This is a genomic window from Xanthomonas sp. A1809 (genome assembly GCF_017746015.1).
GTDB classification, from domain to species: Bacteria; Pseudomonadota; Gammaproteobacteria; order Xanthomonadales; family Xanthomonadaceae; genus Xanthomonas; species Xanthomonas euvesicatoria.
The window spans coordinates 78,901-135,223 of the sequence record NZ_JAGHWZ010000004.1; the positions used below are offsets into that span (position 1 = coordinate 78,901).

Annotated in this window: 55 protein-coding genes, 2 tRNA genes and 1 pseudogene (2 of these 58 running past the window's edge); 29 read left to right on the plus strand and 29 right to left on the minus strand. The window is 65.5% G+C overall.

The features are described from left to right. From purH to yccS, 4 genes are all read left to right on the plus strand, one after another. Window positions 1–417, plus strand: the end of a protein-coding gene (gene purH / locus J7396_RS04220) for a bifunctional phosphoribosylaminoimidazolecarboxamide formyltransferase/IMP cyclohydrolase (protein ID WP_209261044.1). The gene continues 1,167 nt to the left of window position 1, outside the view; 417 of the gene's 1,584 nt are visible here — the last part of the coding sequence; its start codon lies beyond the left edge, outside the window; the stop codon is at window positions 415–417. Between the two features lie 24 nt (window positions 418–441). Beyond that, the gene (locus J7396_RS04225; protein WP_209261045.1) at window positions 442–1,287 is read left to right on the plus strand and encodes a hypothetical protein; all 846 of its coding nucleotides are present in this window, start codon (window positions 442–444) and stop codon (window positions 1,285–1,287) included. A 32-nt stretch (window positions 1,288–1,319) separates the two neighbouring features. Beyond that, the gene (gene purD, locus J7396_RS04230; protein WP_031420856.1) at window positions 1,320–2,615 is read left to right on the plus strand and encodes a phosphoribosylamine--glycine ligase; all 1,296 of its coding nucleotides are present in this window, start codon (window positions 1,320–1,322) and stop codon (window positions 2,613–2,615) included. 208 nt (window positions 2,616–2,823) lie between these two features. Beyond that, on the plus strand, window positions 2,824–5,037 hold the full coding sequence (gene yccS / locus J7396_RS04235; RefSeq protein ID WP_057681094.1) for a YccS family putative transporter: 2,214 nt from the start codon (window positions 2,824–2,826) through the stop codon (window positions 5,035–5,037). A 131-nt stretch (window positions 5,038–5,168) separates the two neighbouring features. Here the strand turns inward: yccS and J7396_RS04240 are convergent, their stop codons facing one another. Then, complete coding sequence (locus tag J7396_RS04240; protein ID WP_209261046.1) at window positions 5,169–6,359, minus strand: MFS transporter; 1,191 nt, start codon at window positions 6,357–6,359, stop codon at window positions 5,169–5,171. Between the two features lie 97 nt (window positions 6,360–6,456). Between J7396_RS04240 and J7396_RS04245 the strand changes: the two genes are divergently transcribed. From J7396_RS04245 to J7396_RS04260, 4 genes are all read left to right on the plus strand, one after another. Beyond that, window positions 6,457–7,359 carry a LysR family transcriptional regulator gene (locus tag J7396_RS04245; protein WP_209261047.1) on the plus strand — a complete coding sequence of 301 codons (903 nt, stop codon included), beginning with the start codon at window positions 6,457–6,459 and terminating at the stop codon, window positions 7,357–7,359. A gap of 68 nt (window positions 7,360–7,427) precedes the next feature. Then, window positions 7,428–9,350, plus strand: a complete 1,923-nt coding sequence (locus J7396_RS04250; protein ID WP_071118655.1) for an MFS transporter — start codon at window positions 7,428–7,430, stop codon at window positions 9,348–9,350. 462 nt (window positions 9,351–9,812) lie between these two features. Further along, window positions 9,813–10,157 (plus strand): CD225/dispanin family protein, encoded by a 345-nt coding sequence (locus J7396_RS04255; protein ID WP_005920117.1) that lies wholly within the window; start codon window positions 9,813–9,815, stop codon window positions 10,155–10,157. After that, the gene (locus J7396_RS04260) at window positions 10,157–10,567 is read left to right on the plus strand and encodes a DUF2752 domain-containing protein (RefSeq protein ID WP_008574010.1); all 411 of its coding nucleotides are present in this window, start codon (window positions 10,157–10,159) and stop codon (window positions 10,565–10,567) included. Before J7396_RS04255 ends, J7396_RS04260 begins: the two co-directional genes overlap by 1 nt. Before the next feature lie 79 nt (window positions 10,568–10,646). Here J7396_RS04260 and J7396_RS04265 read toward each other — a convergent pair whose 3' ends face one another. The 6 genes from J7396_RS04265 to J7396_RS04290 all read right to left on the minus strand — a co-directional run bounded on the left by J7396_RS04265 (window position 10,647) and on the right by J7396_RS04290 (window position 16,690). Continuing rightward, window positions 10,647–11,537 carry a cobalamin biosynthesis protein gene (locus J7396_RS04265; protein WP_011346190.1) on the minus strand — a complete coding sequence of 297 codons (891 nt, stop codon included), beginning with the start codon at window positions 11,535–11,537 and terminating at the stop codon, window positions 10,647–10,649. A 73-nt stretch (window positions 11,538–11,610) separates the two neighbouring features. Beyond that, on the minus strand, window positions 11,611–12,501 hold the full coding sequence (nudC, locus tag J7396_RS04270) for an NAD(+) diphosphatase (RefSeq protein WP_209261048.1): 891 nt from the start codon (window positions 12,499–12,501) through the stop codon (window positions 11,611–11,613). A 307-nt stretch (window positions 12,502–12,808) separates the two neighbouring features. Further along, entirely contained in the window at window positions 12,809–14,071 is a 1,263-nt protein-coding gene (locus J7396_RS04275) for a lipase family protein (RefSeq protein WP_014089200.1), read from the minus strand. A 958-nt stretch (window positions 14,072–15,029) separates the two neighbouring features. Beyond that, window positions 15,030–15,416, minus strand: a complete 387-nt coding sequence (gene erpA, locus J7396_RS04280) for an iron-sulfur cluster insertion protein ErpA (RefSeq protein ID WP_002808218.1) — start codon at window positions 15,414–15,416, stop codon at window positions 15,030–15,032. 83 nt (window positions 15,417–15,499) lie between these two features. Next, on the minus strand, window positions 15,500–15,949 hold the full coding sequence (locus tag J7396_RS04285) for a polymer-forming cytoskeletal protein (RefSeq protein WP_008574004.1): 450 nt from the start codon (window positions 15,947–15,949) through the stop codon (window positions 15,500–15,502). 3 nt (window positions 15,950–15,952) lie between these two features. Continuing rightward, complete coding sequence (locus J7396_RS04290; protein ID WP_033478798.1) at window positions 15,953–16,690, minus strand: DUF6776 family protein; 738 nt, start codon at window positions 16,688–16,690, stop codon at window positions 15,953–15,955. Window positions 16,691–16,830: 140 nt separating this feature from the next. Between J7396_RS04290 and J7396_RS04295 the strand changes: the two genes are divergently transcribed. The 3 genes from J7396_RS04295 to J7396_RS04305 are packed head-to-tail and all read left to right on the plus strand — an operon-like array spanning window position 16,831 to window position 21,782. Further along, entirely contained in the window at window positions 16,831–17,457 is a 627-nt protein-coding gene (locus J7396_RS04295) for a DUF4126 domain-containing protein (RefSeq protein ID WP_011346185.1), read from the plus strand. A 38-nt stretch (window positions 17,458–17,495) separates the two neighbouring features. Continuing rightward, window positions 17,496–19,472 carry an EAL domain-containing response regulator gene (locus J7396_RS04300; RefSeq protein ID WP_209261049.1) on the plus strand — a complete coding sequence of 659 codons (1,977 nt, stop codon included), beginning with the start codon at window positions 17,496–17,498 and terminating at the stop codon, window positions 19,470–19,472. A 39-nt stretch (window positions 19,473–19,511) separates the two neighbouring features. Continuing rightward, window positions 19,512–21,782, plus strand: a complete 2,271-nt coding sequence (locus tag J7396_RS04305; RefSeq protein WP_209261050.1) for an ATP-binding protein — start codon at window positions 19,512–19,514, stop codon at window positions 21,780–21,782. A 366-nt stretch (window positions 21,783–22,148) separates the two neighbouring features. On the opposite strand, the gene bfr is transcribed toward J7396_RS04305, so the two are convergent. From bfr to J7396_RS04320, 3 genes are all read right to left on the minus strand, one after another. Further along, window positions 22,149–22,619, minus strand: coding sequence for a bacterioferritin (gene bfr, locus J7396_RS04310; RefSeq protein WP_003483093.1), 471 nt, complete (start codon window positions 22,617–22,619; stop codon window positions 22,149–22,151). Window positions 22,620–22,932: 313 nt separating this feature from the next. After that, a complete protein-coding gene (locus tag J7396_RS04315; protein ID WP_008575600.1) occupies window positions 22,933–23,142 on the minus strand; it encodes a (2Fe-2S)-binding protein in 210 nt (69 codons plus the stop codon). 80 nt (window positions 23,143–23,222) lie between these two features. Beyond that, the gene (locus J7396_RS04320; protein WP_011346181.1) at window positions 23,223–23,840 is read right to left on the minus strand and encodes an RNA pyrophosphohydrolase; all 618 of its coding nucleotides are present in this window, start codon (window positions 23,838–23,840) and stop codon (window positions 23,223–23,225) included. 118 nt (window positions 23,841–23,958) lie between these two features. Here J7396_RS04320 and J7396_RS04325 point away from each other — a divergent pair. Together J7396_RS04325 and J7396_RS04330 are read left to right on the plus strand one after the other, a co-directional pair. Further along, a tRNA-Met gene (locus J7396_RS04325) sits at window positions 23,959–24,035 on the plus strand. 52 nt (window positions 24,036–24,087) lie between these two features. Next, window positions 24,088–24,162 (plus strand) — tRNA-Gln (locus tag J7396_RS04330). Between the two features lie 224 nt (window positions 24,163–24,386). Here the strand turns inward: J7396_RS04330 and rpsI are convergent. Together rpsI and rplM are read right to left on the minus strand one after the other, a co-directional pair. After that, a complete protein-coding gene (gene rpsI / locus J7396_RS04335; protein ID WP_003483085.1) occupies window positions 24,387–24,779 on the minus strand; it encodes a 30S ribosomal protein S9 in 393 nt (130 codons plus the stop codon). A gap of 2 nt (window positions 24,780–24,781) precedes the next feature. Next, window positions 24,782–25,210 (minus strand): 50S ribosomal protein L13, encoded by a 429-nt coding sequence (gene rplM / locus J7396_RS04340; RefSeq protein ID WP_003483082.1) that lies wholly within the window; start codon window positions 25,208–25,210, stop codon window positions 24,782–24,784. A 182-nt stretch (window positions 25,211–25,392) separates the two neighbouring features. Here rplM and coq7 point away from each other — a divergent pair, with 182 nt between their 5' ends. Continuing rightward, the gene (coq7, locus tag J7396_RS04345; protein ID WP_031420846.1) at window positions 25,393–26,046 is read left to right on the plus strand and encodes a 2-polyprenyl-3-methyl-6-methoxy-1,4-benzoquinone monooxygenase; all 654 of its coding nucleotides are present in this window, start codon (window positions 25,393–25,395) and stop codon (window positions 26,044–26,046) included. 303 nt (window positions 26,047–26,349) lie between these two features. Here coq7 and J7396_RS04350 read toward each other — a convergent pair whose 3' ends face one another. Continuing rightward, complete coding sequence (locus J7396_RS04350) at window positions 26,350–26,664, minus strand: multidrug efflux SMR transporter (protein ID WP_003483069.1); 315 nt, start codon at window positions 26,662–26,664, stop codon at window positions 26,350–26,352. A 162-nt stretch (window positions 26,665–26,826) separates the two neighbouring features. Further along, a complete protein-coding gene (speD, locus tag J7396_RS04355; RefSeq protein WP_007967854.1) occupies window positions 26,827–27,621 on the minus strand; it encodes an adenosylmethionine decarboxylase in 795 nt (264 codons plus the stop codon). 137 nt (window positions 27,622–27,758) lie between these two features. On the opposite strand from speD, the gene crp reads away from it, so the two are divergent. Continuing rightward, window positions 27,759–28,451: a cAMP-activated global transcriptional regulator CRP gene (gene crp, locus J7396_RS04360; RefSeq protein ID WP_005914205.1), complete on the plus strand. Its 693-nt coding sequence runs from the start codon at window positions 27,759–27,761 to the stop codon at window positions 28,449–28,451. A gap of 319 nt (window positions 28,452–28,770) precedes the next feature. Here the strand turns inward: crp and J7396_RS04365 are convergent, their stop codons facing one another. The 12 genes from J7396_RS04365 to J7396_RS04420 all read right to left on the minus strand — a co-directional run bounded on the left by J7396_RS04365 (window position 28,771) and on the right by J7396_RS04420 (window position 39,352). Then, a complete protein-coding gene (locus tag J7396_RS04365) occupies window positions 28,771–29,487 on the minus strand; it encodes a haloacid dehalogenase-like hydrolase (protein ID WP_022558099.1) in 717 nt (238 codons plus the stop codon). Continuing rightward, window positions 29,480–30,277: an indole-3-glycerol phosphate synthase TrpC gene (gene trpC / locus J7396_RS04370; protein WP_011346178.1), complete on the minus strand. Its 798-nt coding sequence runs from the start codon at window positions 30,275–30,277 to the stop codon at window positions 29,480–29,482. Before trpC ends, J7396_RS04365 begins: the two co-directional genes overlap by 8 nt. 140 nt (window positions 30,278–30,417) lie before the next feature. Next, window positions 30,418–31,455, minus strand: coding sequence for an anthranilate phosphoribosyltransferase (gene trpD / locus J7396_RS04375; protein ID WP_014089193.1), 1,038 nt, complete (start codon window positions 31,453–31,455; stop codon window positions 30,418–30,420). Window positions 31,456–31,570: 115 nt separating this feature from the next. Continuing rightward, window positions 31,571–32,203: a flavin reductase family protein gene (locus J7396_RS04380; protein ID WP_008575588.1), complete on the minus strand. Its 633-nt coding sequence runs from the start codon at window positions 32,201–32,203 to the stop codon at window positions 31,571–31,573. A gap of 142 nt (window positions 32,204–32,345) precedes the next feature. Continuing rightward, on the minus strand, window positions 32,346–32,924 hold the full coding sequence (locus J7396_RS04385) for an aminodeoxychorismate/anthranilate synthase component II (protein ID WP_008575586.1): 579 nt from the start codon (window positions 32,922–32,924) through the stop codon (window positions 32,346–32,348). 10 nt (window positions 32,925–32,934) lie between these two features. After that, the gene (locus tag J7396_RS04390) at window positions 32,935–33,717 is read right to left on the minus strand and encodes an SIMPL domain-containing protein (protein WP_209261051.1); all 783 of its coding nucleotides are present in this window, start codon (window positions 33,715–33,717) and stop codon (window positions 32,935–32,937) included. A gap of 18 nt (window positions 33,718–33,735) precedes the next feature. Then, a complete protein-coding gene (locus J7396_RS04395; RefSeq protein WP_209261052.1) occupies window positions 33,736–34,812 on the minus strand; it encodes a beta-eliminating lyase-related protein in 1,077 nt (358 codons plus the stop codon). Beyond that, complete coding sequence (gene trpE, locus J7396_RS04400; protein ID WP_209261053.1) at window positions 34,812–36,287, minus strand: anthranilate synthase component I; 1,476 nt, start codon at window positions 36,285–36,287, stop codon at window positions 34,812–34,814. Before trpE ends, J7396_RS04395 begins: the two co-directional genes overlap by 1 nt. A 256-nt stretch (window positions 36,288–36,543) precedes the next feature. After that, window positions 36,544–37,473, minus strand: coding sequence for a lipid kinase YegS (yegS, locus tag J7396_RS04405; protein WP_014089189.1), 930 nt, complete (start codon window positions 37,471–37,473; stop codon window positions 36,544–36,546). Between the two features lie 235 nt (window positions 37,474–37,708). Further along, window positions 37,709–38,200 (minus strand): GNAT family N-acetyltransferase, encoded by a 492-nt coding sequence (locus tag J7396_RS04410; RefSeq protein WP_057681082.1) that lies wholly within the window; start codon window positions 38,198–38,200, stop codon window positions 37,709–37,711. Next, the gene (rpe, locus tag J7396_RS04415; protein ID WP_170922805.1) at window positions 38,197–38,898 is read right to left on the minus strand and encodes a ribulose-phosphate 3-epimerase; all 702 of its coding nucleotides are present in this window, start codon (window positions 38,896–38,898) and stop codon (window positions 38,197–38,199) included. The genes J7396_RS04410 and rpe overlap by 4 nt, the downstream gene beginning before the upstream one ends. 124 nt (window positions 38,899–39,022) lie before the next feature. Next, complete coding sequence (locus J7396_RS04420) at window positions 39,023–39,352, minus strand: DnaJ domain-containing protein (RefSeq protein WP_014089186.1); 330 nt, start codon at window positions 39,350–39,352, stop codon at window positions 39,023–39,025. Between the two features lie 209 nt (window positions 39,353–39,561). Between J7396_RS04420 and J7396_RS04425 the strand changes: the two genes are divergently transcribed. The 7 genes from J7396_RS04425 to J7396_RS04455 all read left to right on the plus strand — a co-directional run bounded on the left by J7396_RS04425 (window position 39,562) and on the right by J7396_RS04455 (window position 47,375). After that, a complete protein-coding gene (locus tag J7396_RS04425; RefSeq protein ID WP_008575574.1) occupies window positions 39,562–40,488 on the plus strand; it encodes a phosphoribosylaminoimidazolesuccinocarboxamide synthase in 927 nt (308 codons plus the stop codon). Between the two features lie 217 nt (window positions 40,489–40,705). Further along, a complete protein-coding gene (locus J7396_RS04430) occupies window positions 40,706–41,377 on the plus strand; it encodes a hypothetical protein (RefSeq protein WP_209261175.1) in 672 nt (223 codons plus the stop codon). Between the two features lie 286 nt (window positions 41,378–41,663). Further along, a complete protein-coding gene (locus J7396_RS04435) occupies window positions 41,664–42,185 on the plus strand; it encodes a hypothetical protein (protein WP_209261176.1) in 522 nt (173 codons plus the stop codon). Between the two features lie 220 nt (window positions 42,186–42,405). Further along, window positions 42,406–42,942 (plus strand): hypothetical protein, encoded by a 537-nt coding sequence (locus tag J7396_RS04440; RefSeq protein WP_071117978.1) that lies wholly within the window; start codon window positions 42,406–42,408, stop codon window positions 42,940–42,942. 72 nt (window positions 42,943–43,014) lie between these two features. Beyond that, complete coding sequence (locus J7396_RS04445) at window positions 43,015–44,769, plus strand: peptidoglycan-binding protein (RefSeq protein ID WP_209261054.1); 1,755 nt, start codon at window positions 43,015–43,017, stop codon at window positions 44,767–44,769. A 425-nt stretch (window positions 44,770–45,194) separates the two neighbouring features. Beyond that, window positions 45,195–46,793: a M4 family metallopeptidase gene (locus J7396_RS04450; RefSeq protein ID WP_008575564.1), complete on the plus strand. Its 1,599-nt coding sequence runs from the start codon at window positions 45,195–45,197 to the stop codon at window positions 46,791–46,793. Window positions 46,794–46,889: 96 nt separating this feature from the next. Further along, on the plus strand, window positions 46,890–47,375 hold the full coding sequence (locus tag J7396_RS04455) for an Mpo1-like protein (protein ID WP_014089180.1): 486 nt from the start codon (window positions 46,890–46,892) through the stop codon (window positions 47,373–47,375). Between the two features lie 114 nt (window positions 47,376–47,489). Here the strand turns inward: J7396_RS04455 and J7396_RS22510 are convergent. Continuing rightward, window positions 47,490–47,828 (minus strand): annotated as a pseudogene (locus J7396_RS22510) (NAD-dependent epimerase/dehydratase family protein); the annotation flags it as partial. A 164-nt stretch (window positions 47,829–47,992) separates the two neighbouring features. Here J7396_RS22510 and J7396_RS04460 point away from each other — a divergent pair. From J7396_RS04460 to J7396_RS04485, 6 genes are read left to right on the plus strand one after another with little or no spacing between them, the layout of a single operon-like run. After that, complete coding sequence (locus tag J7396_RS04460) at window positions 47,993–50,821, plus strand: monovalent cation/H+ antiporter subunit A (RefSeq protein ID WP_209261055.1); 2,829 nt, start codon at window positions 47,993–47,995, stop codon at window positions 50,819–50,821. Then, the gene (locus J7396_RS04465; RefSeq protein ID WP_122273372.1) at window positions 50,821–51,195 is read left to right on the plus strand and encodes a Na+/H+ antiporter subunit C; all 375 of its coding nucleotides are present in this window, start codon (window positions 50,821–50,823) and stop codon (window positions 51,193–51,195) included. The genes J7396_RS04460 and J7396_RS04465 overlap by 1 nt, the downstream gene beginning before the upstream one ends. Continuing rightward, window positions 51,192–52,736, plus strand: coding sequence for a monovalent cation/H+ antiporter subunit D (locus tag J7396_RS04470; protein ID WP_209261056.1), 1,545 nt, complete (start codon window positions 51,192–51,194; stop codon window positions 52,734–52,736). Before J7396_RS04465 ends, J7396_RS04470 begins: the two co-directional genes overlap by 4 nt. Then, window positions 52,733–53,239, plus strand: a complete 507-nt coding sequence (locus tag J7396_RS04475) for a Na+/H+ antiporter subunit E (protein ID WP_008575552.1) — start codon at window positions 52,733–52,735, stop codon at window positions 53,237–53,239. Before J7396_RS04470 ends, J7396_RS04475 begins: the two co-directional genes overlap by 4 nt. Next, a complete protein-coding gene (locus J7396_RS04480; RefSeq protein WP_003486364.1) occupies window positions 53,236–53,520 on the plus strand; it encodes a K+/H+ antiporter subunit F in 285 nt (94 codons plus the stop codon). The genes J7396_RS04475 and J7396_RS04480 overlap by 4 nt, the downstream gene beginning before the upstream one ends. Next, window positions 53,517–53,936 (plus strand): Na+/H+ antiporter subunit G, encoded by a 420-nt coding sequence (locus J7396_RS04485; protein WP_008575549.1) that lies wholly within the window; start codon window positions 53,517–53,519, stop codon window positions 53,934–53,936. Before J7396_RS04480 ends, J7396_RS04485 begins: the two co-directional genes overlap by 4 nt. Before the next feature lie 339 nt (window positions 53,937–54,275). On the opposite strand, the gene J7396_RS04490 is transcribed toward J7396_RS04485, so the two are convergent. Further along, window positions 54,276–54,899 carry a lectin gene (locus J7396_RS04490; RefSeq protein WP_209261177.1) on the minus strand — a complete coding sequence of 208 codons (624 nt, stop codon included), beginning with the start codon at window positions 54,897–54,899 and terminating at the stop codon, window positions 54,276–54,278. A gap of 165 nt (window positions 54,900–55,064) precedes the next feature. Between J7396_RS04490 and J7396_RS04495 the strand changes: the two genes are divergently transcribed. Next, window positions 55,065–55,616, plus strand: a complete 552-nt coding sequence (locus J7396_RS04495; RefSeq protein ID WP_209261057.1) for a hypothetical protein — start codon at window positions 55,065–55,067, stop codon at window positions 55,614–55,616. A 322-nt stretch (window positions 55,617–55,938) separates the two neighbouring features. Here the strand turns inward: J7396_RS04495 and hmgA are convergent, their stop codons facing one another. After that, window positions 55,939–56,323, minus strand: the 3' portion of a protein-coding gene (gene hmgA, locus J7396_RS04500) for a homogentisate 1,2-dioxygenase (protein WP_065628705.1). It continues 929 nt past the right edge of the window; only the last 385 of its 1,314 coding nucleotides appear in the window; its start codon lies off the right edge, out of view; its stop codon occupies window positions 55,939–55,941.

The following is a 56,323-nucleotide window of genomic DNA, read 5'->3' on the forward strand; positions in this document are numbered from 1 at the left end:
GACAACCGCAGCATGTCGCTGGGCGAGTTGAGCGTGGTCACCCAACGTGCGCCCAACGAGGCAGAACTGGGCGATTTGCTGTTTGCCTGGCGCGTGGCCAAGTACGTCAAATCCAACGCGATCGTCTATGCCAAGGACAGCCGCACCATTGGCGTGGGCGCCGGGCAGATGAGCCGCGTGGTCAGCGCCAAGATTGCCGCGCTCAAGGCCGAAGAAGCCAAGCTCACCGTGGCCGGCTCGGTGATGGCATCGGACGCGTTCTTCCCGTTCCGCGACGGCATCGATGCGGCGGCTGCGGCCGGCATCAAGGCGGTGATCCAGCCGGGCGGTTCGATGCGCGATGGCGAGGTGATCGCCGCCGCCGACGAACACGGCATCGCGATGGTGTTCACCGGCGTGCGCCATTTCCGGCATTGATGTCACCGGCACAGGGATAGGTCGATGCAGCGTCTGCGTTGTTTTGCCGCGTTTCTTGCCACCGCCGCGCTGTTGAGCGCGTGCAAGCAGGCGCCTGCGCCCGCTGCGGCGCCGGGCGCCGCGGCACCTGCCGCGCCCAGCGACGGCCCCCGTCTGAGCCGCACCGAGCGGCTGGATGGGTTCTTGCGCACGCGCTACGGCGCCAAGGCCGGCCTGGCCGCGCAGTGGAGCGGCGAAGCCGACGGCTTCAAGGCCGACAGCGCAGTCTGCGCCGAACAGCCGGTGGTGGTGGGCGACCAGGTACAGCAACTGCTGGCGGTCTGCCACAGCCTCAGCGATGCCGGCCACGGCAATCCGGGGCTCATCGATTTCTTCGTGCTGCGCGGCGATGGCGACGGTTTCAAGGTCGTGGCCGAACGGCTCGCCGACGGCTACGGCAGCGCCGGCCAACCAGGCAGCGTGGACGTCCTGCGCCTGGGCAGCGATTTCTACGGCTTTGCCGTGCACAGTTTCTGGATGGGCCAGGGCCTGATCCTCGAATCGCAGGATCTGGTCGTGCCCGGGCCAAAGGGCCTGGTCAATGCCGGCTCGCTGCGGGCGCACATCGACAACAGCGGCGCACTGGCCTGCGACGACGACGCGCGCGAGCCGGACCAGACCCAGGCGCAATGCCTTGCCGAGGCCTTCGACGTGGATTTCGCGCTGGAGGTGGACAACAGCGCGCCGCAGGCGCGCACCTGGCCGCTGCGCATCCGCGAGCACGGCAGCGATTGCGGGGTGGCCCTGGACAAGACCCACGTCTTCGCGCTCGACACCAAGACCTGGACCTACCCGTTTCCCAATGCACTGCAGCGCGAAGGCTGCAGGTAGCGCCCCTTCCCCCGTACTAGCGAGCAACTGCCTTGAAAATCCTCGTCATCGGCTCCGGCGGCCGTGAACATGCCCTGGCCTGGAAGATCGCGCAGTCCGCGCGCGTGCGCGAGGTGCTGGTGGCACCGGGCAATGCCGGCACCGCCACCGAAGCCAAATGCCGCAATGTCGCGATCAAGGTCAATGATCTGGACGGCCTGCTCGCGCTGGCGCAGCGCGAAGCCGTCGCGCTGACCGTGGTCGGCCCGGAAGTGCCGCTGGTGCTGGGCGTGGTCGACCGCTTCCATGCCGCCGGCCTGCGCATCTTCGGCCCCACCGCCAAGGCCGCGCAGCTGGAAGGCAGCAAGGCCTTCGCCAAGGATTTCCTCGCCCGCCACGGCATTCCCACCGCGTATTACGCCGTGCACACCGAAGTCGACGCCGCGCTGGCGTATGTGCGCGAGAAAGGCGCGCCGATCGTGGTCAAGGCCGATGGCCTGGCTGCCGGCAAGGGCGTGATCGTGGCGATGACCCTGGCCGAGGCCGAAGACGCGGTGCGCGACATGCTCTCGGGCAATGCGTTCGGCGATGCCGGCGCACGCGTGGTCATCGAAGAATTCCTCGACGGCGAAGAGGCCAGCTTCATCTCCATGGTCGATGGCAAACACGCCTTGCCGATGGCCACCAGCCAGGACCACAAGCGCGTCGGCGACGGCGACACCGGCCCCAATACCGGCGGCATGGGCGCCTACTCGCCGGCGCCGGTGGTCACGCCCCAGGTGCATGCGCGGGTCATGCGCGAGGTGGTCGAGCCGACCGTGCAGGGCATGATCGCCGATGGCGTGCCGTTCACCGGTTTTCTGTATGCCGGGCTGATGATCGACGCGCACGGCGCGCCGAAGGTGATCGAATTCAACGTGCGTTTCGGCGACCCGGAAACCCAGCCGGTAATGCTGCGCCTGCAGTCGGATCTGGTCGATCTGCTCGACGCGGCCATCGACGGCAAGCTCGATGGCGCGCACGCGCAGTGGGACCCGCGCCCGTCGCTGGGCGTGGTCATCGCCGCCAAGCCTTACCCGGACACACCGGTCACCGGTGAGGTCATCACCGGGCTGGACGCGGTGCCGGCCAGCGCCAAGGTTTTCCACGCCGGCACTGCGCTGAATGCCGCCGGCGAGGTGATCAGCGCCGGTGGCCGCGTGCTGTGCGTTGCGGCGCTCGGCGACAGCGTGCAGGACGCCCAGCGCAACGCCTATGCTGGCCTTAAGCCGATCCACTGGCCCAATGCCTTCCAGCGCAGCGACATCGGCTGGCGGGCCATCGCCCGCGAGCAGGCGGCGCAGGGCTAAGCGCCTCGCGCCTGCAACCACCGCGTTGCGCGCTGTCGCCACGCGGTGGTTGCAGGTTCCTGCGCACCACCAGGCATCCTGCCGATACCGGCGCGGGCCACCTGCGGCGCCTGGCACCGTGCGGCTACTGACAAAGAACTAGCCGCCATCCACACCGGCGGCGCGTGGCTGCGGCAATAATGCCCGGGCTCCCTGCCTTGTAGAGACTGTGGCCACTCCCTCCTTCGAAACCCGCTTAAGCCGCTTGTGGGCCCATGAAAAGGCCAGCTATGGCCTGCGTGTGTTCATCGCGTTGGCGGTGGCGATGGGCGTGTGCTGGCACTGGCAACAGCTCACTGCGGTGCCGGCGCTGTTTCTGGGCGCGATCGCCAGCGCCATTGCCGAAACCGACGACAACTGGCTGGGCCGCATCAAATCGGTGCTGCTCTCGCTGCTGTGTTTCGCCGCCGCCGCCGCCGCAGTGGTGGTGCTGTTTCCGTATCCGCTGCCGTTCGTGCTGGGCATGGCGTTGGCTACGTTCTCGCTGACCCTGCTCGGCGCACTGGGCGAGCGCTATGCCTCGATCGCGCAGGCCACGGTGGCCCTGTCGATCTACGCCATGATCGGCATGGACCAGCATGGCAGCCGCGATCCGCTGGTCGCCTGGCACGGCGCGGCGCTGCTGCTGATCGGCGCCACCTGGTACGGCGTGCTGTCGATCCTGTGGACCATCCTGTTCGCCAATCGCCCGGTGCGCGAGCGGCTGTCGCGGCTGTTCTTCGAGTTGGGCCGCTACCTCAAGCTCAAGGCCGATCTGTTCGAACCGGTGCGCCAGAGCGACCTGCATGCACGCCGGCTGGCCTTGGCCGAACAAAACGCCAAGGTCGTCGGCGCGCTCAATGCGGCCAAGACCGCGATCATGAGCCGCTTCGGCCGCTCGGGGCGGCCGGGCGTGCAATCGGGCCTGTATTTCCGGCTGTATTACATGGCGCAGGACTTCCACGAGCGCGCCAGCTCCTCGCACTATCCCTACGAGGCGCTCACCGACGCGTTCTTCCACAGCGACGTGCTGTATCGCTGCCAGCGCCTGCTCGCCCTGCAAGGCAAGGCGTGCGCGGCGTTGGGCGAGGCGATTCGCCTGCGCCAACCATTCGATTACGGCGACAGCAGCCGCCTGGCCACCGAAGACCTGCGCCAATCGCTGGATTATCTGCACGCGCGCGCCGACCCCGCACTGGCCCGCCTGCTCGGCGCGCTGGAGCTGCTGGTGACCAATCTGCAGAGCATCGAACGCAGGTTGTCGGAAGCGGCGCAATCCGATTCCACCAGCGACAACCTCGACACCCGGCTACGCGATTCCTCGCCGCACACCTTGCGCGAAATGGGCGCGCGGCTGGTGCAGCAACTCACGCCCGGCTCGGTGCTGTTCCGCCATGGCCTGCGCATGGCCATCGCGCTGCTGGTGGGCTACGCCATCATGCAATCCATCCACGCCGACAACGGGTACTGGATCCTGCTCACCACCGCATTCGTGTGCCGGCCCAACTACGGCGCCACGCGCCTGCGGCTGGTGCAGCGCATTGCCGGCACCTTGATCGGCCTGGTCGCCACCTGGGCGCTGATGCAGCTGTTCCCCACCACCGAAGTGCAGCTGCTGCTGGCGCTGGCCGGCGCGCTGGTGTTCTTCATCACCCGCACCGATCGCTACATGCTGGCCACCGCCGGCATCACGGTGATGGCGCTGTTCTGCTTCAACCTGCTGGGCGATGGCTTCGTGCTGATCTGGCCGCGCCTGATCGACACCCTGATCGGTTGCGCGATCGCCGCGGCCGCCTCGTTCCTGATCCTGCCCGACTGGCAGGGCCGCCGGCTGAACCAGGTGATGGCCACGGTGCTGGCCAGCTGCGCGCGTTATCTGGCCCAGGTGCTGGAGCAGTACGCCAGCGGCAAGCGCGACGACCTGCCCTACCGCATTGCGCGCCGCGACATGCACAACGCCGATGCTGCGTTGTCGGTGGCCTTATCCAACATGCTGCGCGAACCCGGCCGCTATCGGCGCAATCTGGATGCGGGCTTTCGCTTCCTGGCGCTGTCCAACACCTTGCTCGGCTATCTGTCGGCACTGGGCGCGCACCGCGCCGCACTGGAGGGCGAACACGACGCCACCATCGCGCAAGCCGGCGAATATCTGCAGCGCGCACTGAGCGAGATCGCCAGCGCCCTTGGCCAACGCCAACCGCTGCCGGCGCACGACGAAAGCGAAGAACTGGCCACCGCCGAAGCGCTGGAACACCATCCGGTGCAACTACCGCCCAAGCAACGCCTGGTGCGCGACCAACTGGCATTGACGCTGCGCCTGCTGCCCAAGCTCCGCGCTGCAGCGCTGGCAGTGACAACGGCGCCGGCAGAGAACGCGCCACGTCTGGCGGCCAGCAAGACCTAGCCGCCAGTGGTCGACAGGCATGGGCGCCGCGCCGTACATGCAGCCTCGATGCGGTAAGCGATGCCGAATACGGCCATGCCGCGTATTCGCCACTGCGTGCAACCGCTGCGTCGTCGCCCCACCGGCCACGCTCACTTCCACTGCCTGCGCGCCACGCTCAGCCCCACCCAACCCAGTGCCGCTGCAGCCAGTACCGCGCCGCCGATCACCACACCCATCCACCCGGCCTGCGCATACGCGGCCGTGCCCAACGTCGACCCCACGGCACCACCGATGAAATAGCAGGTGATGTAGGCCGAGGTGATGCGATTGCGCGCCGCCGGGTTGCGCTGATAGATCACGCTCTGGTTGGCGATATGCACGCCCTGCACTGCGATATCCAGCAGCAGCACGCCGACGATCAGCAGCCCGATCGACTGCGGCGCAAACGCGAGCAAGCCCCACGACAGCAGCAACATCGCCAGCCCGCCCCAGCTCACGCGGTCGCCATGGCCGTGATCGGACCAATGCCCGGAGCGATTGGCCGCCAGTGCACCGGCCGCACCGATCAGGCCGAACAAGCCGATCACCGCAGTGCCATAGCCATAACTCGGCCCGGACAACAAAAACGCCAGCGTGGTCCAGAACATGCTGAATCCTGCAAAGATCAGCCCGCCCAGCACCGCGCGCGAACGCAGCACCGCATCGTCGCGCAGCAGCGTCAGCACCGAGCCCACCAACTGCGGATACGCCAGTTGCGCGTTGCCGGGATGGCGCGGCAGCCCGCGCCACAACAGCCCGGCGGTGAGCAACAAAGCGACCGAGGCGATCCAGTACACCGTATGCCAGCCGCCGACACCGGCCAGCACGCCGGCCGCGGTGCGCGCCAGCAAGATCCCCAGCAGCAACCCGCTCATCACCGTGCCGATCACCCGGCCACGCTCGTGGGGCGCCGCCAGCGTGGCGGCGAACGGCACCAGGATCTGCGCCGCCACCGAGCTGGCGCCGGTCACGATGGTGCCGACCAGCAACATCGCAAAACTGTGCGAACTGGCGCTCACCAGCAGCCCGAGCGCGCTCAGCACGAACAGGCCCACGATCAGGCCGCGGCGCTCCAGCCGGTCGCCAAGTGGCACCAGCAACAGCAACCCTGCCGCGTAAGCCAGCTGCGCCGCGGTAACCACCGCACCGGCACTGCGCACCTGGATGCCGAACGCCTGCGCCAGCGTTTCCAGCAGAGGCTGGGCGTAGTAATTGCTCGCCACCGCCAACCCGGTGGCGGCAGCCATCAGCAGCACCAGGCGACGGGGCAAGGGCGGGGGGGAGGTGGGCTCGGTCTGCATGGCTGCTGCCTGGTCAAGGAATATGCACAGTGTGGGCAGCCGGCACGCATCTTTCCAATGTATTGTTTTCACCATCGCCATCTTTTTTCGAGATTGCATGCTGACCTTGCGCCAACTGGAATTTGCCATTGCCGTGGCCGAAGAAGGCGGCTTCACCGCTGCTGCGCGCCGCTGCAACACCGTGCAATCGGCGCTCAGCCACCAGGTCGCCAAGATCGAAGAGACCTTCGGCGCACGCCTGTTCGAACGCGGCGCCCGCCAGGTGCGGCCCACCGCCGCCGGCGAGGTGTTCCTGCACAACGCCCGCCAGACCCTGCGCGCTGCCGAGCGCCTGCACGAGGAAATGGCGCAGGCCCTGGGTACCGTGCGCGGGCGGCTGGCGTTGGGGCAGATTTCCTCGCTCACCACCGTGCAACTGCCGGCGTTGCTGCAGCAGTTCCGCAGCGCGCATGCGCGGGTGGACGTGCATCTGCGCACCGCCATGAGCGAGGCCTTGCTGCACGATCTGGGCGAGGGCCGGCTGGATGTCGCCCTGGTGGGGGTCGGCCCGCAGCTTGCGGTGCCGGCGCAGCGCCTGCTGCTGCATGAAGAGGCCTTGGCCTTGATCGTGGCACCGGGCCACCGCTTTGCCGCACGCAAACGGGTGGCACTGGCCGAGCTTGACGACGAACCGATGGCCGGGCTGGTTCCCGGTGCCGGCGTGCGCGGCATCATCGATGCTGCGTTTGCGCACGGGGGCCTGCGGCAACGCCAGCAGTACGAAGTCACCCACGCCGATCTGGTGCGCGAACTGGTCGCCGCCAACCTGGGCGTGGGCATCGTCCCGCAGACCATGGCCGGGGCCATGCACGGCGTGGTCGCGGTGGCCTTGAAGGAGCGTTACCGCTTTCTGACCTACGCGGTGTGGCGGCCCGATCCCAGCCCGGCCGCACGCGCCTTCGTGGCCTTGCTGCGCGCCCAGCTCGCGCAACGCAGGCCGCCGGCACGTAGAAGCCGCTGAACGCAGCCGCCATCCACCAGCACGCCGTGGAAGCCTGCTAGGCTGCGCGCGTTCGCAAAGGAAACTGCATGTCCGGTCACAGTCAGTTCGCCCTGCTCAGGCAGCGCCGCTTCTTGCCGTTCTTCGCTGTCCAGGCGCTGGGCGCGTTCAACGACAACGTCTATCGGCAGGCCATCATCGGCCTGCTGTTCTATCTCGGCATCGATGCCGCCCAGCGCACGCTGTATACGAACCTGGCGCCGGCATTGTTCATCCTGCCGTACTTCCTGTTCTCCGCGCTGGCCGGGCAGATCGCCGAGAAGCTGGAAAAGCAGAAGCTCATCGTGATCACCACCACGATGGAGATTGCGATCATGTCGCTGGCTGCCGTCGGCTTCATCACCGAGAACATGGTGATCCTGCTGATTGCGCTGTTCTGCACCGGCCTGCAGTCCACGCTGTTCGGGCCAGTGAAATATTCGATCCTGCCGTCGGTGCTGAAGCCGGAAGAACTCACCGGCGGCAACGGCCTGGTCGAGATGGGCACCTCGATCTCGATCCTGTGCGGCATGATCTTCGGCGGGCTGATCTTCCAGATCGCCGGCAGTCATGGGCCGGAGGCTGCCGCCACAGCGGTGATCGCAATTGCCGTTACCGGCAACCTGGTGGCGCGGCTGGTACCGCGCGTGGACGCCGGCGCGCCCGAGCTGAAGATCAACTGGAATCCCATTCCCGAATCGCGCGCCATCATGCGCCTGACCCGCCGCACGCTGGCGGTGCGCAACGCGGTGCTGGGCGTGTCGTGGTTCTGGTTCGTCGGCACCGTGCTGACCGCGCAGCTGCCCACCTATGCGCAGCTCAACCTGGGCGGCCAGCAGGACCTGTACGTGTTCGCGCTGGCGCTGTTTTCGATCGGCACCGGCGCCGGCTCGCTGCTGTGCGAACGCCTGTCTGGCCGCACCGTGGAAATCGGCCTGGTGCCGCTGGGCGCGTTCGGCATCAGCGCCTTCCTGCTGGACCTGTACTTCGCCCGGCCTGGCGCGGCGCCGGCCACCGGCCTGTCGATCGGCCAGTTCGTGCAGCAGCCCGGCAGCGTGCGGCTGATCATCGACCTGGTCGGCATCGGCCTGTTCACCGGCCTGTTCGTGGTGCCGTTGTTTGCGCTGATCCAGAGCCGCACGCCCAAGGCCGAGCTCTCGCGCGTGATCGCCGGGCTCAATATCCAGAACTCGTTGTTCATCGTGGCTGCGGCGGTCATCGGTATCGCGCTGCAGTTGCCGCAGGTGGTGCTGTTCGGGGTGCGGATTCCGCTGCCGGGCCTGAGCATTCCGCAAGTGTTCCTGGCGCTGGCGATCGCCAACACGCTGGTGGCACTGTGGATCTTCACCCTGGTGCCCGAATTCCTGATGCGCTTCCTCAGCTGGGTGCTGGTGAGCGTGTTGTACCGCCTGCGCGCGCGCAACATCGACGCGCACGTGCCCGACGAGGGTGCCGCCCTGCTGGTGTGCAACCACGTCAGCTACATGGACGCGCTGATCCTGTCGGCGGTGATCCCGCGTCCGGTGCGCTTTGTCATGTACTACAAGATCTTCCGCATCCCGGTCATGCGCTGGATCTTCCGCACCGCCAAGGCCATCCCGATCGCCGGCGCGCGCGAAGACCCCGCATTGATGCAGCAGGCCTTCGACCGCATCGATGCCGCATTGGCCGATGGCGAGCTGGTGTGCATCTTCCCCGAGGGCGCGTTGACCAAGGATGGCGAAATCGCCCCCTTCAAATCCGGCGTGGAAAAGATTCTGCAGCGCCGCAACGTGCCGGTCATTCCGATGGCGCTGCGCGGCATGTGGTCGAGCATGTGGAGCCGGCGCGACACGCGCCTGGGCCGCATGCGGGTGCCGCGGCGGATGCGCGCGCAGATCGACGTGGTTGCAGGGGCAGCAGTGGCCGGCGATCAGGCCAGTGCCGCGCTGCTCGAACAACAGGTGCGCGCGCTGCGGCAGGATCAGCCCTGAGCCCGGCCGGTGCAGGCTTTGCGTCCATGGCGCGCCGCGAGTAGCCTGTGCGCCATTGCACGCTTTGCCGTCGCAGCCGCCAAGCGGACGCGGCCGGTCGTACCGGGGGGACGTCGTTGTGCTCAACATCATCGCGCCTGAGGCGTCTGCCGTAACCGGCGGGCGTGACGCATTCCAGCGGCTGGCTGTGCCGGCAGCGATGGGCATGCCACCGCATTCGTTCGCTGCGCAGGCGTGGAGCGCCCGTTCGCTAGCGCGAGCAGCCCTCCGGCACCGCGCAACGCTACTCGCCGCTGCCGCGACCGAACGCGGGCCCCGGCTCCCACGCGCGCCAAAGCGCGCATGAGAGTCACTCGGCCGTCGTCAGCGCACACCGGGCGCATCGCCGCCGCGCATGGCGCCCGATAATCCACCCCACTCACCCATCAGTTCGCTGTTGTTTACCACCCAAGGAGCTTCACCATGAGTGCCATGCCACCGCCGATCCATCCCTCGTCCAGCGCCGCGCCCGGCCCGGTACCGAATCACCTGATCTGGGCGATCGTTTCCACCGTGCTGGGCTTTTGCCTGTGCTGCCCGGCGCTGATCTCCGGCATCGTGGCGATCGTGTTTTCCAGCAAGGTCAACGGCCTGCTCAACCAGGGCGACATCGACGGCGCACGTCGCGCCTCCAACACCGCCAAGACCTGGTGCATCGTGACCAGCGTGCTGGCCGCGATCGGCCTGCTGATCAACATCGGCATGGTGGCCACCGGCGGCATGCAGGGCTACATGGACTACATGCAGCAGTTGCAGCACATGCAGTAATGGAACTGCGTCCACGCCACTGGCTTGGACTGGGGGCGGCCACCAGCGTGGCCGCCCTTGGCGTGTCGTTGCTGTATCGCTTCGATCCGAATGCGGGCAACAGCCCGTTCCCGCCCTGCGTGTTCCGCGCCGTCACCGGCTGCTATTGCCCCGGCTGCGGCATGACCCGCGCACTGTATGCGCTGGTCCACTTCGACCTGCCCGGCGCCTTCGCAATGAATCCGGCCGCCGTGCTCGGCCTGTTCACCCTGCCCGGCCTGATCGCCTGGAAAGCCGGCTGGCGCGCACGCTGGTTTGCCCCGGTGGTGGCCGTGATGTCCGAACCGAAGTTCTGGTTATGGGCCTTGCCGATGTATTGGATCGCAAGGAATTTGCCGTGGTACCCGTTTACGCTGCTGGCGCCGGGTTAGACCGCAAACAAGCGCGATGCGCCGAGGTTCCCACGCGGACGCGCGCTACACATCCTTTCGCACGACATCATGCGCGGCGCTACCGCACCCATCCCGCAATCACCAACAACGCCAGCACCACCAACCACAGCAGCAGCACGCGCCACACCAGGCTCATCGCATCGCGGACTTCCGGCAGGCGGCGCCACACCGGTACCAGGCCCGAATCGGTGTAGTCGTGCGCTTCCTCGCGCAGCTCGGCGCTGACGCTGGCGCGCGCCACCGCGCCGAGAAAATGCGGCTCCAGCGACCAGCGATTGCCGTGCGCCTCGCGCCAGGCGCGGAACACCGTATCGAAGTTACCCACCAGCGCCATCGACATCGTCATCAACTGCGCTACCGGCCATTCCAGCACCGCCAGCAACCAGCGCGCGCCAGCCAGATTGCGGGGCGGCAGCAACACGGCCAGCGGGCTTTCCACCGCCAGCGCAGTGAGCCGGTACAGCACCGCGCCGAACGGCCCCAGCAGCAAAAACCACCACAGCACCGCGAACCAGCGCCGCAGGCCGTTGACCACCACCGCTTCCACCAGCGATGGCGCATCTTCATGCACGCTGCCGCCGGCGGCCTGCAGGTGCGAAATCGCTTCGCGTCGCGTGTGCGGCTCGTCGGCGTCGATGACCGCTTCCACATCGCGATCCAGATCGCGCGGGCCCCAGGTCCAGGCCAGCACCGCCACGCCGAACAGCAAGTCCAGAAAACCGTGCCAGACATCGTCCAGCAGCCACTGCACCAGCAGCACCACCAGCGCCGGCAGCACCGCCAGCAGCACGCCATAGCGCCCTTGCCACGCACCGCGCCCGGCCGCGTAACCGTCCAGCCGGCGCAGCCATTGGCCGAACCAGGCGAAATTGCGCAGTCTGGCTACCTGCGCCGGTACCAGATGGCCAAGCGTGAGCGCGACGACGACGGCAACCAAGGTGGTGAACATGGGCAGGCCTCCTCAGCCGAGTCTAGCCGAGCGGACGCGAGCGCCGCTGCGACACCGCAAAAGCCGGCCTGGCTCAGCCATGCGCACGATGCCAATGCTCGATCAACGCACGCGCAATGGAAATGCGTGGCGGCAACCCGATGTCGCCCTCGCCGGCCAGCGCAGCGCTGATCTGCGCATGGCTGACCCAGCGCGCGTCTTCCAGCTCGCCGGTGACCTGCGGCACCTCGGTCGCTGCGGCACGCGCGGTGAAGCCCAGCATCAGCGCGCCCGGGAAGGGCCACGGCTGCGCGCCCAGGTAGCGGCAGTCCTGTACATGCACGCGGGTTTCCTCGAACACCTCGCGCGCCACGGTCTGCTCCAGCGACTCGCCCGGTTCGACGAACCCGGCAATCACCGAATAACGTCCTGGGGCCCAGCTGGCCTGACGACCAAGCAGCAAGCGCGCTCCATCGCTGACCGCCACGATGATGGCCGGGTCCACGCGCGGGTAATGCTCGGTCTGGCATTGCGTGCAGTGCGCAATGAAGCCGGCGCGCCGGAACGCGACCGCACCGCCGCAGACGCCGCAAAAGCGCGTGCGCGATTGCCAGTGCAACATGGCGCGTGCATAGGCGAAGGCGGTAGCGATCTCGGCAGGCCAATCGGCGGCGGCCTGGCGCAGATCGATCCGCTGCGGCGCCTGCACCGCGACAATGTCGGCCGGCACACAAAACCAGCCCACCGCATCGCGCAGACCCAGGAAGATCGCAGCCTCCGGCCCGTCGCCCAGTTCGGCGCCATCCAGCAACAACGGCTGGCCATCGGCATCGGCCAGCGCCGCGCCTTTGGCGTCGATCAACAGCACACGGCCCTGCGGCCACAGACGCGCCAGGGCGTCGGGATCGTCACGCAACATATCGCCGCGATCGAGCGGCGCGTGGGTGAAGGCAAAACCGGAAGATGAAAAAAGAGACTCTGACATCGGCGCAAGCCTGCCGATAATCGGCAGCGCCTGCAACCATCGTACGCACTCGACCGAGCGCGCCTGCGGTGCGTGTTCAGACGCGGGCGCCGCCCGCGCTGGCCACCGGCTTGGAACACGGTTCACGCCTGGTCGCGCGGCCCCCATCACGGGACCGCGCGCAGGCGCGGCCATGCAAGCGCACGCACGTTCGCCAGTGGTCACGGCAGTGCGCTGCACCGGCTGCAGTGAAGAACGGTGCAGGTGCGGGCTTGGGATACGCCCGCACCTGCAAACCCTTCGGCAGGGTCAAGCAACGAGCGCTGTATCAGCGCTGCTTGTCCAACAGCTGATGCCGCACCGCCACGATGCACGGCTCGTTCGTCAACAGATGGGCGAAGGCCGAGTTGTCGCTGGAGTTGCCGGTGCCGATATCCACCAACGCCACCTGGTTGCTGCCACGCCGCTTGAAGCTGGCGATGGCGGTCTGCGCGTTCTTGAGCGGAATGGTGGCATCGTTGGACGAACCGCACAGCAAGGTCGGAGTTTGCGGCGTCCACGCCAGCAGATCGTTGCGCGCCAGATCCTGGCGGAACGGGTTGGCGGGGTTGCTGGCAAAGTCGCGGTAGAAGCCAGGCTGGAAATACGCCTTGATTTGATCGATGCCTGGCAAGGTGTCGCCGAGAAACAGATCGGTCAGGCTTTGCTTGCCCGGGAACAACGGCTCCACCTTGGCAGTCCACGGCTCCTGAAACACCTGTCCGGGCTCCAGATAGATGTTCTTGTAGGTGTGCTGCATCGCGACGATGGCATAGCTGCCCAGAATGATGCCGAAGCTGCTTTCGCCTACCGCATTGCTGCCGCTCCAGCTGTCCAAAAATGTCTGCTGCAGCGCGTAAGGCCCGGAGATCGGCGCACTGGCCACCAGATGGAATTCCTTGGACAGATGCGTCTCTATCTCACGCTGGGTGGCCATCGCCGTGTGGCCGCCCTGCGAATAACCCGACAGCATCACCTTGCCCGACAGCGGCGTGTTCAAGCGCTGCAACACACTGCGCGCCGCACGCATCGCATCGATGGTCGCACTCGCCTCGGTCGCGCTGTGCAAATACGGGTGATAACCGTAGTTCGACTTCCCGAGCCCCAGATAATCACTGCTGACCACGACATACCCCTGGCTGGCCAGGCGCGTGACCAGTGGGTCGTTGCCCTTGGCATCGCGGATGTCCTTGGCCTGCTCCTCAGTGCGAACCGTTCCGGTCGGACGTCCCCAGCCGAGCAACGGATACGGCCCTACGCACCGCTCGCCATCCGGAACCAGCAGCACGCCAGATGCGGTTGCAGGTTCGCCTTCGACACCGACGGTTGCATAGGTGAATTCGGCGACACGGACGTTGCATTTGGGCTGTTCGGCCTGCGGCTCGGAGGCCAGCATCGCGCCGATCGCATCACGGCTGTAGCTGGTCAGGAAATTGCTGGTAAGCAAGGTACCGCGCGCGGGCGCGGCCTGTGCGGCGGGTGCAAGCACTGCGCTGGCGATGCCCAACATGGCCGCCAGGCCAAACGCCGATCGGGAGTTGATCTGCAACATGAAGTGATGCTCTCTTGGGGAAGGACGGAACAGACGCGCAGCAATCAGCCGACACCGGATCGGTGCCGGTGCCCGATCCAGATGCGGAACGAGCGGGAACGCTCACTGCACCACGGCGTGGAATCGACACAAGGCATGGCATGCGCATCAGCACGGTGTTGCACACGACTGCGGTGAGTCAGCGTGGACAAGCGGCAATGCCTGAAAAAAACGCGCATATCGTGGCGCCAGCGGTAAGCACGCACGCAGTATGGTCATCCGGATCTGCGCACCATCGCGCACGCACGAAGCTGGCGCGCGCGCCGCGAAACCTGCAGCGCAGAAAGTGGCGTGGCGCGTTACGCGCGCGTGCAGATCGCCCGCCTCGCGGGCGCAACCCAAGCAATCGGGTGCGTGCCCGGCGATCGACCGCCAGCGACTCGCTGCATTCCTGCCGTCGTGCTGAAGCACCCTGCAGCGCCGCGCAGGACGCAGGCATTTTCAACTACGCACGTGGTTCGCAACGACGCGCGCGGTTCGCTCGTCTCCACGTGGCGCACAGCGCTGTCATCGTCTTGAAGCATTGCCGCAGTCATTGGGCAACGTGGAAGCACTCACACGCATGCCTGACCAGTGGCGGCCATGTACGCACTGCGCAGCTCGGGTTGGCCGCCTCATCGTGATGGCGGCCGGCGGTCGCCCGACGAGCCGCAGCCGCACAACAAGCGATGCACCACCCTCATCACAGCGCGCACTGCAAGGCGAGCGAGGCATACCGGCCAGTCCCGCCACCTGCAACGCCCACCTCATCGCGAGCCGGTCAACATCTCGCGCAAACAGCGCGCAGCCGTACCGCAATCGATCACACGTTCGGCAATCGCCTTGGCATCAACGCAGGTGCCTGCAGGAATAGGCGCTACGCGCCAGCAATTCGCATTTGCCCAGATGCATCGAACAATCCGCATCTATCCAGAGGCAATCAGACGCTGAAGCTGCTTCCGCACCCGCAGGTGGTCTTCGCATTGGGATTGCGGATGACGAACTGCGCGCCGGTCAGGCTTTCGGTGTAATCCACCTCGGCGCCCATCAGGTATTGCAGGCTCAGGGGATCCACCAGCAGCGTCACGCCATCGGTGGCCACGGCCAGGTCGTCCTCGGCGCGGTTCTCGTCGAACTCGAAGCCATACTGGAAACCGGAACACCCTCCGCCCTGTATGTACACGCGCAATGCGAGGTCGGCGTTGCCTTCTTCCTGGATCAGCTCGCGCACCTTGGCGGCAGCGGCCACGGAGAAGTTCAGTGGCCGGTCGATGGACTGGTAGTCCGGCGCCGGGGCGGCAGTAGGAAGCGAAACGAGCGTACTCATGGCGCCAGCATGGGGGCCAGACGGTCCCACTTCAAGCCAGGCCGCCGCATCGGCTGCCGCGGCATTCACTGCGCATGCCGCACTCAGGCGTCGGCGGTTTCGGCCTGCAACGCCGTGGCCGGCTCGGCACGGCCGGCTTCCGGCGCCGGCAGCGCCGCGGTTGCGCCGGCCGTCGCGGCATGGATCAGCCGCCCGGTGAGCTGCGCGCCGGCGCTCATTTCCACCACCTGGTAGTGCACATTGCCCTGCACGCGCGCATTGGCGGCCAGTTCGACCCGCTCGGCCGCATGCACATCGCCGGTCAGCTGGCCGTTGATGATCACCACCGGCGCACGCACCTCGCCTTCGATGCTGCCCTGCTCGGCCACCGTGAGGGTCGCGCTGGCGCCGTCTTCGGCGATCACCTTGCCCAGGATGCGGCCTTCCACATACAGCCCGCCGCTGAACATCAGGTCGCCGCGGATGACCACCTGCGGCCCGATCAAGGTATCGACCACGGTCTGCGCACCACGGTTGGACTTGTTTCCGAACATGAGCTACTCCCCCGCGCCATTGCCGGCGACTTTCCAATCGAATGTCTGACTGACCGGCGCCCCATCGCCGCTCAGGGAGATCTTGACACGTTGCGGGGTGAAATCCTTCGGCAGGATCACGCTACCGTCCAGCTGCTGGAAATAGCGGAACGAGTACGGCTGCCCGGCGGCATCGGGCTTCTGGTGCAACTCGTTCCAGCTCACCGTCACCAGCTTGCCGGCGCGCACGCCTTCCACCGCAAAGCGCAGCTGGCCCTGGCTGATCGCGCCGCGGTTGAGGTTCTGGGTTAGCACCACGCTGTAATTCCAGGTGCCGCCGGCTTCGGCAGTGAATTGCACCGAGTGCGCGTTGAGCCCCTTGCGCTGCGCGGTGGAGCCCACCAGCCGCTCGTAGAACGCCACGTCGGCGCGCAGCGCGGCGATCTGCTCGTCGCGCTCGGCCAGCGAGGCCTGCACTTCGGTATTGGCTGCGCGGCTGATCTTGTCGGACATCGCCAGATTGACCTGGCGCTGCTGCAACTGCTCGATCTGCCGACGTTGCTGGGCCTGGCTGCGTTGCGCCTGCTGCAGCGCTGCCTCGGCCTTCACCAGCCGCGGTGCAGCCGTGCGCGTGGCCATCCACCATACCCCGCCCAGCGAAGCCAGCCACACGATGGCCAGCAGCAGCCACAACCAGCGGCGACCGGGCCGGCCGCCGCCGGAGGCACGTTGGACGATCTGCACGCGTGCGGCTGGTCTCATAGGCATCGGGTCCGGACGGGCCGGCGCAATCATGGGCGGCGTAGTGTGCCAGAGCCCAGACAATGGTCGCGCTGGCGTTGGACCGGCGGTTATCCCAAAGTTCTGCGATAGTTCTGCAATTGTTTGCAGGGAACCACGCCATGAGCGAAGCGCATCTGTTCGTGATCGGCATCCTGCTGGCCTGGCTGGCCGGCATCCGGGTCTATCTCACCGTGTTCGGCGTCGGCCTGGCCGGCCTGCTGGGCTGGATCGACTTGCCGCCGGCGCTGCATCCGGCGCAGTCGTGGTGGGTCCTGGGCACCTCCGGCGCGCTGGCAGTGGCCGAGTTCTTCGCCGACAAGATCCCGGGGGTGGATTCGGGCTGGGACCTGCTACAGACGCTGGCCCGCGTGCCCGCCGGCGCCTTCCTGGCCGCGGCAACGCTCTCGCCCGACGGCGACCTGGGCGCGGGCGCCCTGGCGGCCGGTGCCGGCGTGGCGCTGACCAGCCACACGCTCAAGGCCGGCACGCGCGCATTGCTCAACACCTCGCCCGAACCGGCCAGCAACTGGATCGCCTCGCTGGCCGAGGACACCATCGCCACCACGGCCTTGGCACTGGCACTGGCGCACCCCTGGCTGGCACTGGGTCTTGCGGTGGGTTCCAGCCTGCTGGCGGGGCTGGTGGTGTGGTGGGTCTGGCGATTGCTGTGGCGGGGCATGCGTCGGCTGGTTGCGCCGATGCGCCCCGCTGCTACGCCAACTGCACGCAGCTCCCCGCTACCGTGAAGTTCATCGCATAATCACAGCGACTGTAGGGAGTATCGATGGCCGCCCGAGATCCGGTTTCTTCCACCACACGTGACGACACCGCCACGCGTAATCGTCCACTTCGCGCCGAGACGCCGCCGGCCGACCACTGGCGTCGCTGGGCCGATGAGGTTGCGTCGCCGGTCGACACCGCTGTGCCGGTGAGCGCGGCGATCATTCCTGCGCCTGCCGCTGCAGCGGTGCCCAGCCCGGCCGCGGCCGTGTCGGCGCCGCGCGCGTCGGCGGCCAGCGGCAGCGCGCGTGTTGCCGCAGCATCGGCGCCCACGGCGTTACCCACATCGGCAGCGGCCACCGCGCCGCACGACGGCGAGGACAATGTCGCCGCCGATGCGCCGTACCGCGTCCTCATCGTCGAGGACGACCGCTCGCAGGCCTTGTTCGCGCAGAGCGTGCTGCACGGCGCCGGCATGCATGCGCAGGTCGAAATGACCGCCGCCAGCGTGCCGCAGGCGATCCAGGACTATCACCCGGATCTGATCCTGATGGATCTGCACATGCCCGAGCTGGACGGCATCCGCCTGACCACGCTGATCCGCCAGCAGCCCGGTCAGCAGTTGCTGCCGATCGTGTTCCTGACCGGCGACCCGGACCCGGAGCGCCAGTTCGAAGTGCTCGACAGCGGCGCCGACGACTTTCTCACCAAGCCGATCCGCCCGCGCCACCTGATCGCTGCGGTGTCCAACCGCATCCGGCGCGCACGCCAACAGGCGCTGCAGCAAGCCGGCGAACAGGTCAGCGCGCGCAGCAATCCGGAAACCGGCCTGCCCACCCGCGGCCACGTGATGGACCTGCTCGCCGATGCGCTGGAGCGCAAGCAGTCCGGCGGCCTGTTCTTCATCGAGATCGCCAGCGCGCTCGGCCTGCGCGAGCGCTACGGCTATGCGGCCTATGAGCGCCTGATGACCCAGGCCGGGCACCGCCTGGCCAGCGCCGCCCAGCCCTACCCGTTGGCGCGCCTGAACGACAACAGCTTCCTGCTGCTGGCCATCGACATGCCCGAAGCCAGCCTGGAACAGCAGGCATTGGAGATCCGCCAGCGGCTGTCTGCCAACGCCTTCCCGGTGCGCGAAGAAGAATCCGTGCACGTGCGCTGCGCCATCGGCGTGGCACCGCTGGGCGTGGGCTTCGATGACACCGGCAGCGCGCTGGAAGCGGTCGAACGCACCGCGCTGCAGGCACGCCTGCGCAGCGACGGCGTGCAGACCTACCTGGCGCCCAGCCAGGCCGAACAGCAGGAACAACTGCGGCTGGTCGAAGGCCAGCTCGAACTGGCCTATCAGCCGATCGTGGCCGTGGCCGGCGGCGACACCGCGCAGTACCAGGTACTGCTGCGGCTGCGCCAGGCTGACGGCACCTTGCTCTCGGCAGGCCAGGTCATTCCTGCCGCAGAAGCCGCCGGGCGCATCGCCGATCTGGACCAGCAGGTCATGGACCACGCGCTGGGCCTGCTGCACCTGTACCAGCACGCCAGCCCGCCGCTGCGACTGTTCGTCTCGCAATCGCCGCGCACGCTGGCCCGCGACGCCTTCGCCGACTGGCTGCTCAAGGCGCTGGTCGAACGTGGCGTGGCCGGCCAGTCGCTGATCGTGGATCTGCGCCTGGACGATGCATTGATCCATGCCGTCACCGTGCAGCAGTTCTGCGCCAAGTTGATGCCGGCCGGCGTGCAGTTCTGCCTCAGCCAGTTCGAACCCGGCGACGAGGCCAACGTACTGCTGGCCCAGCTGCCGCTGAGCTTCGTGCGCATGGCCAACCGCTTCGCCGATGCGCACGGCAACGCGGCGGTGCGCGACGAACTGCGCGGCGTCATCGACATCGCCCACCAGCGCGGCCTGCTGATCATCGGCCAACGCATCGAAGATCCGCAGGCTGCGGCTGCGATGTGGATGAGCGGCGTGGATTTCATCCAGGGCAACCTGGTGCAGACGGTCGGCAAGGAACTGGACTTCGACTTCACGAGCGCGGTGCTCTGAGTGAGAGAGCGGGCAGCAGGTCTTCGCGCCTGGAGCATCTTGGCAGTGCTGGCCGCGCTGGCGGCCGCACTCGGCGCAGGCCTGCAATGGTCGTCGCTGCAAGGCCCCTGGCGCGCCGTCAGCGCGGTGTCGGCAGTACTGGCGGTGGTCTGCGGGCTGTGCGCCGCACTTGCGGCCCACCGGGCTGTCCAGGCGCAGCATGCGTTGGCACAGCGCCTGGAAGAGGCCGACCTGGCCCGCGAACGCTTGCAGCAGGAACTGCGGCGCCACGGCGAACTCGAACAGGAACTGTTGCGCGCCAAGCAGGCCGCCGAGGCCGCCACCCTGGCCAAGGGCGAATTCCTGGCCACCATGAGCCACGAGATCCGCACCCCGCTCAACGGCATCATTCCGATGCTGGAGCTGATCTCCAGCGGCCAGCTCAGCGTTGACCAGCGCGACATGCTGCAGACCGCCACCGGCAGCTCGCTGCAGCTGCTGCGCATCGTCGACGACATCCTCGATTACTCCAAGCTCGAAGCCAACAAGCTCGAACTGGAAATCACAACCTTCAACCTGCGCGAGCTGCTCGACGGCGTCATCCAGTTGCTGCAGCGCACCGCCGAAGGCCGCCAACTGCGCCTGAGCTTGGATATCGAACCGTCGGTACGGCTGCTGGTGCGCGGCGACCCGATCCGCCTGCGCCAGGTGCTGGGCAACCTGATCGGCAACGCCATCAAGTTCACCGAACGCGGCAGCGTCGACATCCAGCTGCGCCGCCTGGGCGAAACGCGCGCCCAGCATCTGCTGCGCTTCCAGGTGCGCGACACCGGCATCGGCATCGCCCCGGACCAGCAGGCACGCCTGTTCCGCTCCTTCGCACAAGCCGATGCCTCCACCACGCGGCTGTACGGCGGCACCGGCCTGGGGCTGGCGATCTGCAAACGCATCATCGACCTGATGGGCGGCCGCATCGGGGTGGAATCCGAACCCGGGCGCGGCTCCACCTTCTGGTTCGAAATCCCGCTGCTCAAGGTCATCGGCGACCTCCAGCAGGCCACCGGCGCCGATGCCGCACGGGTGATGGTGATCAGCTCCGATGCGCGCCTTTCGCAACGCCTCAAGCGCCTGCTCGACAGCTGGGGGGTGTCGCACGTGCTCATGGAAACCACCCAGGAAGCGCTCGAACGCGTGCGCCGGCACAACGACAGCGAGGGCTTCCGTTGCGTCATCGCCGACCACGACACGTTGCGCTACAGCGCGCGCGCGGTGCACCGCGCGCTCGCCCGCCCGGAAAACGCCAACAGCGCGCGGCTGATCTGGCTGTACGGCGAAGAACCGGTACCGGCCGAATTGCAGGATCACGCCACTCTGGTGCCGCGCCAGAGCCCGGACGAAACCCTGCGCGCCCTGGTGCTGCCGCTCGAACCCAAGCCCGCCCACGTCACCACGCTGGCCTCGGCGATGATCCCCGAGCCATTGCCGCCGCCGATGGCCAATGCGCGCGAGGTGCGCATCCTGCTGGTCGAAGACAACCCGGTGAACCTGCTGGTCGCGCAGAAGCTGCTGGCCGTGCTTGGCTTCGAGGCCGACACCGCCACCGACGGTGAAGCCGCACTGGCCAGCATGGAATCCACCCGCTACGACATGGTCTTCATGGATTGCCAGATGCCGGTGCTGGATGGCTATGCCGCCACCCGCCGCTGGCGCGCGATGGAAACCGAGAGCGGCGGCCGCCCGATTCCGATCGTGGCCATGACCGCCAACGCCATGGCCGGCGATCGCGAACGCTGCCTGGCCGCCGGCATGGACGACTATCTGTCCAAGCCGGTCGCACGCGAACAGCTCGACGCCTGTCTGCAGCGCTGGCTGCCGCGTCAGGCGCTGCTGCCCGGCCCAAGCAGCGCCGGCCAGGCGACCCACGACCCCGAAAGCGCCAGCGCCGCTGCCCAGGCACGCGCACTGCCGATCCTGGACAACAACGTCATCGACGAGCTGTACGAAGTGGCCGGCGCGGACACCATCACCATCCTGCAGCTGTTCCTGGAAGACGCACCGCTGATCATCGAGCAACTGGAAGCGGCCGCCGCCAACCGCGACAGCATGCAGCTGCGCGACCTCGCCCACACCCTCAAGTCCTCCAGCGCCAACGTCGGTGCGCAGGCGGTTTCCAACGCGGCCCGGCGCATCGAACTGGCCGCCCGCACCGGCACCATCGAACGCCCCTCGGTCATGGTCGCCCTGGTCATCGCCGAATACGCCCGCGCCCGCCTGGCGCTGCTAGGCCAGGTCGCCCGCCTGCAAGCCGCCGCCAGCACCACAAATCAGTAGTCGCATCAGCGCTGCCGAAGCAGCAGCAGACGCCTGGCGCCGCGACCTGCATCGAACTGCTGAGGGATGCCATCTCGGCCGCGAACACGCTCGGGCACAGCCGCCCTGACCACGAACGTTATTCGGCCATTGCCCTGACAGCGCGGTGAGCGGCCCAGGATCCTGGTGCCGGAAGGACACCAGAGCCCCTCTCCTGCGGGAGAGGGGTTGGGGCGAGGGGACGGGGGCGAAGCTACGCACGCTCATCCGGCAACCGATTTGTGAAGGAAAATCATCAGCGACCCATCGCTGAAACACCGACCGGCAGAACTACAGCGCACTCGTAAATTCAAGACCAAAACAAGACAACCTCGACCAAATGCGCGTTCAGTCGTCCAGCTTGGTCAACAGGTAATTCGGCTCGCCGATGCGCGCCACCAGGTCCAGCTGGGTTTCCAGCCAGTCGATGTGCTCTTCTTCGGACTCCAGGATGTCCACCAGCAACTGGCGGCTCACGTAGTCCTTGACGGTCTCCGCATACGCCACCGCCTCGCGCAGCACGACAACCGCCTCGCGCTCCAGGGTCAGATCGCAGCGGAACATCTCGGTCGGGTTCTCGCCGATGCGCAGCTTGCCCAAGGCCTGGAAATTGGGCAGTCCTTCGAGAAACAGAATGCGGTCGGACAGCTTGTCCGCATGCTTCATCTCGTCGATGGATTCCTTGTACTCATGCTCGGCCAGTTCTTTCAGGCCCCAGTTCTTCAGCATCTTGGCGTGCAGGAAGTACTGGTTGATCGCAGTGAGTTCGTTGTAGAGCACCTTGTTGAGGTACTCGATGACCTTGGTATCGCCCTTCATGCGATGTCTCCGAGACAGTGAGCCGGCCGCACTCTAGCGCGTTGGCGCGGCACATGAAGGAACGCGAATCGTGATCAGTTGCGGGACGCGTCGCGCGCCGCGGGCAGCTACCAGCTGCAATCGCGGATCAGGCGTGGAACCGGCCGCAGTCTTGTGCCGGCTATCAACGGGCGACCACTTCACCGCAGGTAGCGCCAGCGAGGCAGGAATGGAACTGGCATTCGCGGCGCGGGCCGGCAGATGCATCTGGCATCAGGTACCGCGTGGGAATCCCGGAACAGCCATCGTCGGGACTCGGCCCCGAGCGCCTGCCTCAGGCGGCGCTGGCCAGCCCCAGGAGCGGCAACGGCAATGCGCGGGTGGCATGTGCCTGGTTCAACAGATCACCCGCCATCTCCAGGCATGAGCCGCAATTGGAGCCACAGCCGGTACGCATGGTCAGTTCGGCAAGGCTGGCGCAGCCATTCTCGGCCGCTTCGCGGATCTGGTGGTCGGTGACCCCATTACAGATGCAGACGTACACAGTATCGGTCGGGTGTTGGCGATCCGGAAAGGACCGGCGCTGATTGCACCGCAAACGAGAATAGGTGTCAATTCCATCCGTTAATCATTATTAATCCGCATCGCGCGAGCCCCGCTGCGCTTGCGTGGCCGCTTGCGTGGGCTGTCGTGCCCCGCCGCGCTGCTGCCCGGCAGCCACGCCTCCAGCGCACGTTGGGGCATCGCACCGACTGCCGCCGGGCCGGCCAGGCTTTGCGCAAGCGGCGCCAGATGACGCAGCGCGCGCGCATAGACGCCGCGCTTGAACATCACCACGTGCTCGACCGGATACCAGAAATCCACCCAGCGCCAGTGGTCGAACTCCGGGGTGTCGGTATGGTCGAGCTTGAGATGGGATTCATCGCCGGTGAACTGCAGCAGGAACCAGACCTGCTTCTGCCCGATACACACCTGCCGCTCATTGCGGCGCACTGCCCTGCTGGGCAGCCGATAGCGTAGCCAGCCAGGCGTGGCGCCGAGCAATTCCACATGCTCGGGCAACAACCCGGTTTCTTCGCGCAACTCGCGGTACATGGCTTCAACGGGTGTCTCATCGGTGTTCATGCCACCCTGCGGGAACTGCCAGCCGTCCCTGCGCACGCGTCGTGCCCAGAACACCTGACCGTCCTGCCGCATCAGCACAATGCCGACGTTTGGCCGGAAACCGTCCGGATCGATCACGATGCGGACTCCTGAAAATCTACTGCCACCGACTCTGCCACGGCGACGCCCGGCTCACAAGCTGAAAACGAAATGCTTGACAACAGCACGACGCATCGTGAGAATTGCCGGCTCCCTAGGCTATGTAGCTCAGCCGGTTAGAGCACAGCACTCATAATGCTGGGGTCGGTGGTTCGAGTCCACCCATAGCCACCAAGGTGTTCACGCCGTCACCGGCATGCAATAATCTTGGGCCAACACGTTTTATTGCCCCGTCGCCAAGCGGTAAGGCACCTGACTCTGACTCAGGCATTCGGTGGTTCGAATCCATCCGGGGCAGCCAAACTCAAAAGGTCCGATCGAAAGATCGGGCCTTTTTTGTTGCCCGGCGTCCGGCGGCGACGCATGGCGCATCTGCGTTCATGCATATCGCGTTCGGCCTCCAGGGCGATCCTGGCCACGCGCTCGTACAGGGCACACACCAGGACCCAAAACGACAAAAGCCCGGCGTGGCCGGGCTCTTGAAGCAGGCATCCCGGCGAACCGGGATGCACCAAACGCAATGGATCAGCGCTTGGAGAACTGGGTGGCGCGACGGGCCTTATGCAGACCGACCTTCTTACGCTCGACTTCGCGAGCGTCGCGGGTCATGAAGCCAGCCTTGCGCAGTTCGGACTTCAGGGTTTCGTCGTACTCGACCAGCGCACGGGCGATGCCCAGACGGATCGCACCGGCCTGGCCGGTGGTGCCGCCGCCGGAGGCGGTGACCATGATGTCGAAGCTTTCGGTGTTCTTGGTCAGTTCCAGCGGCTGGCGCACGATCATGCGCGCAGTCTCACGACCAAAGAATTCGTCCAGCGGACGATCGTTGACGGTGATGTTGCCGGTGCCCTTGCGCAGGAACACGCGAGCGGTGGAGGACTTGCGGCGGCCAGTGCCGTAGTTTTGCGTGATAGCCATGATTAGATATCCAGAACTTGCGGCTGCTGGGCGGCGTGCGGATGCTCGGCACCCGAATAGACCTTGAGCTTGCGGTACATGGTGCGACCCAGTGGGCCCTTCGGCAGCATGCCCTTGACGGCGATTTCGATCACGCGCTCCGGGTGGCGCTGCAGCGCCTGCTCCAGGCTCTCGGTCTTCAAGTTACCGATGTAGCCGGTGAAGCGGTGATACTTCTTGTCTTTCAGCTTGTTGCCCGTGACGACGATCTTCTCGGCGTTGATCACCACCAGGTAATCGCCAGTATCGACGTGAGGGGTATAAACTGGCTTGTGCTTGCCGCGCAGGCGGCGGGCCAGTTCGGTGGACAGACGGCCGAGCGTCTTGCCGGCGGCGTCAACGAGATACCAGTCGCGCTGGACGGTCTCGGACTTGGCGGTGAACGTAGTCATGAGAAAACTCTTGAGTGGTCGGGCGGATTGCAGCGGCCGATGACCACTGGAACTTTGCCACGCGTTGTGAAGGCGAAACAGAAGATGCGGGATTGTACGGGACGTTCGGCGGCGGCGCAAGTTGCAGCAACAACCGCGCCATGGCGGTTGGCAGCACGGCGGAGCGGGGCCAGAATCGCCGTATGACCCAGATCTCCCCCACCCGCCTGCATAGCCCGCTCGACCGGCTGCTGGTCGAAGCCCAGCGCGCGCTGGACACCGTCTTCGGCAATCCGCCGGCCGAGCGTCCCAATCCCGCCGCCGACACGCCCGACGTCGTCCTGGACCCGGAGCAGCGTCGTCATGCGGCCGGCCTGATGCGCATCAACCATGTTGGCGAGGTGTGCGCGCAAGGCCTGTATTTCGGCCAGGCCGCCGTCGCCCGCGACGCACACACCCAGCACCACCTGCTGGAAGCTGCCCAGGAAGAAACGGATCACCTGGCCTGGTGCGCCGACCGCCTGCACGAGCTGGACAGCCGCCCCAGCCTGTTCAACCCCGTGTGGTACGCCGGCAGCTACGCGCTCGGCGCGCTGGCCGGGCTGCGCGGCGACGACTGGAGCCTGGGATTCGTGGTCGAGACCGAACGCCAGGTCGAAGCGCACCTGGACGAGCATCTGGAAACCCTGCCCCAGAACGACCAACGCAGCCGCGCCATCCTGCGCGTGATGAAGATCGACGAGGCCCGCCATGCCGACCAGGCCGAGCAGGCTGGCGCCCGCCCGCTCCCGGCTCCGATCCCAAGCGCGATGGCCCTGGCCTCCAAGCTGATGAAGACGGTTGCTTACCGCCTCTAGTTGGGAATTGGAAATTGGGAATCGGGGACTGGGGACTGACGACCAGAATCTAGCCCGTACCCGAGTACACCCGACACGGCGATCAACCGCTGGCCGGCACACCACTGAAGCACAGCCCCCCCCTTGTTGAGGGGGGGCGCGCCTAAGGCGTGGGGATAGGCAGCCTCTGAGTCGGGGTCCCAAGGTTTGCGCCGCAAACCTGGGGCTGTGCCCGCATTGCGCGTGCAGCTACGGCCGAATGCGCGGGGATAGGCAGCCTCCAGTCGGAGCCCAGCGTTTGCGCAGCAAACGCTGGAGGACTGACTACCCGACCAGCTTCAGCCCGATCACGCCGGCCACGATCAGACCGATGCATGCCAATCGCGACCACGAGGCGCTATCGCCAAATAGCGCGATACCGGCAATGGTCACGCCCAGGGCGCCGATGCCGGTCCAGATCGCATAGCCGGTGCCCACCGGAATGGTCTTCAGCGCCTGCGTCAGAAACCACAGGCTGATGCCTGCAAGGCCGATTGTCAGCACGGTCGGCCACAGGCGAGTGAACCCGTCGCTGTATTTCAGTCCCATGGCAAAGCCGATCTCGAACAGGCCGGCCAGCAACAGATAGATCCAGGGCATTGCAGTACTCCTCACAGAAAAAACGGACAAAAAAAAAGCGACCCAGTGTCTGTACACTGGGCCGCCGTCGGCTGTGGAACGCGAGGTCGTCGCGTGGCGGGCCGTCCCGCCTTAAGGCGTTTGCGCGCTTGCGAGCAAGCACGCGACAGGATGCGCCTGCGCTTATTCGCTCAGGTTGCGTCCGTGAAACAGTTCTTCGATTTCGCGCTTGAGCAGCGTTTCGATCTTCATGCGCTCCTTGAACGACAGGTTCTTGGCGCGCTCTTCGAACAGGTACTGATCCAGGTCGAAGTCCTTCAGGTGCATCTTCGTGTGGAAGATATTTTCCTGGTAGACGTTGACGTCGAACATCTCGTAGCGCGACTTCACGTTCTTGGCGAGAAATTGCTGGATCGAGTTGATCTTGTGATCGATGTAATGCTTCTTGCCCTTCACATCGCGCGTGAAGCCACGCACGCGGTAATCCATGATCACGATGTCCGATTCCAGACTCTCGATCAGGTAGTTGAGCGCCTTCAACGGCGAAATCACGCCGCAGGTCGCGACGTCGATGTCGGCGCGGAACGTGGCGATGCCTTCCTGCGGGTGCGTTTCCGGATATGTATGGACAGTGATATGACTCTTATCCATATGAGCAACCACGGCATCGGAGATCAACTCCTTGCCGGCCTGCTTCTTGTCGATCACCGGTTCTTCGGAGATCAGGATCGTCACCGATGCGCCCTGCGGATCGTAGTCCTGACGTGCGATATTGAGGATGTTGGCGCCAATGATCTCGGCCACATCGGTCAGGATCTGCGTCAGACGATCGGCGTCGTATTGCTCATCGATATACTCGATGTAGCGCTGACGCTCCTCTTCGGTACGCGCATAACAGACGTCGTAGATGTTGAAGCTCAACGCCTTGGTGAGGTTGTTGAACCCCTGTAGCCTCAGACGAGGCAACGGCTTGACCACGTCGGTCTGTCCTTATGGAAAGCGGGAAAGGAGTCAATTATGAGCCAAAGATCCCAGCAACGAAATGCCGATGTTAAGAGTGGTTTACCTTGCATGACTCATGCCGTTAAGCTTCAGGAATCACACGCGGAACTACCATGAGCCCAGGAAATACGACGGTTGTCACTACGACGGTACGTAACGCTACCCCTTCCCTGGCGCTGGACGCGGGCACCATCGAGCGTTTCCTGGCGCACAGCCATCGAAGGCGCTATCCGACCCGGACCGATGTGTTCCGGCCAGGAGACCCGGCCGGCACCCTCTACTACGTGATCAGCGGCTCGGTGAGCATCATCGCCGAGGAAGATGACGACCGTGAGTTGGTGCTGGGCTACTTCGGCAGCGGCGAATTCGTCGGCGAGATGGGGTTGTTCATCGAATCCGATACCCGTGAGGTGATCCTGCGCACCCGCACCCAGTGCGAGCTTGCCGAGATCAGCTACGAGCGGCTGCAGCAGCTGTTCCAGACCAGCCTGTCGCCGGATGCGCCGAAGATCCTGTATGCGATCGGTGTTCAGCTTTCAAAACGGCTGCTCGATACCACAAGGAAAGCCAGCCGCTTGGCCTTCCTCGACGTGACCGACCGCATCGTGCGCACGCTGCACGACCTGGCCAAGGAGCCGGAAGCGATGAGCCACCCGCAGGGCACCCAGCTGCGTGTCTCGCGCCAGGAGCTGGCACGCCTGGTCGGGTGCTCGCGCGAAATGGCCGGCCGCGTGCTCAAGAAGCTGCAGGCCGACGGCCTGCTGCATGCACGCGGCAAGACCGTCGTGCTGTACGGCACCCGCTGACGGCGCTGTGCAGCCAGTGCCTTGTGCACTGGCTGCATGCCGGTTTCAGCTCCGATGGATTGATTGCGACGGTGTCGACATCGGCATTGTCATGTCCCTGCAGCGGCACTTTTGCGCGATACCTCTTATAAGAGAGTCTTCGCGCCGTCGAACCGCACGCTCTGCATCGCGACTGCGTCACGATCCTGAAGATTCGTTGCGCTACAGGTCGTATCCGTTTGCCCGCGCGACCCGCCGTGCAAGTGCGCCATCGCAAGCTGGACTGCGCAATCGTTGCGCTCCGCGCGAAACGACCTAGCTGCCTGAATGTTGCGCTCGCCTACGGCGCCTTGCCGCCGCGGTCGCGGCAACCCCAGTTGAGGATGGGCGTGCCTGTCGGCAGTACCTGGCGGAACAGCGCTTCGCGGTTGGCCTTGGGATTGACCACCACCGGCGCGCGCGCGGCCTTCAAGAGCGGCAGATCTGCGGTGCTGTCCGAGTAGGCGATGGCGATATCGGCGTAGCCGCGCTCGCGCAGCATGCGCATCTTTTCTTCGTTATGGCAGTGACGTCGCGCAGTGACTGCGCCCAGGCGCGGGCCGACCAGGCTGCCGATGACCGGCACGTCCTGGTGGGCCACGAAACCGAGAATGGCGCGCGCCAACTCCGGCGGTGCGCCGGTGGCGACCACCACACGGTCGCCGGCGGCGCGGTGCTGGGTGAAGACCTTCAAGGCATGCGGGAGCAGGCGCTGGCGGATCTGCGCTTCATGCTTAAGCACGTATGCGTCGATGAAACGGTTGAACTCGCGCGCGCGGTGCAGGCCGAACGTGGCGATCCACACATAGCCGGACACGCCGCGCCGCCGGGTTGGCAGCATCGCCACCATCGGGCCGAGAATTGGCGAGGCCAACAGCGCAACCAGCAAGCGCAACGGGTTGCGCTTGATCAGCCAGGCAAACAGATGACTGCCGGAATCGCCGTCGTACAACGTGTGGTCGAAGTCGAAGACCACCAGCGGTGCGTCTTCGCGCGGAACGGGATACGACTCAGTCATGCGCGAAGAATAGCTGACGCAGCGACTCGCCGGGTTCGGCCGCGCGCATGAAGGTCTCGCCGACCAGAAACGCGTTCACATCGTGACTGCGCATCAGTTGCACATCGGCCTGGGTGACGATGCCGCTCTCGGTGACCAGCACGCGATCGCGCGGCACCGCCGCGCGCATGTCCAACGTGGTCTGCAGCGTCACTTCGAAGGTGCGCAGGTTGCGATTGTTGATGCCGATCAACGGCACCGGCACCTGCACCGCACGCTCGAGCTCGTCGATGTCGTGTACTTCCACCAGCACGTCCAGGCCCAGCTGCATGGCCAGGCCCGATAGATCGGCCAGTTGGGCGTCTTCCAGCGCGGACACGATCAGCAGGATGCAGTCGGCGCCGAGCACGCGGGCTTCGTAGACCTGATACGGGTCGACGGTGAAATCCTTGCGCAGCACCGGGAGCGTGCAGGCGTCGCGCGCCTGGCGTAGATAGGCATCCGATCCCTGGAAGAAATCCACATCGGTGAGCACCGACAGGCACGTCGCGCCACCGAATTCGTAGCTGACCGCGATATCGGCCGGCTGGAAGTCCGGCCGGATGACACCCTTGGACGGGCTGGCCTTCTTCACTTCGGCAATCACGGCCGGGTCGCCTGCGGCGATGCTGGCCTGCATGGCAGCTGCAAATCCGCGCGTGAGCGGCAGGTCGGCGCTGCGCGCGATCAACTCGGCCAGCGGCACGCGCGCACTGCGCTCGGCGACTTCGTCGGCCTTGCGGGCAAGAATGGTGTTGAGGATGTCGCTCATCGTATCGGGTCCTGGCGGGCGGGCATTATCGGTCAAGACGGGCGTACTGCAGCGCGGCTGGGCGCCATCACGCAGCTTGCCAGCGCGGCCGTGGGGACGCCGGCGGGTGATGGCCGCTGCGTGGCGGTTGCCGGCATGGCTCAGGCCTGCACGGCAAGCTGGCGGGTATAGGCGACATAGGCGTCCACCCGCGCGCGCGCCGAGCCGTCGGCGATGACCGCGCGTGCGCGCAGCACGCCATCGGCAATGCTGTGGGCCACGCCGGCCACGTACAACGCAGCACCGGCGTTGAGCGCCACGATATCCAGCGCGGGGCCGGGCACGTTGTCCAATACCTGCAGCAACATCGCGCGCGATTGCGCAGCATCGGCCACCTTGAGGTTACGGCTGGCCGACATGGCGATGCCGAAATCTTCCGGGTGCACTTCGTATTCGCGCACTTGGCCATCGCGCAATTCGCCAACCAGCGTGCCAGCGCCAAGCGAAAGTTCGTCCATGCCGTCGCGCCCCCACACCACCAACGCGCGTTCGGCGCCGAGTTCGTGCAAGACGCGCGCCTGGATACCGACAAGGTCGGGGTGGAACACGCCCATCAGGATGTTCGGCGAGCCGGCCGGATTGGTCAGCGGACCCAGGATATTGAAGATGGTGCGCACCCCCATTTCGCGCCGCACCGGTGCCACCACCTTCATGGCCGGGTGATGCACTGGTGCATACATGAAGCCGATGCCGGTGTGCGCCAACGCGCTGGCAACCTGTTCGGGCTGCAGCTCGATCACCGCGCCCAATGCTTCCAGTGCATCGGCACTGCCGGATTTGGACGAGACGCTGCGATTGCCGTGCTTGGCCACCTTGGCACCGCCGGCTGCGGCGACGAACATGGCGCAGGTGGAGATGTTGAAGGTATGCGAACCGTCCCCGCCGGTACCGACGATGTCCACCATGTGCTGGCGATCGGCCACGTCCACGCGGCGCGAGAACTCGCGCATCACCGTGGCCGCACCGGCGATTTCGCCGATGGTCTCTTTCTTGACCCGTAGCCCGGTGAGGATGGCCGCGACCATCATGTCGGAGACCTCGCCGCGCATGATCTGCCGCATCAACTCGACCATTTCGTCGTGGAAGATTTCGCGGTGTTCGATGGTGCGTTGCAGGGCTTCTTGCGGCGTGATGGGCATGGAAACAACCGTGGCAGAACGTGATGGATGGAGACGCAGGCGGCTTGCGACGCGCGCGATCAATGCAGGAAAGCGCAAGCGCCAGGCGACGCGACTGCCGTGGCAGCTGCGACGATCACTGGCCTGGACGCGTCATGCGAAAACGCGCCTGCGGCTGCACTTCGTAATAATCGGCCGGCCCGCCCGCGCGCAGAATCGTCTGCACTGCGCCCGGATCATAGATGCCCTCGTGCAGCGCCGACCTGGCCAGGTGCACGCCGACCACTTCGCCCAGCACCAACCAGGTCTGGATGGCGTGACCGGCAGCGGTTTGCAGCGGCAGCAGCTGGCTGAGCCGGCATTCGAAACTGACCGGACTGGCAGCGACCCGTGGCGCAGCGATCAGCCGCGATGGCGCCACCTGCAGGCCGGCCAGACCGAATTCATCGACCTCCGCAGGCACCATCGCCGCGCTGGCGTTCATTGCTTCTGCCAACGGCCGGGTGGCCAGATTCCAGGTGAATTCGCCGGTGGCTTCGATGTTGCGCAGGCTGTCCTTGCGACCGATGCTGGCAAAGCCGACGATCGGCGGGATGTAGTTGAATGCATTGAAAAAGCTGTACGGCGCCAGATTGGCGATGCCCTCGGCGCTGCGCGAGCCGATCCAACCGATGGGACGCGGGCCGACGATGGCGTTGAACGGATCGTGCGGCAGCCCGTGACCCTGCGTCGGCTCGTAGAAATGGATGCTGTCGTCGGGTGTGCTCATCGTGATCCGAATGCAGTGGAAGGCGGCGCGGTGTTTGAACACGTAGCACAGTACGGCGCGCGTCGGGCGATGTCGCGATTTCGCATCGTCGCTGCACCGATGCCGCAATGCGATACGTCACGATGACACAGGCACATCGCAATCAACGCTGCAGAAAGTTTTTCAGCAAGGCATGTCCGTGCTGGGTCAGGATCGATTCGGGATGGAACTGCACGCCTTCGACCGGAAACTGGCGATGGCGCAGGCCCATGATCTCTTCCATCGAGCCATCCGGATTTTCGGTCCAGGCGGTGACCTCCAGTGCGTCCGGCAAGGTGGTCTTGTCCACCACCAGCGAGTGATAGCGCGTGGCCTCGTAGCTGTCCGGCAGGCCGGCGAACACGCCCTTGCCCTGATGACGAATCGGCGAGGTCTTGCCGTGCATGATGTTGCCGGCGCGGATCACATCGCCACCGTAGACCTGGCCAATGCTTTGATGGCCCAGGCACACGCCCAGGATCGGCGTGGTCTGGCCCAGCTGCTCGATCAATTGCAGCGAGATTCCGGCTTCGTTGGGCGTGCACGGACCGGGCGAGATGACGATGCGCTCGGGCTTGAGCGCGGCGATCTGGTCGACGCTCATGGCGTCGTTGCGCACCACAATAACCTCGGCGCCCAGCGCCTGCAGGTACTGCACGAGGTTGTAGGTGAAGCTGTCGTAGTTGTCGAGCATCAGCAGCATGGCAAAGGACTCATTGCGCGATCAGGAAGACCGCATAGATGTTTTCGGTATAAGTGATAGTGCCGGTCATCAGGCTCTCGCCGACTCCCTGGCCCACTGCGCTTGGCGCAGGCGACGACGGTGGAGCCGCCGGCGAAGGCGGAGACACGATCGAGCCTGGCGTTGCCGCTGTGGCGGCCGACCAGGTGCCTGCTTCGACGCCATAGGCAAAATTGGGAGCGACATCCGAAATGCTGTAAATGCCGCCGAGCCGGACGCCGTACGCAGCGGCAAGCCCCTGAGCGGACTGGCGTGACTGCGTCGCGGCTTCACGCTTGAGTTCCGCACGTAACGCGGCAGCATCGGCGTAGGCCGTTTGCATCGATAACACCTGCACATTCTCGTTGGCGTCCAAGTCGCCGAGGAAGGCACGCACATCTTTCAATGAAGTAAAGGCGCCACGAATCCTGCGCTCCACCCGGGTCCCCTCGAAGACGGATTTGCCCGCCTCATAACGCGATTGCGGAGAAATCGAGAGTGCAGAGGCGTAAAGGGAGTCCTTGAGAACGTGATCGCGCTGTAATCCATCCAGAACCAACCTGGCACGGCCTTCGACAAACTTCCGCGCCAAGTCGGGCTGTAATTCCGTCTTGCTGATCTTGAGGTCAACGATAAAGCGGTCTGGATCGACCGTGCGAAACGCCTGGCCTTTGACCAACAAATGCGGCTGCGACGGCAGGGCATTGATCTGCGCCATTCCAACAGTGGGTAGCGTCAGCACAGCGGCGAGCATCCAACCAGCGATTGTGTTCATCGTTGTCGTCCTTGAGGTCTAGTCATGGCCCTGCACTGCGTGCTGCTGCAAAAGGGCCGCCACGTCCGCACACAGCCGATCGACCGCCGTGGCCGTGGTCGCCCACGAGGTCACGAAGCGGATCACCTGACTGCCATCGGTGCGCACTTCCCAGCGCTCGAAGTCGTAGCCTTGCGCCAGCTGCGCGGCCTGCTGCGCGCTGACGGCGATGAACTGCTGGTTGGTCGGCGAGTCGCTGGTGAAATGCGCGCCTGCCGCAAGCAGGCCGGCGCGCAGGCGTTGCGCCATGGCATTGGCATGCGCGGCCAGTTCGAAGAACAGACCATCTTCGAACAACGCCGCAAATTGCGCGCCAAGCACCATGCCCTTGGCCAGTAGCGCGCCGCGCTGCTTGATCAGGTAACGCAAATCGGGCTGCAGCGCCGGATTGACGATGACCAGCGCTTCGCCGAGCAGCGCACCATTCTTGGTGCCGCCGATATAGAACGCATCGGTCAGCGCGGCAATGGTGGGCAGATCCAGATCGTTGCCGTCGGCGGTCAGCGCCGCCCCCAGGCGCGCGCCATCCAGGTACAGCAGCAGATCGTTCGCGCGACAGAAGCCAGACAATTCTTCGAGTTCTGCACGTGTATAGAGGGTGCCGCTTTCGGTGCTGTTGGAAATGTAGACCAGGCGCGGCTGCACCATGTGTTCGTTGCCATGCACAGCCAGCACCGGCTGGATCAACGCAGGCGTCAGCTTGTCGTGCAGCGCCGGGACAGTGAGCACCTTGTGGCCGGTCGCTTCGATGGCGCCGGTCTCGTGCGTGGCGATATGCGCCGCGTCCACCGCGATGACGGCCTGATGCGGGCGCAAGAACGCGCTGATCGCAATCAGATTGGTCTGCGTGCCGCCGACCAGCAGATGCACGTCGGCCTGCGGCTGCGCGACGGCATGGCGGATCAACGCAACCGCACGCGCTGTGTGCCGATCGGTGCCGTAGCCGGGATGCTGATCGGCGCTGGCCTGCGCCAACGCCTGCAACAGCCGCGGATGCGCGCCTTCGCTGTAGTCGTTGCGAAAGCTGATGCGCGTCGTGCTGCCCTGCCCGTCCATCACAGGCCCTTGGCCGCCTGGGCAACTGCGCGAAACAGCGCGCGCCCCTTGTTCATGGTCTCCTGCCACTCCAGGTCGGGGTCGGAGTCGTAGACCACGCCGCCGCCGGCCTGCACATACAGGTAGCCGTCCTGGATGACGGCAGTGCGGATGGCGATGGCGGTGTCGGCATCGCCATGCCAGCCGATATAGCCCACCGCGCCGGAATAGACATTGCGTTTGACCGGCTCCAGCTCGCGAATGATTTCCAGCGCGCGGATCTTCGGCGCGCCGCTGACGGTGCCGGCCGGGAAGGTGGCGCGCAGCACATCGCTGTAATTCAGGCCGGCCTTCAGGGTGCCGGTCACTTCGCTGACGATATGCATGACATGGCTATAGCGTTCGATCACGAACTGCTCGCCGACCTTGACCGTGCCCGGTTCGGCCACGCGGCCGACATCGTTGCGCCCCAGATCGATCAGCATCACGTGCTCGGCGCGTTCCTTCGGGTCGGCCAGCAGTTCGGCTTCCAGTGCCTTGTCCAGTTCGGGCGTGGCGCCGCGTGGGCGGGTGCCGGCGATCGGGCGCACAGTGACCACGCCATCGCGCAGGCGCGCCAGAATTTCCGGCGACGAACCAACCACCTGGGTACCGCCGACATCGAGAAAATACATGTACGGCGACGGGTTCAACGCACGCAACGCGCGATACACGTCCACCGGGCGCGCGCGGAACGGCACGCGCAAGCGCTGCGATGGCACCACCTGAAAGATGTCGCCGGCGCGCACGTATTCCTGCGCCTTGCGCACCACGGCGTGGTACTCCTCGCGGGTGAACGAGGAATGGAAGTCCGCTTCGTCGATCGCGTCGGAAATCTGCGCCTGCGGATAACCGGCGCCGCCCTGACGCAGGCGATGCGCCAGCGCGTCCAGGCGCCGATTGGCGCGCACATAGGCCTGCGGCTGGCGCGGGTCGGCATGCACGATCAGGTACAGACGGCCCTTGAGGTTGTCGAACACCGCCAGCTCTTCGGAGAGCATCAGCAGGATGTCGGGCGTGCCGAGTTCGTCGGGTTTGTCGCCACTGCCCAGGCGCGGTTCGATGTATTGGATGCATTCGAAACCGAACCAGCCGACTAGCCCGCCGGTGAAGCCGGGCAGGCCATCGAGTTGCGGCACCGAATGTTCGGCGCGCAACGCATCGACTTCGGCCAACGGGTCGGCGACCTCACGGGTCTCGACGACTTCGCCGTGTTCGCTGACCTCCAGCGTGTGGCCCCGAAAGCTGTACACGCGCCGCGCCGGCAGGCCGATGATGGAGTAGCGCCCGAAGCGCTCCCCGCCTTCGACCGATTCGAACAGATAGGTATAGGCGCCGTCGGCGAGCTTCAGATAGACCGACAGCGGCGTGTCCAGGTCGGACAGCACTTCGCGGACAACGGGGATACGGGTGTGACCTTCAGCGGCCTGGCGCTGGAACTGCTCTGCAGTGATCAAGACGACTTTCCTTCCGGGACTCTGTGGCGGGGCGGACGACGGCAACGGGCCACCATCGCCACCAGCGGCGAGCGGAAGAGAAGGAGCGTGGAGTCGTCAGGCGGGACACGCCGCTACTGTAGCGCAACTGCTGGCCCAGGGCAGCAGGCGGGGGCGAACGTCGTTCAACAACGGCGAAGGTGGGCGCGGCGATTGCCTGGCCCACCCGAAACGCATGCGAAGCTTTCCCGATACCCCCATCCCCGATTCCCGATTCTCACCCGCCAAGCAAAGGGCACTCACCCGGCAAGTGCATTCGCAGACGCGCCGGGACGCATTCGATGCGGAAGTGCCGCGAGGTTTCCGGTTCGCCGTCCAGGTTCAAAGTCAGCGGTTGCTGGGAAACGATTTCCAGCCACGGCACGCGGGCGCGCACGGCCACGCGTTCGAGCGCGGCCTGTTTGCCGCCAGTGACCAGGGTGCCGAGCGTGGCGGCCACTTCCCCGTCGAGGTCGGGGACGATGGTGACATCCAGCAGGCCGTCGTCGATCAGTGCCTCCGGGCACAGCGCCTGGCCGCCACCGGCCTGGCGCCCGTTCCCCAGGCCAAGTGCGATGAATTCGCCTTCCCAGCTGAACTCCGGGCCGCTGAAGCGGGCGCTGATCGGGTCGATGCGGCCCAGCCGCGACATGCCGGTGATGAGATAGGCCAGGCCGCCGAGCATCTTCTTCAGGCCTTCGTCGGTTTCCACCGTGACCTGGGTGCCGAAGCCGCCGCTGGCCACGTTGGCGCACCAGTGTGGGCCGTGGTCGGCGTCGATCCGCAACAGGTCGACCGGCTGCGCGACGCGCTCGGCGATCAGGGTCAACGCCTCCAGCGGGGCGATCGGCAGATTGGCGGCGGTGGCGAAGTCGTTGGCGGTGCCCAGCGGCACCAGGCCCAGCGACGGCAGCGAGGCCGCATCGCCCTCGTGGTGCGCCAGGGCGGCGGCCACTTCGCTCAGGGTGCCGTCGCCACCGGCGGCCACCACCGTGTGCACGCCATCGGCCACCGCCTCGCCCACGTAACGCTCGGCATCGCCGTCTTCCCAGGTGACCCGCACATCGAGCTGGATGCCGCGCTTGCGCAGCGTTCCCACCGCCTCACGCAGGTCCATGTTGTCGGTGGACTTGCCGTTGAGGATCACACGCCAGTGGGACGGGGCCATGCGCGCTGCCGATGCTGTGAGGGTAATGGCCGCAGGCTAGCAGCGGGCCAATGGGCAGATCGTGAATAGGCGCTGCCGGCGCACTGTCATTGCGGTGTCATCGATGACCCGGAGAGTGGAAGGCCATAGCAGGGACGACGGGCGGAGGCAGGATCAGCCTCCAATTTTCTTGAAGGCCGCCCCGATGGGGGCGGCCTTCCTTTTGCATGAGGCTGGATTGCGCGGCGTGCCCGGCTCAGTCGCCTGCCGCAAACGCGGCCAACCGTTCGCCGTCGAGCCGGTACACGGTCCAGCCGTCCATCGGGCGCGCACCGACCGCCTTGTAGAAGTCGATGGCCGGCTGGTTCCAGTCCAGCACCGACCATTCGAACCGCCCGCAGCCACGCTGCACGGCCAGCTGCGCCAGGTGCCGCAACAGTGCAAGGCCCGCACCCTTGCCGCGCGCTTCCGGCCGGACGAACAGGTCTTCCAGGTACAGGCCGTTGCGGCCGAGCCAGGTGGAGTAGTTGAAGAAATACACCGCAAATCCCAGCGCCTGACCGTCCTGCTCGCAGATCAGCGCATGCGCGGTGGCGCCGTCGCCGAACAGACTGGCGCGCAACTCCTCCAGGCCGGCCTTGACTGCGTCCGGCTCGCGCTCGTACACCGCCAGCGCGGTGATGAGTTCATGCAGCAGCGGCACATCCTCAGGCGTGGCGCTGCGGATCTGCGGCGCGGGCCGGCTCATCGCACCGCATCCACCGCCGCGCGCATCTGCGCAATCACCTGCGCATAGTCGGGCGCATTGAAAATGGCCGAGCCGGCGACGAAGGTGTCGGCGCCGGCCGCGGCAATCGCACCGATGTTGTCGGCCTTGACCCCGCCATCGATCTCCAGCCGGATCGGCTTGCCCGTCGCGTCGATCTTGCGGCGGAGGGCGCGCAGCTTGTCCAGTGCGGACGGGATGAAGGCCTGCCCGCCAAAGCCCGGGTTGACCGACATCACCAATACCAGGTCCAGCTCGGGCAGCACCCAATCCAGGATGTCCACCGGCGTGGCCGGATTGAGCACCAGTCCGGCCTGGCAGCCATGCGACTTGATCAGCTGGATCGTGCGGTGCACGTGGCGGCTGGCTTCGGGGTGGAAGCTGATGGTGGTGGCACCGGCTTCGGCGAAATCCGGCACGATGCGGTCCACCGGCTCGACCATCAGGTGCACGTCGATCGGCGCGGTGATGCCGTGCTTGCGCAGCGCCTGGCACACCATGGGGCCGATGGTGAGGTTGGGCACGTAGTGGTTGTCCATCACGTCGAAGTGCACCCAGTCGGCACCAGCCTTGAGGACGTTGTTCACTTCCTCGCCCAGACGGGCGAAATCGGCGGACAGGATGGACGGGGCGATCGCCGTCGGTTGCATGGGCAGCTCGGAAAAATGCAGGAGCGCCATTGTCGCAACCGTGGCCCGGAGAGGAAAGCCGGATGCCGCTGGGCGCTGGGGCTTTCGATGTACAGCGCGCTGCGTCGACGCCCGGCACTGCGTAACACAGCGGTTTTCGGCGTGAGCCTTTGCTTCAGCGCTTGCGCTGCCGTTGAATCCGGTCGTAGGCGGCGTTGATCTGGCTGGCCTTCTTTTCGGCCTGGCGGCGGGCTTCCGGGTCGGCGTTGGCGACCTTGTCCGGGTGGTAGCGGGACATCAGCCGGCGATAGGCCAGGTCGATCTCGGCAGTGGTGGCGTCCGGCTCCAGGCCCAGCGCCTCGTACGGATTTTCCGCGCGCCGTTTGAACCAGCCGGCGTCGACCGCGTGGCCGATCGCCAGCCCGATCAGCAGCCCCACCACCGGCGCCCCGCGAAACAGCAAGGCACCGGCCAATGCGCCGAGCAGTTTTCCGTACCAGGACATGGGGGCGATCGGGGGCGGGAGGCGGGCTGGCGATCTTACCCGAACGCCCGCCCGGCCTGGCTGACGGCTCCTGCACAAGCCCCACCGCGCGGGCCTCCAATAAATTCTGCGGGAGGCGGCGAAGCGCCGTACACTACGCGGCCCGCTGCCTACCCGCGGGCCCGCCGGGTCCCGGGGACAGCGTCATAGCGACGTCCTTAGGAGTGCCTGTGTCGACCACGCTGTTGCAATCCGATCTGCCCGGCCTGCCGTTGCGTCACCGTGGCAAGGTCCGCGATGTCTTCGATCTTCCCCGCGACCGCCTGCCCGCCGATGCGCCCCCGGGCGACTATCTGTTGATGGTGGCCACCGACCGCCTGTCCGCGTTCGACGTGGTGCTGCCCGACCCGATTCCCGGCAAGGGCGAGATGCTGTGCCAGGTATCCAACTTCTGGTTTCACAAGACCGAACACCTGATGCCCAACCACCTGGTGGACATCCGCGTGGAGCAGGTATTGCCCGAGGGTGTCGATCCGGCCTTGTACGCCAAACGCGCCGTGGTCACGCGCAAGCTCAAGCCGGTGCCGGTGGAAGCCATCGCCCGCGGCTATGTGATCGGCAGCGGCTGGAAGGATTACCAGCGCACCGGCAAGATCAGCGGCATCGAATTGCCCGACGGCCTGCGTCAGGCCGAGAAACTGCCCGAGCCGATTTTCACTCCTTCGACCAAGGCAGCGGTTGGCGACCACGACGAAAACATCGACTTCGATGCAATGGTCAAGACGGTCGGCGCCGAGCTGGCCGAACGCGTGCGCGATGCCACCTTGCGCATCTACCGGTTCGCAGCCGATTTTGCTGCCGAACGCGGCATATTACTGGCCGATACCAAGTTCGAATTCGGTACCGATGCCGATGGCCGCCTGTACATCATGGACGAGATGCTGACTCCGGATTCCTCGCGTTATTGGCCGGCCGACCAATACGAACCGGGCACCAGCCCGCCGAGCTACGACAAGCAGTTTGTGCGCGATTATCTGGAAACCCTGGACTGGGGCAAGACCGCGCCCGGCCCGCGCCTGCCGGCCGACGTCATCGATCGCACGCGTGCGAAATATGCCGAAGCGCTGCAGCGGCTGGCGGATATTTCGGTGGATTGATTGCACGCGCCCGGTGAAAGGGGCGAGGCGGCGAAATACGCAGACGCCTATGCCTGCGAGCGCCGACATTCTCGGCGCGTCGATTTCTCGACTACCGACTGAAGGCCAGGTTGGTGATCAAGCGTGAAACTTCATGACGGCTATCGCACACACTCGCCCACCAGTATCCCCACCGCGCCCACTGCGATGGTGTGTTCTCTTGCCCAGCAAGGCCGCAATGACCATGTCAAGTCACTTGTGTCGCGTGCTGCCTGCCTTGCGCAGCGCACTAATTCCAGGTCTAGCGCTCGCACTGAGCGCCTGCACTCCCGGCGAATCTGCACCCCACGCCGTTCCCTCATCAGCACCGGTAGCACCTGCGAAGAACAACGCACCCGCAGCATTGCAGGTCAACGCCAGACTTGCCGCGCTGATACAGGCCGCTGGCGCAACCTGCACGGATGCAACGACTGCAACAGGATGCACAGCAGGCAATGTCGACACGGGTGATTTTTACGATGTGGAGTTTTTGCCCGATTGTGGCGATAAGGGCTTCTTCGCCGGCGTCGCCCAGGCGAACGGAGCAGATCTGTTGGATGCCGTTCCCGTCACCGGCAGCCGCGCAACGGCTACAGCCAATCTTGCCCAAGGCCAGCTCGTCTGCGTCCAGGCGATCGGCCGTGCCGGACAGAACCCGCGGTATTACTACGTCGCCGCAATTCCAGCGAGCACCGTTGCAAGGTGCGAGAACACCGCATTGTGCAAAACCTATGGCGACAGGCCGATCAAGCAGATCAAGCCTGCAAGTGGCGAGCACTGCCACGCCGCAGCACCAGGACAATCCACTGGCAATTGCGCGCAAGGGTGGGTGGGTGCGGACGCACTCGAAGTATTTTCGAACGGAATCTAGTTGCGCGCATCAAACGGGTGATTTGCAGGCAACCCATCCATCACTGCATGACGATTGCTGCAATGAATCCAGATGAGGTACCCGGCCCGTGTTGAGGACACTCACCGGCCTTGGCATCGTTTGAGCAATCGGCCACCGTCATTCCGGTCACGCTCCCAGGGTGCGGGCCTGCTGCGTCCGGCCGGCTCGCCGCACTCTGGCCCCACAAGCCTTCACGCATTTGCACACAGCGCGCAGATACCATCCTGCGCGCTCGCACATCGCCCGATACGATCAGGAGGATCCGTTGGCCCTTTTACGAACATCTCTGCATGCCCTCGCACTGAGCCTGGCGCTGGTTGCCTGCAAACCGCAAGCAGAGCCAGCAGGCGCAGCAATGCCCGCGGCGACAGCAGAGGCAGCGGGTACCGCGCCTGCCGCCTCAACCCCTGCTACGGCGTCGGCCACGCCCGCTCAGCCGACGACCTGCCCGACCGCCGACTTCTCTGCATTTCTAAAAAGCTTCAGTGCAGACATCGCGGCCCAGGAGAAAGCCACGGCCGACCCGCTGACCATGATCCGGATCGATCCGGATGCGCAACCGGAACCGGCGCCAGTCACTCGCGAGGTTGCGCTAGCCGACGTCAAATGGCCGGTTATCCCGAACCTGGACGTGGCCCGCTCCGTGGGCCGCGAGGTCGTGGTGTCCGAGAACGCAGGCGGTCGCCAGGTGCTGGTGCGTACACCTGACAGCGGCGATCAACAGGTCTACCACTTCGCCCAGCGCCCATGCTGGACCTTGGTCAAGGTCGACGACCAGTCGCTGTAACGGCGCGGGCAACACCGCGCCACGCAAAAACCCAAATCAGGAGACGGCCGTGCCCCCCTTCAGAGTGCTCATCCCCGTGCTGGCAGTAGCGCTTGCCGCGTGTAACGGTCCGCAGGCAGCCGATGCGCCTGAAACGCCGGCCAATGCACCCGCAGCCGCGGCCGGCCCACCCGCACCGGCCGCGACACCTCCTGCCACACCGACACAAGGGACTGTACCCATGGCAACGATCGACTCCTTCGTTCCAGCAGGATCGAAGGCGCTGGATACCCAACGCGGCGACCTGACTGGCGCCAGACATTCGGACGCACTTGTCGTGATTTCTCCGCCGGCAACCGGCAACGAAAAGCTCGGCGAAGGGCAGCCACGTCGCGTCCTGCTGCTGACCCAGAACGCCGATGGCAGCCTGCAAAAGGCCGCTGAAAATAATCGCATCGTGCCCTGTGCCCGCTGCGGCGGCCTGGCAGGCGACCCGTATGCGTTTTCGCGCGTCCAGCCCGGGCAATTCACCATCTCCATCTCAGGCGGGTCGCGCGAGCGCTGGGCCGACGACTTCACGTTCAAGTATTCGGCAGACAGGCAGACCTGGTTGCTGGACAAGGTCGTGCGCGATCTTTCCGATACCGAGACCGAACAACACAACACCCTGGAATTAACCGACAAGGATTTTGGGACGGTGACGTTCCAGGACTTCGACCCCGCCACGCTCAAGAAAGTCGCGGCGCTGGATGAGGCTGGAGCCCAGAAACAAAATTAAAGGGAAGTAATGGCTGACGCGGACAAGGATGGGTCCGTCTTTTCATGTTGCTGAGAAATGAGGAGTTACACCATGGCAACCGATCGCGAAACTGGGCTGCTGCAGGCAGCCTATGCAGCAGGAATCACCCGGCCCAACGAATTGGCGAATTTCATGGCCCAGGTAGGCCACGAATCGGGCGGACTCAATCGCCTGGAAGAAGGGTTCCGCTATACCCGCGGCCCCTCGCAAGTGAGCTCGAAAGTGCGTTCTGCACTGCGCGAAGGACCGGAGGCGCTGGAAGAAGCGCGCCTTGAGGCATTGCGCGGCCAGCCGGAGAAACTCGCCGAATTGATGTATGGCGGGCGCATGGGCAACAACGAGCCCGGCGATGGCTATCTTTACCGTGGTCGCGGCTACATCCAGCTCACCGGCAAGGATCAGTATCGCGAGGCCGGCGAAGCGTTGAAACTCGACCTGGTCGCGCACCCCGAACTAGCCGCGCAACCGGAAAACGCGTCGCGGATCGCAACCTGGTACTGGCAGCACAATGTGCCGCAAGCGGCCAGGCAGGATGCGCATGCAGCAGGCGTTGCGATCAACGGCGGCGATCCGCCGAATGGACTGGCTGACCGCGAAAGCCGCTTCGCGCGCTGGCAGCGCGACCTCACGCCCGATGTGATGCACAAGCTCGAACATGGTCAACTCGGACAGACCGTCGCGCCCGCGCAGCATTCTGCACCGACGCAGGCACCGCATGCCGGTTCGAACGCGCATTCGTTCCAGGCCACCATGGAGCGCATGCTTCCGCCGCAGAACGGCACTTCGCCGCATGTCACCGGACATTACGGCGAGCACCGCAGCGCGCGCGACCACGGCGGCACCGACTTCAATTATCAGGGCGGTCAGGCAGGACGCAATCTGCAGCATCCAACCGTGCATTCGCCGGTCGCCGGAACGGTGACCTTTGCCGGCGGAAGCTACGGCACCGTCAAGATTCGCGATGCACAAGGCAACTCGCACGAGATCCTGCATCTGGATGGCGTCAAGGTCAAAGAAGGGCAAACGCTGTCGGCAGGCGACGCGATCGGCACGATGGGGGGACGTGGGCCCAATGGCGCAAGCCAATATGCGCAGCATGTGCATTACCAATTGCGCGATGCCAACGGCAAATTGACCAGCCCCGAGACCTTCTGGAATCAGGGTCACCAACACGAAGCGGGTGCGCGCCACACGCAGGCAGCACCGGCAAGCGGCACAGGTGCCCTGCGGCATGGCGACAACAGTCAGGATGTGGGCAAGCTGCAGCAGGACCTCAACCGTCTCGGTGTACGCGATGCACAAGGCAACCGCCTGGCCGAAGACGGGCGCTTCGGCGACAACACGCGTGAGGCGGTAATGGCGTTCCAGAAGCAGCATGGGCTGCAGCAGGACGGTGTTGTCGGCCGCGATACGCGTGCAGCATTGGCTGCACAACCGGCGCAGACGCGCGAGGCGCAGGTTGCTGCGCCGAAAGGGCCTTCGCTCAACGATGCATCGCATCCCGACCACGCGCTACATAACGCAATCCGCAGCAAGCTGCCGAGCATGATCTCCAACGAGACGGCGGCACATGTCACGCTGCAGGCGAAGCAGAATGGGATCGACAGCGCGGACAAGTTGCAGAACGTGACAGTGCAGGACGGCAAGGCATTCGTCATGGGCACCACGCCGGGCTTCCGTGCGGCGGTGGACCTGAACCAACCTGCTCCGACACTTGAGCAAACCAGCGCGCAGTTGCTGGCTGGTCACTCGCAGCAGCAACAGGCCCAGCAAGAACTGCAGAAGGTTGCGATGGGAGGTCGCTGATCTTTCAGCGATAGATCAAGAAGACGCCGGCCAGGAGATTGGCCGGCGTTCTTGTTTCCACATGCACCGTGGGAGTCACGACACATCGCGCAAGCTGATCGTCATTCAACGGCCAGCGCGCGTGGTGATGGGACACCGCAACACCCCGCGCTGGCGCAACGATACGGCGCAACCCTGCCTGACACCACTGCATTGCGCGCATGCTTGGCCGCAGCGGCCAATGACACCATGCATCCGCTGCGCCTCTGCGATGTGCGCCACAGCGGAAAGTGGCCGGGCGCACAGAACGCAACACATCCGTAATTTTTACTACTGTCCAGTTCGTGACTGTGCAAGCGTAACTGCCGGCACCCAAGGTGCCATCGGCGATCGGCTGTCGGGGGGCTGCCGGTCTTTGCATTGCACGTTTTCTGGAGAGAGTCGTCATGCAATTCCATGTCCTGGGCGCGGCAATCTGCTGCGCGCTCTCGTTTTCTGCTGCCGCGAATGCTGCCGATGTGTCGGCAAATGCCGCTGTTTCGCGCGCGCAATCGTTATTGGGGAACAACGCGTCTGCATTGGCCAATCGCGCGCCGGCCGACGCCTTCATCGCACGCGACAGCATCGTCGATGCCGACGGTACCGAACATGTGCGTTTCGATCGCACCTATCAGGGCCTGCCGGTGATCGGCGGCGACGTGGTGGTGCACTCGCGTCGCGGGGTGATGCGTGAATTGAGCCAGACCATGGACACCACGGTGCGTCCGAGCCTGGTGCCGGGAATCGATGCGGCAACCGCGTTGCGTGTAGCCGGTTCGCACTTCGATGTGGCGCAGGATGCCGCGCCGCGTGCGAGTCTGGCGCTGTATGCACGCCAGGGCGCGCCGCGCCTGGTGTACGAGGTAATTTACAGCGGCGTCAAACCCGACCAGACACCGACCGAGATGCATTACATCGTCGATGCGGTGAACCAGCGCATCCTCGAATCCTGGGATACCGTGCATACCGCATGTAGCGGCGGCACCAGCGCCGCTGGCACAGGACGTTCGTTGTATGCGGGCAGCGTGACGGTGAACACGACGCGCTGCAGCAGCACCAGCTACGAAATGACCGATCTCAGTCGCGGCAGCGGTGCGACCTACAACATGCGCAACAGCACCTCCGGCAATGGCACGCTGGTCACCGATGCCGACAATGCCTGGGGCAGCGGCACCACCGGCGATACGGTCACCGCAGCGGTCGATGCGCATTACGGCGTGGCGTTGACCTGGGACTATTACCGCACCACGCATTCGCGCACAGGCATTGCAAACGATGGGGCCGGTGCACGGAGCCGGGTGCATTACGGTAGCCGCTACAACAATGCCTTCTGGCAGGACAGCTGTTTCTGCATGACCTTCGGCGATGGCGATGGCAGCACGTTCACGCCGCTGGTGTCGGTGGATGTGGCCGGTCACGAGATGACCCACGGTGTGACCAGCCGCACCGCCGCGCTGACCTACTCGGGCGAATCGGGCGGTTTGAATGAAGCCACGTCCGACATCATGGGCACCATGGTGGAGTACTCCGCTGCAAACAGTGCCGAGCCGGGCAATTATCTGATTGGCGAGAAGATCATCCCCAACAACAGCACCGGCACACTGGCGTTGCGTTACATGTTCAAGCCAAGCCTGGATGGCAAATCGCCCGATTGCTACAGCAGCAGCCTGGGCTCGCTCAATGTGCACTACAGCTCGGGCGTGGCCAATCACTTCTACTATCTGCTGGCCGAAGGGGCGGTGGTGCCGAGCGGGTTCGGCTCGGGCACCAGCTACAACCTGACCCCGACCAGTCTGGTCTGCAGCGGCTCCACGGCACTCACCGCGATCGGCCGCGCCGCGGCCAGCCGCATCTGGTATCGCGCACTGACGGTCTACATGACCTCGTCCACCAACTACGCGGCGGCCCGTCGGGCCACGCTGAGCGCGGCCACCGATCTGTACGGCAGCACGTCCACGCAATACCGCGCAGTAGCGGCGGCGTGGAGCGCGGTCTCGGTGAACTGACGGTGCGTCCCTCGCCACGCCACCAAGGCGTGGCGAGGGCACATCTGCCATGGCGCCATCCGCGCGCGTATGCTTGGATCATTCCTGGGAGGGAACATGAGCCAAAGCACCACGACCGCGCGACCGATCGAGCGCTATTTCGCCAGCTATTCCGACGATCATCAAAACGCGACCAATCAGCAGATCCACGTGCTGGCGGTGCCTGCCATCCTGTGGTCGGTGGTGGCGCTGTTGTGGTGCATCCCGGTCGGCGGTAGCTGGTTCAGCAGCGGCGTGTGGGCCGCGCTGTCGATGTTTGCGGCGTGGTCGTACTACAACCGGCTGTCGCGCCCGCTGGGGCTGGGCATGCTGGGGATCTTTTTCTTCTTCGGCTGTGTGTGCCGGTTGATCGAAGGCCGCGTCGGGCTTGGCGGCCTGTTCACCACCGCGCTGACGGTGTTCGTGCTGGCGTGGATTGCGCAGTTCGTCGGCCACAAGATCGAAGGCCGCAAACCGAGCTTCCTGACCGATCTGACCTATCTGCTGATCGGGCCGATCTGGGTGCTGGCCAAGGCGTATCGCCAGCTGGGTTGGCGTTACTGAGCGTCGCCGACAGACCAGCCAGGCCTCACGCGCCGATCCCGAGCTCTTCGGGCAGTGGGCGAAATGCGCGCGGCGCATAGCCGAATCGCGGCGTGCCGGTTCAGTTGGTGCGGGGATGGAGTAGTCCTTGACCTCAACGCTGGTGGAACCGAACGCCACGATACGCGGCGCTACCACCGGGTTTTCGGCATACCGGCGTGCGAAGTGGTCCAGCGGACCACAGCTGAAGATCACCTCGAACGCCTCGCCGGCGGCTGCCGGCATAGCCAGATCGCCCTGCCGCCAGACCAGACCGGAGCGCGCTGCACGTGGCTGGCGCGACCACGCTGTCACCTGCCATCGGCCGCTCAGCAGGCGGGTCAGCAAGCGCTCGCCGATTTGCCCGCTGCCGCCGAAGACCAGGGCGCGCGGCGCAGATGCAGCGGTGGACGGAGCGGGATTGGCGGCAGTCACAGGGCATTATCGATGCATGAATGCCTGCAGCATAGCGAGTGCGGCATTGCAATGTGCAGCCAGTGGGGCCGATGGCAGGCCATGTGCGCTGGCGGCGTTGACGCGGACGTCAGTCAAGGGTTTGTTAAGCTCTCGGGCCTGCTCGCGAATCTTGTGTTCCCTGCATGCCTTTCTCGCTGGAAATTCTGCTGGCGCTGCCATTTGTCATGGCCGCTGCCGCTGCGCTGCTCTGGCGCGCCTCCCGTTCGATCACTGCGTGGTTGGCTGCGGCCGCGCCGTTGGCCGGGCTGCTGGTGCTGGCGCTGTTGACGCCCGCGGTGCTGCGCGGCGAGGTGATTGCCAGCGAGCACGCGTGGCTGCCGCAGATTGGCCTGATGTTTTCGCTGCGGCTCGATGGCCTGGCCTGGATGTTCGCACTGCTGGTGCTGGGCATCGGTGCGCTGGTGGTGCTGTACGCGCATTACTATTTGAGCCCACGCGATAGCGCGTCGCGCTTTTTTGCCTATCTCTTGCTGTTCATGGGCGCGATGCTCGGCATGGTGCTGTCGGGCAACCTACTCTTGCTGATGGTGTTCTGGGAACTCACCAGCATCAGCTCGTTCCTGTTGATCGGTTTCTGGTCGCACCGCAAGGACGCGCGCGAAGGCGCACGCATGGCCTTTGTGCTGACTGCCGGCGGCGGCCTGGCGTTATTGGGCGGCGTGTTGATGATCGGCCGCATCGTGGGCAGTTTTCAGCTCGATGCCGTCCTGGCCGCCGGCGATGTGATCCGCGCCAGCCCGCTGTATCCGTACGCGCTGGGCCTGGTGTTGCTGGGCATCTTCACCAAGAGCGCGCAGTTCCCGTTCCACTTCTGGTTGCCGCACGCAATGGCGGCGCCCACGCCGGTGTCAGCGTATCTGCATTCGGCCACGATGGTGAAGGCCGGCGTATTTTTGCTGGCGCGTTTGCATCCGGCGCTGGCCGGTACCGATCTGTTTTTCTATACGGTGACCAGCATCGGCGCGATCACGGTGCTGTTGGGCGCATGGCACGCTATCTTTCAGCACGATCTCAAGGGCGTGCTGGCGTACTCGACCATTTCGCATCTGGGCCTGATCACGATGCTGTTCGGCCTGTCCACGCCGATGGCGGTGGTGGCCGGCGTGTTTCACCTCATCAACCATGCGGTCTTCAAAGCGTCGTTGTTCATGGCCGCCGGCATCATCGACCATGAGACCGGCACGCGCGACATGCGCAAGCTGGGCAATCTGCGCCGGTTGATGCCGGTGACCAGCGCGCTGGCCATCACCGCTTCGCTGGCCATGGCCGGCATTCCGCTGCTCAACGGCTTCTTGTCGAAGGAAATGTTCTTCGCGGTTGCGCTGGATACCGAAGCGCCGCAACTGATGCGCATCCTGGCCAGCACCGCTGCGCTGCTGGCCGGCCTGCTGGGCGTGGCGTACAGCCTGCGCTTCGTGCACGACACGTTCTTCGGCGAAGGCCCGCGCGCGCTGGACACCACGCCGCACGAGCCGCCGCGCTGGATGCGGATTCCGGTCGACGTGCTGGTACTTACCTGCGTGGCGGTGGGCATCGTGCCGGCATGGACAGTGGCGCCCGTATTGCGCGCCGGTGCCACCGCGATCTTGGGCGACCGGCTGCCCGACTACAGCCTGGCGCTGTGGCATGGCGTCAATTTGCCGCTGGCGATGAGCGTTGCCGGCATCGTCGGCGGTGCGTTGTTGTACGTGGCGCTGCGCCGCACGCTGGATCTGTATGCAATCCAGAACCGTTCGCCGGGAAAGGCACTGTTCCAATGGAACCTGCGTGCCTTGTTCAGTGCCACCGCACGCATGACCGACGCCGTCACCAACGGCAACCTGCAGCGCATGTTGATGCTGCTGGTGCTAAGCGCGGTCGTGGTGGCGCTGGTGCCGTTCCTGCAAGGCGGTGCATTGCCGCAATGGCCTGCACCCATGCCAATGCCGGCGCTGGGGTGGATGGTGTGGCTGTTGATGATCGCATGCGCCCTGGGCAGCCTGTTCCTGTACAAGAAGCGCCTGTTGGCGGTGCTGGTGCTCGGCGGCACCGGGCTGGCGGTCAGCCTGACGTTCGTGTTCTTGTCGGCGCCGGATCTGGCGCTGACGCAGTTGCTGGTGGAAATGGTCACGCTGGTGCTGATGCTGCTGGCGATGAACTACCTGCCCGAGCGCTCGTTGCCCGAACGTGCGCGGCTGCGCAAGATGCGTGATGCCGCAATTGCCATTGCCGGCGGTGCCGGTCTTGCGGCGTTGGCGTATACCTTGATGACGCAACCCAGCCATTCGGTCGCCGGCGAACTGCTGCAGCGCGCCTTGCCCGAAGCGTATGGGCGCAATGTGGTCAACGTAATTTTGGTGGATTTCCGGGGCTTCGATACCTTTGGCGAGATCACCGTCTTCGCCATCGCCGGGCTGGTGGTGCACGCCTTGCTGCGCCGCGCGCGCATGGCACCGGAGCGCACCATGCCGGGGCCGCCGATCAAGTTGCCGGTGCCGGCCGATCTGGCGCAGATCATGTTCCCGCTGACATTGACGGTGTCGCTGTTCCTGTTCCTGCGCGGGCACAACGCGCCGGGCGGCGGCTTCATTGCCGGGCTGGTGTTGGCGGTGCCATTGCTGATGCAGTACGTGATTCAGGGGACGGCCTCGGTGGAGTCGCGCTTTGGTTTCGACTACATCCGCCTGATCGGCATCGGCTTGTTGTGCGCGCTGGTCAGCGGCGCCGGCTCGCTGGTGTTCGGGCTGCCGTTCCTGAGCAGCGGACATCTGGAAATTCCGCTGCCGCTATTGGGCGAGCTGGAACTGGCCAGTGCGCTGGGCTTCGATACCGGCGTGTACCTGGTGGTGTTCGGTGCGGCGATGTTGATGCTGTCGATGATGGGCACGATCAAGCCCTCGCGTACGCGCAGTTCGCAGCGCGGCGAGATCGACCCCACCCAACGTTCGACACGCACCGCGGAGCAGCATTGATGGAATTGGCAGTGGCAAGCGCGATCGGCGTCCTCACCGCACTGGCGATCTATCTGCTGCTGCGCGCGCGCAGCTTCGATGTGATCCTGGGCATGACCTTCCTGTCGTATGCGACCAACCTGCTGATCTTTGCCGGTGGGCGCTTGCGCAGCGGCCAGCCGCCGGTGTTGCGCGACGGCGTGCCGGCCGAGCTGATGCATCACACCGATCCGCTCCCGCAGGCCTTGGTGCTGACCGCCATCGTGATCGCGTTTGCGATGACCGCGGTGAGCCTGGTGCTGGCGATCCGCAGCCGTAGCGACAATGGCAGCGACCATGTGGATGCGCACGAAGATGCCGCGACCGGCACGGATACGCGGCAGGCCCGGCGATGAACCATCTGCTGATCCTGCCCATCCTGATCCCGATGCTGGGCGCGTCGGCATCGTTGTTCGTCGAGCACCGTCGCTATGGGCCGCGCGTGCAGCGCAGCGTGGCGTGGGTCAGCATCGCCTTGTTGGCCGCGGCGGTCATCGCCCTGTTCGCACGCGCGGCCGACGGCCAGATCCTGGTCTATCTGCTCGGCGACTGGCCGGCGCGCATCGGCATCGTGCTGATGGGCGACCGCTTGTCGGCATGGATGCTGCTGACGACCTTGATCCTGGGCTCGGCGTGCCTGCTACATGCATGCGCAGGCTGGGACCGGCGCGCACCGCATTTCCATGCATTGTTCCAGTTCCAGTTGATGGGCTTGAACGGCGCATTCCTGACCGGCGACATCTTCAACCTGTTCGTGTTCTTCGAGGTGATGCTCATCGCCTCCTACGGCCTGCTGCTCAGCGGCGGGCGCGGGTTGCAGATGCGGGTGGGCCTGCATTACGTGGTGTTCAACGTGTGTGCGTCGACGTTGTTCCTGATTGCGCTGGGCCTGCTGTTCGGTGTGTTCGGCACGCTCAACATGGCCGAGCTGTCGCAGCGCATTGCCGATCTGCCGGCGCAGGACGTGCCGTTGGCAAAGGCCACGCTGGGCTTGTTGCTGCTGGTGTTCTGCAGCAAGGCCGCGCTGCTGCCGCTGTATCTGTGGCTACCGGAAACCTATTCGCGTGCGCCGGCGGCGGTGGCTGCATTGTTCGCCATCATGACCAAGGTGGGGCTGTATGCAACGCTGCGGGTATCGTCGTTGTGGTTCGGCGCCGGTGCCGGCGCGCTGCACGGCTTCGGTCGCCACGCGCTGTTGTGGCTGGGCATCGCGACGCTGCTGATGGCCGCGTTCGGGGTGATGGCCGCATCGCGGCTGCGGGTGATGGTGTCGTACCTGGTGGTGTTTTCGGCAGCGACCTTGTTCATCGCGTTTTCGCTGGACGATGCCGGCGCACTGGGCGCGGGGCTGTATTACCTGCCGCACAGCAGCTTTGTCGCCGCTGCGTTGTTCATGGTCTCTGACCTGATCCGCCGTCGCCGCGGCAGTGCCAGCGACCGCAAGGAAGTGGTGGCGCCGCTACCGGGGCGGGCCATTCCGGGCACGATGTTCATGATTGCCGCGGTGGCGGTGGCCGGGTTGCCGCCACTCTCCGGATTTCTGGCCAAGGCCGCATTGCTGCAACACGTGCCTGAAGGGCTGGTGGGACCGGTGTGGATCGCGGTGCTCGGCAGTAGCCTGCTGATCGTGATCGGCCTCACCCGCGCCGGCGTGCGGTTGTTCTGGCGGGTGCCGGCGGCGGCAGAAAATGCGCCGGAACTGCAGCCGCCGCGGCGTGGCCGCATGCGTCCGGTGGAGACCGCCGCCACGGTGCTGTTGCTGAGCGGGCTGGTTGTGATGACCGGCGCCGCAGGTCCCCTGATGCATTACACCGATGCGGCCGCTGCGCAGTTGCGCGACCCCGGCGCGTATGTCGACCAGGTCCGCGCCACCACGCCGCAACGGAGGCAGCCATGAACACGCGTCTGCCACTGCGTCGCCGCCTGTTTCCCTCGCCGCCCTTGAGCGTGACGGTCTTCGTGTTCTGGCTGCTGCTCAGCGATAGCTTCGGCCCGCAGCAATGGGTCCTGGGCATGCTGCTGGGCGTGGTGGTACCGATCTTTGCAGCGCGGCTGGACCGCGAGTTCGCACAGATCGGCTCGCTGCGCTCGGTGCCACGCATGCTGCTGGTGGCCGCGGGCGACATCGTGCGCTCCAACATCAAGGTCGCTGCGCAGGTGCTCGGGCCAGAATCGCGTATCCATCCCGGTTTCATCTGGGTGCCGCTGGACATCGCCAACATCCACGGCATTGCCGCCTTGACCAGCATGATCACGCTGACCCCGGGGACCGTCTCGGCCGCGCTGTCGGACGACCGCAAATATCTGCTGGTGCACGTACTGCATCTGGACGATCCGCAGGCCTTGATTGCCGAGATCAAGACCCGCTACGAAAAGCCCCTGATGGAGATCTTTCCATGACCGGCCACATGTTCATCGAATCGACCATCGTGATCTGCATGCACGCGGTGGGCCTGGCCATCCTGATGGCCTTATGGCGGCTGCTGCGCGGGCCGACCGTGCCAGACCGCATCCTGGCGCTGGACACGCTCTCGGTCACCGCCATTGCCGAATTGATGCTGCTGGGCATGTACCTGGATTCGCCGATCTACTTCGAGGCGGCCCTGGTCATTGCGATGCTCGGCTTCGGCAGCACCGTGGTACTGAGCAAGTACGTGTTGCGGCGGAGTATCGTCGAATGATCGCCCTCACCGAATACTTGCTCAGCGCCTTGCTGCTGGCGGGCACGTTTTTCATCCTGATCGGCGCTTTCGGCCTGGTGAAGCTGTCGGACTTTTTCAAGCGCCTGCATGCACCGACCAAGGCCAGCACGCTGGGCGTGGGCTGCGTGCTGCTGGCTTCGGTGGGCTACCACCTGTTTCTCGGCGTGGACCCGCAGCCGCGCGAATTGCTGATCACCGTGTTCCTGTTCATCACCGCACCGATCAGCGCGCACTTGATGGCCAAGGCAGCGCTGTCGCTGATGATGGAAAACCGCCCGGAAGTACCGAACCACGGCGACGCGCAGCAGGAAGGATTGCCGCAGGTCAAAGGCGATCTTGGCGAGAACGAAGAAACCGAGAAGCAGCATCCGGGGCCTGCGTCCGAGGGTGGCTAAGGCGTTGCTGCCCGGCGTGGATTGTTTGCCGATCAGGTCCCGTTGCTGCCCAGAACCTTCTCAACGGCGCAACTGGCTGAGCCGGTCGCCGGCACATGTGGTATCGACTCACGAGCGCTCACTTCGTGCGTTCGCCAATCACAGATGGGCATGCAACTGCAGTGTGGCGCGACCCAACAACCACGCGCGGCGCTGCACCACCGTTGCGCAGAGCGATTCTGCGACCGCCCACCATCGCCCACCGGCGCGACGGATGGGCCGCAGCAGGAATGACACACTCTCCGCTAGCGCAGGATACAAACGCCTGCGCAAGACGACACCGCCATCGCACCTCGCATGTCAGCCGCAGCCTTCGACGTAATCCACCTGCGGCGGCTTGCCCACGCGCCAGCTGGTGACTTTGCCGTCTGCATCGGTTTCGAATACCAGCGCGGTCTGCGTGGCAGCGTCGGGTAGACGCAGCGTCAGCGCGCCTGGAATGTACTTATGCGGCTGCTCGGTCAGGCCGTCGGGGTACAACGCACGCAGCTGCGCCAATGTCATGCCGACCTTGCCGCCGCCCGGCGCCGTCTCTTTCGCTTCGTTGGTCTGCAAGCGCACCAATTGCCCGCCTTCGAACATGAAGCCCAAGCGACGCGCATCGCTGGCCCACCGTGGGCGCAGCAGGTAACAGCCATTATCGGGTGCCGCTTTGCCCTGCAAATCGCCACCCCAGGCAGCCCGCGCCTGGCTGGCATCCATCCCAAAGCGCAAATCGCCATAGCCATCCATGCGCGCAAGCGCAGCGGGGTCCTGCTGGGTGCGCGGTGGAAATGTGCCAGCTGGCGCCGTGGCCGGCGGGACAGTGGCCGCCGGTTGGTCGTCAGCGGCCGCAACCGGTGCGTGCTCGGCGTTGGCGGGCGTGGCCGGCGCGGGCGCTTGGTCGGCGCGGTTGCAGCTGGTCAGTACGAGCAATGCGCTCATCAGGCCCAATAGTCTGTATGTCATCTGCGCGTTTCCTAGAGTTGCAGTACAGCGTACACAGCCACCATCGCGACCTTGTGGAGAGCGTGGCCACACACCGTCGCCGCCATGTCATCGGCGCTTCATTGGCGGGCGTCACGCTATTGGCTTCGCAGGACCGCCGCCATGATCCCACGCAAGACCGAGCTCGCCCTAACCACGTTGCAATCGCACCGCAGCCCGCTGACGCTGCTGCAACGGCGCGCGTTGATCCTGGCCGACGGCCAGCGCGATCTGGCCACGCTCGCCACGCTGCTGGGCGGCGACGGCACCGGCTTGGTGCAGAGCCTGTGCGCGATGGGGTACCTGGATCTTGGACCCGCTGCAGACGGTGCTGCGGGTCAAACGCGCACGGCAGCCACTGCCGCGCTGCCCGATGTGCACGAAGCCCCTGTGGCCCTACCGGACGCAGGGCCCAGCGAAGAAGAGCTGCGGCGCCTGCGTCGCCGTGCAGCGACCAATGCACGCCTGTACTTGCTCGATATCCTGCAGTTGCAACGCAATGCCCTTGCCGCTGCGCTGCATCGGCAACTGCACGCCGCGCGCGACGACGATCAGATCCGCACGACCATCGCCGAGGCGTTGCACGCGCTGCCGCAGATCACCTCGGCGAGCTACGACGAACGCGTCCGCACACGGATCGGCGAGCTGCTGCCGGAGACCTTGCAAGCCGCGTGATACATCCGCGTGATCTGGCAGTGGTGGCCAGCGCGCGCCGACCGGCTCTTGCCGAGTCGCTCAACATGCGCAGGGGCTGGAGCCGAGCGCCGCATCACCGCAACGGCAGCAGCCCGCGCACCCACCGCTCGCATCATATCGCTGGCGCGCTGACAGAGCAGCTGCAGTCCGGCTTGAGAGCGTCGGACAACCTGCCGCTCAGCCGCCAGGTGCAGCCGGCTGGTACTCGGGGCAGGCATCCTGCCGCCCTCCACTCCAGGCACCGTGTGCCTGAGCATCGTCCGCACCATCTGCCAATTGCTTGCGAGGTCTTGGCCGCGCGCTAGGTTGCGTCTTCCGTCGTCGGCGGTTGAAACGCAGCGCGCAATCCGGACCAGCACTGCTGGTAATCGGCTTGCCGATGGGCGGCGTTCAATGCCTGCTGCGTAGGGCGCAACACCGCGCGCGTTTCGAACATGAAGGCCATGGTGTCGGCGATCACGTCCGGGCGCGTGAGATCTGCCTGTGACGCCTTGTCGAAGGTGGCCGCATCCGGGCCGTGCCCGCTCATGCAGTTATGCAACGAGGCGCCACCGGGCGCGAAGCCTTCGGCCTTGGCATCGTAGACGCCATGCACCAGGCCCATGAATTCGCTGGCGACGTTGCGATGGAACCACGGCGGGCGGAAGGTGTGCTGTGCCACCAGCCAACGCGGCGGGAAAATCGCA

Bases quoted from the DNA above. Each gene is read 5' to 3' on its own strand.
- erpA (WP_002808218.1), bottom strand. From the start codon at position 15,416: ATGAGTACGCTCGTTTCGCTTCCTACTGCCGCCCCGGCGCCGGACTAC.
- J7396_RS04475 (WP_008575552.1), top strand. From the start codon at position 52,733: ATGAACACGCGTCTGCCACTGCGTCGCCGCCTGTTTCCCTCGCCGCCC.
- trpD (WP_014089193.1), bottom strand. From the start codon at position 31,455: ATGCCCATCACGCCGCAAGAAGCCCTGCAACGCACCATCGAACACCGC.
- J7396_RS04385 (WP_008575586.1), bottom strand. From the start codon at position 32,924: ATGCTGCTGATGCTCGACAACTACGACAGCTTCACCTACAACCTCGTG.
- J7396_RS04450 (WP_008575564.1), top strand. From the start codon at position 45,195: ATGCAATTCCATGTCCTGGGCGCGGCAATCTGCTGCGCGCTCTCGTTT.
- J7396_RS04290 (WP_033478798.1), bottom strand. From the start codon at position 16,690: ATGAGACCAGCCGCACGCGTGCAGATCGTCCAACGTGCCTCCGGCGGC.
- crp (WP_005914205.1), top strand. From the start codon at position 27,759: ATGAGCCCAGGAAATACGACGGTTGTCACTACGACGGTACGTAACGCT.
- J7396_RS04380 (WP_008575588.1), bottom strand. From the start codon at position 32,203: ATGAGCACACCCGACGACAGCATCCATTTCTACGAGCCGACGCAGGGT.
- J7396_RS04480 (WP_003486364.1), top strand. From the start codon at position 53,236: ATGACCGGCCACATGTTCATCGAATCGACCATCGTGATCTGCATGCAC.
- nudC (WP_209261048.1), bottom strand. From the start codon at position 12,501: ATGTCAGAGTCTCTTTTTTCATCTTCCGGTTTTGCCTTCACCCACGCG.
- J7396_RS04470 (WP_209261056.1), top strand. From the start codon at position 51,192: ATGAACCATCTGCTGATCCTGCCCATCCTGATCCCGATGCTGGGCGCG.
- J7396_RS04490 (WP_209261177.1), bottom strand. From the start codon at position 54,899: ATGAGCGCATTGCTCGTACTGACCAGCTGCAACCGCGCCGACCAAGCG.
- J7396_RS04445 (WP_209261054.1), top strand. From the start codon at position 43,015: ATGGCAACCGATCGCGAAACTGGGCTGCTGCAGGCAGCCTATGCAGCA.
- J7396_RS04275 (WP_014089200.1), bottom strand. From the start codon at position 14,071: ATGTTGCAGATCAACTCCCGATCGGCGTTTGGCCTGGCGGCCATGTTG.
- J7396_RS04265 (WP_011346190.1), bottom strand. From the start codon at position 11,537: ATGTTCACCACCTTGGTTGCCGTCGTCGTCGCGCTCACGCTTGGCCAT.
- J7396_RS04460 (WP_209261055.1), top strand. From the start codon at position 47,993: ATGCCTTTCTCGCTGGAAATTCTGCTGGCGCTGCCATTTGTCATGGCC.
- coq7 (WP_031420846.1), top strand. From the start codon at position 25,393: ATGACCCAGATCTCCCCCACCCGCCTGCATAGCCCGCTCGACCGGCTG.
- J7396_RS04365 (WP_022558099.1), bottom strand. From the start codon at position 29,487: ATGACTGAGTCGTATCCCGTTCCGCGCGAAGACGCACCGCTGGTGGTC.
- rplM (WP_003483082.1), bottom strand. From the start codon at position 25,210: ATGACTACGTTCACCGCCAAGTCCGAGACCGTCCAGCGCGACTGGTAT.
- J7396_RS04390 (WP_209261051.1), bottom strand. From the start codon at position 33,717: ATGAACACAATCGCTGGTTGGATGCTCGCCGCTGTGCTGACGCTACCC.
- J7396_RS04300 (WP_209261049.1), top strand. From the start codon at position 17,496: ATGGCCGCCCGAGATCCGGTTTCTTCCACCACACGTGACGACACCGCC.
- J7396_RS04255 (WP_005920117.1), top strand. From the start codon at position 9,813: ATGAGTGCCATGCCACCGCCGATCCATCCCTCGTCCAGCGCCGCGCCC.
- J7396_RS04485 (WP_008575549.1), top strand. From the start codon at position 53,517: ATGATCGCCCTCACCGAATACTTGCTCAGCGCCTTGCTGCTGGCGGGC.
- J7396_RS04410 (WP_057681082.1), bottom strand. From the start codon at position 38,200: ATGAGCCGGCCCGCGCCGCAGATCCGCAGCGCCACGCCTGAGGATGTG.
- J7396_RS04465 (WP_122273372.1), top strand. From the start codon at position 50,821: ATGGAATTGGCAGTGGCAAGCGCGATCGGCGTCCTCACCGCACTGGCG.
- bfr (WP_003483093.1), bottom strand. From the start codon at position 22,619: ATGAAGGGCGATACCAAGGTCATCGAGTACCTCAACAAGGTGCTCTAC.
- J7396_RS04440 (WP_071117978.1), top strand. From the start codon at position 42,406: ATGGCAACGATCGACTCCTTCGTTCCAGCAGGATCGAAGGCGCTGGAT.
- J7396_RS04285 (WP_008574004.1), bottom strand. From the start codon at position 15,949: ATGTTCGGAAACAAGTCCAACCGTGGTGCGCAGACCGTGGTCGATACC.
- J7396_RS04395 (WP_209261052.1), bottom strand. From the start codon at position 34,812: ATGGACGGGCAGGGCAGCACGACGCGCATCAGCTTTCGCAACGACTAC.
- J7396_RS04240 (WP_209261046.1), bottom strand. From the start codon at position 6,359: ATGCAGACCGAGCCCACCTCCCCCCCGCCCTTGCCCCGTCGCCTGGTG.
- J7396_RS04430 (WP_209261175.1), top strand. From the start codon at position 40,706: ATGACCATGTCAAGTCACTTGTGTCGCGTGCTGCCTGCCTTGCGCAGC.
- J7396_RS04455 (WP_014089180.1), top strand. From the start codon at position 46,890: ATGAGCCAAAGCACCACGACCGCGCGACCGATCGAGCGCTATTTCGCC.
- rpe (WP_170922805.1), bottom strand. From the start codon at position 38,898: ATGGCGCTCCTGCATTTTTCCGAGCTGCCCATGCAACCGACGGCGATC.
- J7396_RS04295 (WP_011346185.1), top strand. From the start codon at position 16,831: ATGAGCGAAGCGCATCTGTTCGTGATCGGCATCCTGCTGGCCTGGCTG.
- J7396_RS04260 (WP_008574010.1), top strand. From the start codon at position 10,157: ATGGAACTGCGTCCACGCCACTGGCTTGGACTGGGGGCGGCCACCAGC.
- J7396_RS04250 (WP_071118655.1), top strand. From the start codon at position 7,428: ATGTCCGGTCACAGTCAGTTCGCCCTGCTCAGGCAGCGCCGCTTCTTG.
- J7396_RS04225 (WP_209261045.1), top strand. From the start codon at position 442: ATGCAGCGTCTGCGTTGTTTTGCCGCGTTTCTTGCCACCGCCGCGCTG.
- J7396_RS04350 (WP_003483069.1), bottom strand. From the start codon at position 26,664: ATGCCCTGGATCTATCTGTTGCTGGCCGGCCTGTTCGAGATCGGCTTT.
- J7396_RS04495 (WP_209261057.1), top strand. From the start codon at position 55,065: ATGATCCCACGCAAGACCGAGCTCGCCCTAACCACGTTGCAATCGCAC.
- yegS (WP_014089189.1), bottom strand. From the start codon at position 37,473: ATGGCCCCGTCCCACTGGCGTGTGATCCTCAACGGCAAGTCCACCGAC.
- trpC (WP_011346178.1), bottom strand. From the start codon at position 30,277: ATGAGCGACATCCTCAACACCATTCTTGCCCGCAAGGCCGACGAAGTC.
- rpsI (WP_003483085.1), bottom strand. From the start codon at position 24,779: ATGGCTATCACGCAAAACTACGGCACTGGCCGCCGCAAGTCCTCCACC.
- J7396_RS04420 (WP_014089186.1), bottom strand. From the start codon at position 39,352: ATGTCCTGGTACGGAAAACTGCTCGGCGCATTGGCCGGTGCCTTGCTG.
- J7396_RS04245 (WP_209261047.1), top strand. From the start codon at position 6,457: ATGCTGACCTTGCGCCAACTGGAATTTGCCATTGCCGTGGCCGAAGAA.